A 52,768-nucleotide genomic window follows, 5' to 3' on the forward strand; every position below is an offset into this window, starting at 1 on the left:
AGGATGTTGGCGATTACCTGATGGGGTATTACAACCAGCAACGGCCTCATACGTTCAACGGTGGTATATCGCCGGTAGTAGCCGAAGAAAAACTTATAATACTGTCCGGGATCAGTTGACCACTACAGACGGCTCGCAGCGCAGCCAACGATAGCGACTCCCAATCAAGGATATTTGTATGGAATGCTAACCGAGTAGCACAATGACTAGATAAAAGTGGCAGCCTGCATTCAGGACGGTAACAAGCTTACCCGCATTGAAAATGCCAGAAGGCGTGCTGCTGTAAAATGCAAACTGAGGAGTTACCGCGTGGAGCCGAGTGTGGATACACGTTAAAAGGGCTATGCATACTTAACACATCTAATGCCACCCTAGCCAAAGCTACAGCGGTTGAGTAAATCATAAGAAGCCAGATAGTAAGCACCATACTCGCTCATCAGATTACACGTACCATTGCTTTTCTTATCACGCACTGGCACATCATTCTGCTAGCGGATAGTCGTGCCTTGCAGCATTCGGCTCTGTCACAAAGATGACGTCATTAGGGCACTCATACGTCAAAAGGTTATACTGCAAACCCGCCTCAAAGTGATACCAATAATACTCAACGAGTACCAGCGACCCATGTTGGCTGACCACGTTATTTTTCGCCTTTCTCAGCAGGCACGAAGGGCTTGAGTTAATGGGCGAAGGCACGAAGTCAGCCAGAATATTACCTTGAGAATAACGCTCACTTGCTACAACTTCACACTGCGCTAACTTAGTTTCCAGCGCCTCCAACCAAACGGCATTTGCATGATGACTGACGGTATAAACCTCCGCATTGTCCGAGCCTTTCTTGGTTGGAACAAGGCAGATGGATGAGCACGCCATAAGCTGTAATGTGCTTACAATAACGATTAGACCTCTCAACGCCACCTCTACATATATACCTAACTCATTATGCTAACAGGCTATTTTGGAATGAATAGATTCAACTCCCTGGCGGGTGTCATCCAACGACCTCAATAGCGGTTGACGGCCTGCACTCCCTGTTGGCGAATATCAGAACGGTATCCACCAACAGACCCCGCTTTTGGCTTTGTCAGTCATTTATGGCATGGCACTGAAAAATCAGGCACCGCGGCGGCAACAGCATTTCCAAAACACGGTGTGCCGCCGAGACGTTAAAGCCCTTCTTCCAGGAGCTGCGGCGCAAAGTACGTCATGATGAGGTCAGCACCCGCGCGACGCATAGAGCCAAGGGTCTCACGCACCACGGCGGACTCGTCAATTACGCCCTGCTGTGCAGCGAATTTGATCATCGCGTACTCCCCGCTCACTTGGTAGGCCACTAGCGGCAGCAGGCTATTACGCCGGATGTCGGCCATCACATCAAGATAAGCCAAAGCTGGTTTGACCATCAAAAAATCGGCCCCCTCTGCTTCGTCTGCCAGCGACTCGCGGAGCGCTTCTCGGCGATTCATTGGATCCATTTGGTAGGTTTTACGATCCCCCTTGAGTTCGGTACCCGCAGCTTCGCGGAACGGTCCATAAAGCGCCGAAGCAAATTTGGTGGAATAGGCCATGATGGGGGTTTCAGTAAAGCCAGCCTCATCAAGCGCAGCGCGAATAGCCAACACCTGACCGTCCTGCGCTGCTGACGGAGCAATGATATCGGCGCCAGCCTTGGCGGCCTGAACGGCCTGAACACCCAGGTTTTTGATGGTGCGGTCATTATCTACGGTGCCATCCTTTAAAATACCGCAGTGACCATGGGAGGTGTATTCGCAGAAACAGATATCGGGAATAACGACCATGTCCGGTACGGCTGCCTTGATGATACGCACCATACGCGAAACCATCCCGTCCTCGCGCAAGGCATCACTGCCGGTTTCGTCCTTGTGATGGGAAATACCGAACGGCATGATGCTTTTTAACCCCAGTGCCGCCAGGCGCTGGGCCTCTTCTCCCAGCTTGCTCTCCGGAATACGATATTGACCTGGCATACCCTCAATCGGGGTGTACTCGTCCGTATCCTCCTCGACAAAGATGGGATAGACCAGATGCTCCGCCCTCAGCGAATTCTCACGCACCAAGGTGCGAAGGGCGTCGCTTGAGCGCAAGCGACGAAGGCGGGCCTGTGGAAACTGTGCCGACATGAGAGCTCCTGATTAACATGAGAAATACCGGCACAGTATAACGCCGAGTGGGGACGAGATGAGCCCCAGTGATCCTACGCGACCTTATGCCGCTATGAACGGTGTCAACACATCAGCAAGAGATCATACTTACTACCAGGCTACCGGGTGCGCGCTGGCGATCATCCCACCCCAGCGCACGCTAAGGTCTGCATTCCGGTGGCAGATACTGCGGCTTGACTGTGGATTCCTTGCAGCTCCAGGAGATACCGGCTTCCGTCGCAGAGGCCACATAGATGATCGCACCTTCCACCCCAACCGCCTGACTTGGTTGCACGTACACAACCTCTGGCCTAACTATCACTGATTCCACCAACGGCGTTTCAATATCGGCGTATAGCTCAATATCAGCAAGCGCTGACGGCCACTGCCGATTTTCATTCACATACAGCTCTACGCCTTGCATCACGACACGGGCAGCATTATGTGACTCAGCCAGCTTGGCGCGGACTGTGTATTCATGGTAAGCGGGAAGAGCAATAGCCGCTAAGATGCCAATCATGGATATCAAGAAAAACAAACTGAACACCATCAGCACGGCGATCAGCCCACCGCTGACGCGCTCGTTCGGTCCGGCAGGCATCCCCTCATTGTATTTCTCATCCCATTTTTTCGAATCACAGACGAGAAAATAGATAAACTCCACAAACGCAACCAGCCCCGGTAACCAGAGCCAGAAAAACAACAAATAAAACACGCCCCACCACTGCCCCAGATAGAAACGGTGGGCACCGAAAGCGCCTAGAAAAAACGCAAAAAAAGCCGCGACAAACTTGTTCTTGTATCGAGAAGATCGTCTTTGCAATCCGCAATTCGGACACACAGCGGCACTACTATGAATATCTTTTTTACAAGCTCTACAAGAAACCATTCCACCTTGAACCAAATCAACACCCTTGCTATCCATGCTCATACATCTCCCTCTATTTATAATTTTATTTGTACGCGTCGCCCGGCAAAATACCGCAACAACCGACCGAATAAGCACAGCTAAAGTCCCTGACAACTTACACTATCTATTCACTCGACTACCCTAGACTATCAATACAGTTTTCACGCACCATCCACTCGTCGCCATAGGGGCGCGCCCAGAAAAATGTCGTTCGGTTAGTTTAACGAAACTAGGCGAGCCAATGAGATTGCACGTCGATATGCCTATAACCATGTTCGCATCATCGAGGATTATGCTGGCAACCGCATTTTAGGGCGCCATCCCTATGCTCCTGTTAGCTGAAATGTAACGCCATCAACAAGATTGGTAAAGCTGTGTTCAGATGCTGGTAATCGAGCGACGCAATACGGTCGTTACGCAACAAAACGGACCAACCCATGGTCCGTTGCAAGCTGCTTACAAGCGGTTCAGATACAGGTGCTGCCACCGTCTACCGGTAACGCAATGCCGGTGGTGAAGCCCGCACCTGCAGAACACAAATACAGCACGGCAGCGGCGATCTCCTCGGCTTTGCCGATACGACCTACCGGGTGCATAGCGGCAGCAAATTCGGCTTTGCGTGGCTCAATCGCGGCGGCGCGGCGAAACATTTCGGTGTCGATTACCGCGGGGCAGACGGCATTGACGCGAATGCCTTGCTTGCCATATTCCACTGCAGCAGAACGTGTGAGGCCAAGCACGGCGTGCTTGCTAGCAGCGTAGATGCTCATTTTCGGCGCGGCGCCCAGGGCGGCAACCGAGGCGGTGTTGACGATAGCTCCACCGCCGCTTTTCAGCATCAAGGGTATTTCAAAGCGCATGCATTGCCAGACGCCTTTAACGTTGACGTCCATGATGCGGTCGAACACGGCCTCGTCGCCGTCGGCCAATTTGCCGCGCTCGATCTCGATACCCGCGTTATTGAAAGCGCAGTCAAGGCGGCCGTAGTCAGCTTCAATCTGTTTAACAAGGGACTGGACCTGTTCGGCGTCAGCGACATTGCAGGGGATAAACACGGCATCCCCACCGTTGGCGGTAATGCTCTGCACCACAACCTGACCGTTTTCAACGTCGACATCAGAGGCGATCACCCTCGCGCCGGCGGCGGCAAAGGCCTCTGCGGTCGCCATCCCAATACCCGCTGCGGCTCCTGTCACCAGTACTACCTTGCCGGAAAACTCACTGCTCATTGTTATTATCTCCTGACTACCGTTATAGGCCGCCTACGCAACCCAAGGATAGCCGGATAATAACAATGCTTTCGGTCAGGATTCGACTGAATCAGCGGCTTTGTTCAAGCAACATGATGATTGCTGATATTCATCCACGCGGTTTGGCAAACAAACAATGAGCGCCAACGCAGTCAGAATGGCTTTAACGCGTTTCCAGGTCCGCCAGGTATTCAACAATCTCGGCATGATTGCCGGAAAACACTACCCTCGCCTGCTTGGCTTCAGCCTGATAGGCATACATGGGGTCGTAGTAATTTTCCAGCAGGCCTTTGATCCACTCCCGGTGCAGGGATACATCGCCACTGCGTTGTTGTTCTGCCAGCGCCTCCCTCATAAGCGCGTCTAGCTGCTGATGCTGCTCTCCCCCCAGACGCTTGCGAATACGCAGCAGACTTTCCGTGAGGTAGTCGGCAAAGGCGCTGAAAGCGTGCTCAGGCTCGGCGTTTACCTGTGCATATTCTGTCTGCATGCGGGTGACATAGTCAGCCAGAATACGGCTAACACGGTTCTCTTGATTGTCTTCCAGCCATACCAGCGGAGCCTGCTGCATAGCGTTGTAGACTTCCAGCGGCACAGTGCAACTGCCTACCATGCGGCCTTCATCTTCCAGCACCAGCCGCTGTGCCCCAGCGGCCCGCACCTTGAGCGCTTCGATTGATAAGCGATTTTCAAAGTCGATCTGCGTAGGCTGTGGCGTGGCGTGGCGTCCAAAGCTGGAGCCGCGGTGATGAGCGTGGCCTTCCAGGTCCAGGCTGTTATTCAGCGCGGCAATGACTTCGGTCTTACCCGTGCCGGTCAAACCCGCAACCAGAACCGGCGGTACTTGCTCGACCGCCTGATCCAACGTGTCTATCAGGAAGCGACGCATGGCTTTGTAGCCGCCGACAACGCGCGGATATTGCACGCCAGCATCAGCTAGCCATTGCTGCACAATCTGCGAGCGCAGACCACCGCGAAAGCAATACAGATAGCCTTGGGGATTGGCCTTGACCTGTTCAATCCAGGCCTCAACTCGCGCGGCCTTGGTATCACCGCCAACCAGTTTATGGCCCAGCGCGATCGCCGCCTCCTGGCCGCTATGCTTGTAGGTCGTCCCCACCTGTTGACGCTCAGTGTCATTCATCAGTGGCAGATTACGTGAGGCTGGAAACGCGCCCTTGGCAAACTCCACCGGCGCGCGCACATCCATCAGTGGCACATCCGATAAAAACAACTGGCGAAAATCGGCGGTGTTATCGCGCATCAAATGACCTCAACCCAAGGACCGCCATCTGATTCTATGCACTCTCCGATGGCCTCGAGCGCCAGGCCTTCTTCCTGCGCCAGCAACAGAAACTCGGTGACTGCTTCCGGTGCCACGGCCACCAGCAACCCGCCACTGGTTTGCGGGTCGCACAGCAGGTGCTGCTGGCCTTCGGGTAGCGGCGCTATCTTGTGGCCGTAGCTGTCAAAGTTGCGCAGCGTGCCACCGGGGATGCAGCCCTGTTCAAGGTAGTAATCCACGCTGGCAATGCGTGGGATGCGATCGGCGTGGATACGTGCTTTCACCTTGGAGCCTTCGGCTACTTCAGCCAGATGCCCCAACAAGCCGAAGCCGGTGACGTCGGTCATGGCTTGCACGCCCGGCAAGGTAGCAAAGCGCTGGCCAACCTTGTTCAGCGTGCACATCAGATCCCGCGCGACGCCCACGTCTTCCGGACGCAGTTTTTTCTGTTTCTCCGCGGTGGTAAGAATGCCGATACCCAGGGGCTTAGTAAGAAACAGCTGCGCGCCAACGCGTGCCTGATCATTACGCTTGAGATGCTGCCGCATCACGCTGCCGGTAACGGCGAGGCCAAAAATCGGCTCCGGCGCATCAATCGAGTGGCCACCGGCCAGGGGCATACCCGCATCAGTGCAAACCTGACGTGCACCAGCCAAAACTTCGCCCGCAACCGAGGCAGGCAACAGGTTGACCGGCCAACCCAAAATGGCAATCGCCATCAGGGGCGTACCGCCCATGGCGTAGATGTCACTGATAGCGTTAGTGGCGGCGATACGCCCGAAGTCGTAGGGATCATCAACGATGGGCATAAAGAAGTCGGTGGTACTGACGATCCCCTGCTGGGCATCCAAACCAAAAACAGCCGCATCATCGCGGCTGTCGTTACCGACCCAAAGCCGCTCAAAGCTTGGGCCAGGCTGACCGACCGATAGCATTTCATCCAGCACCTTGGGGGCTATTTTGCAGCCGCAACCGGCACCATGGCTGTATTCGGTCAATCGCACTGTCTGGGTCATGCAGGCTCTCCGGCAGAATCATATAGCTGGCGATTCTACCAGCCGATAGCCCTTGCGCCTATGACTCAGCGCCCGCGACGCTCGAACTGATCCAGTGTATCGCTGGCAACCATACGACCCAGTTCAATCAACTCTGGCGCGCGGTAGAACTCAAAAAACCGGCACAAACGCTTGGGCACGTTGATCAATACATCCGGTGGATAGCCGGCAATCTTGTATTGGGTCAGAGATGACTGCATGGCCTCAAACGACAGGTTGACCAGCTCGAGCATGCTGGCTGGCCCCGGCGTGGCATCTACTTCGACTGGCGCCAGCTGATCCTCTTCCCTTGAATGCGGGGCTTCTGCGGGCTCGTGCTCTGCGGTCAGCAAGGCGATAGCATCGCCCTCCTCCTCTTCTTCGCCTCTTCGTCCCAGCCAGTTAGGCTTAAGTGCCGTCATCCATTGATCCCATTGCTGCCGAATAGGTGCCGGGCGCTCAACAACGGGCATGCTGTAGCCGTCATTTTCACTGGAATTCAGGTTGACGGCCATGATCAGGTCGCAATGTGAAGACACCACGGGCACGATCGGCAAGGGGTTCAGCAGACCACCATCAACCAGCACACGACTCCCCTGACGTACCGGCGAGAACAGACTGGGAATGGCCGCAGAGGCGCGCATGGCCTGATGCAGGCAGCCCTGCTGGAACCAGACTTCCTGCTGATTGGTGAGGTCCGTCGCCACAGCGGTAAAGGGGATATTCAGCTGCTCGATATTGATCTCACCGACGATCTCGCGGATACGACCAAACACCCGTTCGCCACGAATGGCGCCGAGGTTGCCAAAACCGATATCCAGCAGCCGGATAACATCCAGGTAATCCAGCCCGGAAACCCAGTCGCGATACTCCTTCAGGTAGCCAGCCGCATGAATACCACCCACCACGGCGCCCATAGAGCAACCAGCGATACAGGAAATTTCATAACCACGCCGTTCGATCTCCTCGATCACGCCAATGTGCGCATAACCACGTGCACCGCCGCTGCCCAGCACCAATGCTACTCGCTGCCCCATAAGATGTTGGCTCCCCCGCAATTTGGTTAATCCCGATTGACGTTCATGGTCACTCTGCGCATGATGCCGTGATGATTTCCTGCGGCACAAGGCACCCCGTGATCAAGCGTCTTTCCATACCTATAAAAATACTCTTCTCTATTGCTCTGCTCTTGGCACTCATCGCGCTGGCGGCCATTTGGATACTGCAGAGCGCTCAGGCGCAACGCAATGGCGAATTGCAACTGGGCAATCTGCAACAACCGGTTTCAGTCTACTACGACGCCTGGGGCGTTCCGCATATAGATGCACAAAGCGAAGAGGATGCCTACCGCGCACTGGGTTACGTACATGCGCAGGACCGGCTATTTCAGATGGACATGTTACGCCGCGTCGGTGGTGGCCGGTTGTCTGAGCTCTTTGGTGCTGAATCCTTTGCCACTGACCGCTTCTTCCGTACCCTGGGCATCAATCGATTAGCCCGTGCGTACGCCAAGCGGCTGGACGCCGAGCCCGACAGCCCACACGTCAAACTCCTGCACGCCTACCAAGACGGTATAAACCAATATATCGATCAAGGCGGCCGACCGCTTGAATACCGCCTGCTGATGGCAAGTCCCGACTATTTCACCACCGAGGATATCGCCCAGATCATGGGCTACATGGCCTACTCCTTCGCCGAAGCTTTCAAGACCGATGTACTGGTAGATCATATTCGCGGCACCCTGAGCGAGCGTCACTATAAGGATCTGGTGCCCAGCTGGCCAGACCAGTTGCCGCCAGCACGCTCCTCCGGGCAACCTTATATAGAGCTGCTGCGACCACTGCTGGAGCAAATATCGGCAGTGGAGAAGGATTTCCCGGCAGGACAGTTCATTGGCAGCAATGCCTGGGCAGTAAAGGGTAGCCGCAGTGCCAGCGGGGCACCCTTGCTGGCCAACGATCCGCATATTGGTTTTTCGGTGCCGGCCGTATGGTACGAAGCCCATCTGCGCACTCCGGAGAATGAAGTCTACGGTCACTTTCTGGCCGGCATTCCCTTTCCCCTGCTGGGCCAGACACGGCATCACGCCTGGGGCCTGACCATGCTGATGAATGACGATCTCGACTTTTATCGCGAGCGGGTCAACCCCGACAATCCCGACCAGGTCTGGGCTACCGATCACTGGGAAGACTTCACCCAACATGAAGAGGTGATCAAGATTCGCGGCCAGGAAGACCGCCTGATCAAAACCCGTAGCACCCGCCACGGCCCCATTATCAACGACCTGCCCGGCAGCCTCGAGCGCCAGCCTGTCAGCCTGTTCTGGACCTTTCTTGATCCAGAGAATGACTCCGCCAAGGCATTCCATGGCTTTACCCAAGCGCAGTCCATGGCCGAGTTTGAAGCAGCGGCGGCGGCTCATAGCGCGCCCGGCTTGAATCTGCTGTACGCCGACACAGACGACAATATCGCCATGTGGGCCATTGGCAAACTCAAACGCTGGCCCACCAGCAGCAACGGCTTCACCTTGCTCAATGGCGGCTCTGGCCGTGATGAATTTCGTGGCTATCAGCCCTTTACCAGCAATCCGAAGATAGTGAACCCACGCTCGGGTTATCTGTTCAGCACAAATAATCCCTACCCAGAGACCAACGTACGCCGCAGTCTGCCCGGTTACTACGCACCCACCGAACGCGCGCAGCGCTTGCAGGCTCTGCTGGAGCAGGACGAAGCCTTTGACCTGTCGCAGTTCAAGGCCATGCAGCTGGACGATCAACGCCCCCAGGCACTCGCCATGGTGCAAGATGCCATGCCGTTGTTTGACTACAACCTGTTCAGTGCCGAGTTGCGTGCACCGGCTGCCAAAGCCGCCGAGCTATTGGCGCAATGGGATGGCCGTTATCAGCAGGACAGCGTAGGCGCCAGCCTGTTTCAGCGCTGGCGTGACGAGCTAAGCGACGCACTCTTTGCCGACGAACTGGGTGAGCGTTTTGGTTTTTTCCGTGATACCTATCTGGCCAGCAAGACCCTGACGCAGCTGTATTGGAAGCCCACCTCACCCTGGTGGGACAACCGCCAAAACCCGAGCATGGATGGTCGTCAGGCGGCGATTACCCACGCCTGGATCAAAGCAGTAGAAGGTCTGGTCAAGGATCTGGGCGAACAGCCCGAACAATGGCAATGGTCCCGCCTGGCAAGCCTGCAGCCTGAACACGCGCTAGCAAGCCGCATTCCCTTTGGCCGCTACCTCAACCCTGATCCGGTTGCCGTCAACGGTGGTAACGAAACCCTGAACAACATGGCTTTCAATACCGGCGGCGCGCGTTATCAAGTGAAGTCCGGGCCATCCACCCGCCGCCTGATCGATCTGGCCGACGTCAACGCCACGCTGGGTATCAACCCGCTGGGCCAGTCGGGTAATCCGCTGGATGACCACGCCCTTGATCAGGCCGACATGTACAACGAGGGGCGCTATCGCACCCAGCTGTTCGACTGGCTTTCGATACAGGCGCTGCCCGACAAACTGCTCATTAGCCCAGCAAGTGCGCCCGAGCGCTGAGCCGTGTTGCTCAGCGAATACGCGTAATCTTTACGCCCTGCTCCGGCGTTGGCTCGCCAACGTTGAGACGTTGATCGCGGATACCGCCGACCTTCAGCGCCTCAACCAATGCTGGTGCATCAAGGCCATCGATGCTGACTCGCAATAGCGAATCGGTCCGCAGCATACGCACCAGGAGTCTCAACCACTCGGTCGTTGGCTCAGCGTCTGGCTTGCTCATATCCAACGCCGGCAACAATATCACTCCCTCGCGCTTGAGCACCTTGAGCAAGGTGATGGGCGTGGGATACAAGGCTTCAGTAACCGCTTCACTCGGCGTGAACTGATCCATATGCAGGTAGCTGCGCTTGTTGCCACGGGTAATGGAGTACAACGAGATAAAACGCTGAGGCTCGCTGTCCAGGCGTAACGCCAGATAACGCTGATCGTCCTCGGGACCATACAGCTGCGCGTTATTGAACACCTGATTAGCCCACAGACTGCTACTGCCGCACTCCCGCCCCTCGCAGGTATACAGCAAGGTATGCGGTGCCTCGGTCAGTTGTCGCAACGCATCTCTGAAGGCTTCCTCAGGCTCATAACCATCATGTACCTGCCAGGTAGCGCGGAGCAGCTCGCCGGTAGCTCGCACCTCTCGCTCGGCCCGCAGCTGGTTGTTGATCCGGCGTACGCTGCCAATCATGACCTTATGCTCAGCATCAGGGATCAGCTTTTGCTCAACCGAGCTGGCATGACTAAACGGTTGAATGCTGAGGGACTGGTCAAACGCCTCGTCCGCGACCACCGCCGCACTTAACAGCAGGCAGGCGATGGATGATCCAAGCAGAGGGAAATGACGCACAGACATAGGATTCCTTGATGCAGCGGCTGATCAAACCACAGCATACTCGGTTTACGCAGCCACGGTCAGGGCGCGCTGCTATCCACCTTGGGTAAGGCGGCATAAAAATCATTGAGCAAGGCCGCTACATCGGGCGCTTGCGCCTCAAGATGCAAGTGATGACCACCATCCATTTTATGTAACTGGATGTGCTTGAAGCGCTCAATACGATCCAGCACCTGTGGATGTTCGTGCATGACACCCTGGTTGGCAAGCACCAGCATGGCTGGCGAGCTGATCGCTTCAATGAACGACTCGGCGTGCTTATTGGTAAAGCGCAGTGGTGACGGCAACATCAGTTGCGGGTCAGTGCGCCAGGTCCAGCCACCGTGATCCGGCATCAGGCCGCGCTCTACCAGACTGCTGGCGGCCTCGCGGGCAATGCTCGTAGTGCCGCCCAACACCCGCGCGGAAATGGCTTTTTCAACACTGTCATACACTGGCTTGCGTTTATTGCCGACGGCCAGGCTGGAGGTAAAAAACCGCGCCATTTGTCTTGGCGCATCATCGGGTTCGGAGGTAAAGGGCATTAGCCCGTCGATCATAGCCGCGCCAATGATACGTTCAGGCAAGCTGCCGGTAAGGATGCCACTGATAATTGCTCCCATCGAGTGACCGAGCAGAGCAAAGCGCTCCCAACCCAGGTCTTCTGCCACCTGTAATACCGTCGAGGCCTGCTGCCATAAGCTGTAACCCGCCATCGGCAGGTGATCCGAGAGGCCGTGCCCCGGAAGGTCCAGAGCCACCAGCTGCACGCCTTTTAGCGCGGGCGCAATATGATCGAAGGTCGCTGCGTTATCCAGCCAGCCATGCAAACCAATAACGGGGATGCCGCCGGGCTCACCCCAGACTTTACCGGCGACTTCAAGTGAGGGCAGAGAGAAACGTACTTCGCGGCTGGTCAATGTCATCTGTTATCCGTTCAGGTTCTAGGCATGATCTTGTTTGGGCCAATCTAAAGGCTACATGGGCTCGCGACAATCAAGCACACCAGCCGTGAATGCAGCGGCATAGATCAGGTCAACGAAAGGTTAGCGTATTGATTCGACAAGAGCAGGTAGGGAAAGGTGTTGAAGGGTTATGACCTGGCGTCACAACCCAAACAGTCAGGCGGCCTTGACCGGCACCACGGCCATGGTCAGGCGAGAGATACAGGTAAGCGTGCCCTCTTCGTTGCTTAAGCGAATATCCCAGACGTGGGTAGTACGGCCCAGATGAACCGGCTTGGCAATGGCCGTGACCCGGCCACTCTTGACGGCTTTCAAATGATTGGCGTTCACCTCAAGCCCCACACAGTAAAACCGACTGCTGTCGATACACAGGTAAGAGGCGATGCTGCCCAAGGACTCGGCCAGCACTACCGATGCACCCCCATGCAGGATACCGTAGGGCTGATGGGTTCGCTTATCAACCGGCATGCTGGCCGTTATCCAGTCGTCGCCATAGTCCTCGATCCTCACATCCAACAGGGTATTGATATCCTCTTTGGGTGCGTTCAATGCGGCCAAATCGACTTTGCCAAACCAGATTTCACTCATGCTGTTTCCTTATCGTCTTGCTGCCAGACCACTGTATTGCCGGAAACCAGCCAGTGCTGCAGCTGGCCCTGATAAGTTGCTTCTACCACGTTGCGTTTCAGCTTGTGATTGGCGGTTCTAAAACCTTCCTCAGCCGTCCACTCTTCACTCACTACAACCAGACATGCCAGCCGATCACTGCGCTGCAGTGTCGCATTCATCCCCTGCAGCAGCGTATCAAGCTGACGGTTAAGGAGTTCATGTGAGTCTGCAGTAGCGCGCAGCCTGATCAACGCCAGCGGCTGTGGCAGGTCATGCCCCACTACACAGGCATCCGCAATAAGCGGATGATCGAGCAGTAAGGTTTCGATCGGAACAGGCGTCACGTAACGGCCCTTGGAGGTTTTAAATATATCCTTTGTGCGCCCCGTCAGCCGCAGAAAACCGTCTTGATCAATCTCGCCAAGATCGCCGGTGTGCAGAAAGCCTTCATCATCAACTACCTCTGCCGTGCGCTGCGGATCCTTGTAGTAACCCAACATCAACGCCCGACTGCGCACCAGCACTTCACCTTCGGCGGATAAACGGCACTCCACGCCGGGGTTAGGCAGGCCGATATAACCCGACTTGATCTTCTTCGGGCGCCCCAGGTGCGAGTAACCGCAGTTCTCAGTCATCCCGTATGCCTCTACTATCTGCATGCCACGTTCGGCAAACCAGGCGACCAGACCCGCGTTGATGCGCGCTGCACCACAAACAGCATAACGCACCTGATCAAGCCCCAAATCAGCCAGCGTGCGGCGCGACTTGCCAGCCGACAGCACCGGCAGCCTCATTTGCAGACGAGACCAGACAGAGGCGTTGCGCTGCTGCGCATAATTCTTGATATGTTCCCAGATACGCGGAGCGGCAAAAAATACCGTAGGTCTGGCCCGTCGCACATCATCAAAGAAGGTCGCCACACTGTTGACGAAATAGACCTGCTGACCTGAGAGTAGGGACGCGATTTCGATGAATTGTCGCTCAGCCACATGACTCATGGGGAGATAAGACAGCAAGCGGTCCTCGGCACTGATATTGAATAGCCGCAAACCGTTGTTGGCCGACAGATACATACTGCCAAAACTAAGCATGACGCCCTTGGGCATGCCCGTGGTGCCTGAGGTGTAAACGATGGTGGCGAGTTGATCCTCGGTCGGCGTGGCGATCGCTTCGAGCGCAGCGTTCCTATCCTGCAACAACTGCCAGGGGGTAATGTTGTCGTCATCCGGCGCCAGCGGCAACCCAATCCAGGGCATATCCAGGGGCACGCCGCCACGTATGTTCTGCCAGTCGTCCAGCTTGCCAATAAATACCGCGCAGGTATCTGAATGCTCTAGCACCTGTCGCGTACTATCAGCAGTCTGGGCGGGATACAGCGGAACGGATACATGCCCGGCCATCCAGATAGCCAGGTCAGCGATTATCCAGTGGGCGCAGTTCTTGGACAGCAGGCCAATTTGGCTACCAGGTGCAAACGACAGCGACTTCAAATGACTCGCCATGCGCCGTGCCTGATCGCCAACCTCGCGCCAGCTCAACTCAACAACCTCACCATTAGGCATAGGTTGAATCAAATAGATTCTGTCCGCCTGCAGACTTTCCTGGCGCAGAAATGCTTCCAGTGCCGTTGCAGGCGCTTTAGTTAAGGCGCTCATTAATGTGCCCTCGTGACTCTAACTAATTATTATTGTTGGAATGACATCACGTGCTGAGAAGTTATCACCCTTTCGAATGAACACTATCCCATGCAAACACCTCACCACAAGGTCCTAACACACAGGCTAAGGCACAGCCCACCAGATGAGAATAGAGTTATATCAGCGCGACAAATCGGCGGGTACGCTGAGCTGCACCAGATTGCCCAGCCCGGCCGCGACAAAGTCCATATCAATACAGGCCAGTGCAGCCGTCGGCATGGGATAATGCTCAGCGCGGTGCCCATGCACCAGCAGACTGACCAACTGACTTACCAGAGGTTGATGCGATACCAGTAACAGCTCACTCTCTGTGCGCTCGGTTAAAAAATCGATGACCTCACCGGGCTGATCATCGGGCGTTAACCAAGGAGCAGTTCCCACATCCTGGGCGAAGCCAAGTTCCTCACGCATCAGCGCAGCGGTCTGCTGCGCCCGCACATAGGGACTGGCAAGAATCGCGCCCAAGGGCTGCCCCTTGAGCAAAGTACTCATAGCCCGCACCTCAGCTTCGCCTGCGCCAGTTAACGGGCGCTGAGCATCACTGGCGGCCTGCGCAGCAGCCTGCCCATGACGCAGAACCCAGAGCCTCATGGCGTTGGCTCACGGGGCTCCGCCGTTATCTCCGGCTCGCTCGGGGCGGGCTTTATAATGGGTTCAGGCGCTGGCTGTGGCTTTGGCCACTCCATAAAAGGCCAGGGCTTCTGTTCGCTTGCCATGGTGACGTAACGGCCGATCTGGCAAGCGTACAGGGAGGCGCTTTCGCCCCATGCTTTGGCATCATCATTGGCATTGCCAGTAAATAGGCGCGCGATGATCTGAATAACCACCAGCAGCGCCAGCAGTATCTCAACACCTTGCCAAACCAGCATGAATAAAAACGTATAAAGCAAACGCAACCAGAAATCGGCGGAACAAAGAGACTCTTTAAACGCGTGCATAACTTATGACTCCTTGTTAGGTGTGGTGCTCATAACGGCCGCAAACTCAACATCGTGCTTCTGTTCTGCCGACATCAACTTGCTGATCACCTGCTCCAGCGGCAACTTGTCAAAAACGATGGCATACAGCCCGTCAACCAGCGGCATGTAAACGCCCTCTTCGTCCGCTTTCTGCTTCAGGGTTTTTAGCGTGTTAACACCTTCTGCCACCTGGCCAAGCCGAGCGACACCTTCTTCCAGCGTTTCGCCTTTGCCCAGTGCATGCCCAACCCGAAAATTGCGCGACTGCGGCGACATACAGGTCACAATCAGATCGCCGACGCCTGCAAGCCCGAGAAAGGTCATCGGGTTGGCGCCCATGTGCACAGCAAAACGGGTCATTTCAGCCAACGCCCGCGTAATCAGCATACTCTTGGTGTTCTCGCCCATACCCAGCGCTACCGCCATGCCGGAGATAATCGCGTAGACATTTTTCAGCGCGCCACCGAGTTCAACGCCATAGCGATCCTGGCTGGCATAGACCCGAAGATTTTGGCTGCCCAAGGCGTCCTGTACCGAAATACAAAGGTCTTGGTCTTCACTGGCAATGACGGTTGCAGTCAATTCGCCGGCGGCCATTTCCTTGGCCAAATTAGGGCCTGAGAGCACGGCAACGCGAGCCTGCGGCGCTTCCTGCTCAACGATCTGGCTCATCATCAGGAAACCGGGCTGTTCGATCCCCTTAGTGGTGCTGACCACTTTCTTGCCAGCTAGCTTGGGACCAATCTCCTGCAGCACACTGCGAAAAGCGCCGCTGGGAATAGCCAGAAAGACCAGGTCAGCAGCCGCAATGGTCGCCTCAATGTCGGTTGATACCTGTAACCGAGGATCCAGCTTGAAACCCGGCAGGTAGCGCGGATTTTCCTGCTCGTCGCGAATATGGTCGGCAACTGCCTGGTCACGTAACCAGAGCGTTACCTGCTGCCCTTCACAGGCCATCAAATTGGCCAACGTCGTGCCGAAACTGCCTCCGCCTAGTACGCAGACAGCCGCTTTGGAATCGGTCATTCAACATCCTTTAATCAGGTTTTCCGGGGCCAGTATAAGCCTGCCTGACAATAACAGCGATTCAGCAGTGGAAAAACCTGTTATGACGGTTAAGATGAGGCACCGAAGAAGAACTCACAAAGCCTCTTTATATGTCCACCTACCGCGTCACACTTCTGGCAGGAATTACACTACTGGGTCTGCCAGCAAGCCTGCAGGCGTCAACGGATCCGCTGCTTGACGATCTCGAATTGCCCAAAGTCCTCAGCGCAACCCGCCTCAAGCAAGCCCCTGCGGAGGTGCCTGGCAGCATGACGGTGCTCGACCGCCAGTTGATTCGCGCCACTGGCGCCAGAGACATTCCGGAGATTCTGCGGTTAGTACCGGGCATGATGATTGGTTACCGTCGCGGCAATCAGATCAACGTCAATTATCACGGCACCAATGTTACCGAAGCGCGGCGCCTGCAGGTACTAATTGATGGGCGCTCGGTCTACCGCCCAGGCTTTGCCACAGTAGACTGGGCTGAAATACCGGTTGCGGTTGAAGATATCGATCGTATCGAAGTCTTTCGCGGGCCAAACACCGCCGCATACGGTGCCAACGCCCTGATGGGGGTGATCAACATCATCACCCGCCACCCGCGTGACACGCTGGGCACCACATTCAAGCTCACCAAAGGCACGCGCGGAGTTAATGACTGGTTAGCGCGCGAGGGCTTTAGCACCGAATACAGCCAAACCCGCCTGACGCTGTCCGGCATGGCAGATGAAGGCTTCGACTTCTACGAAGAACCCGGCCAGGAATATCGAGATGGCAAGCGCCTAACGCGCGTCAACCTGAGCAGCGCTTTCCAGGTGGATACATCCAACACGATCGAATGGCAGCTGGCTGCCAGCGAAACCAGTCGCCAAAGTTACTACGATTACAGCCCTTTCCTGGGCGCCGCCAAGCAACCCTTGGGACAATTTGATCAATTGATCGACGAATGGCAACCCGACTCTGATATTCGTGGCCACGATTACGTTGTGCAGGGCCTCTGGAAAACCGACCTATCGGCAAACCATAGCGTACAGATTCTCGCCTACGGTCAGCATATGGAGCGTTTGAGCGACTTCCGCGCCTGTGACAGTCCACTGGTCTTCTCGCCGACGCTACGCGAGCTTTCTGCTCTGAGCCCGCTCGCCGCGAGACGGGTCAGCCGCTATATGAGTCACGACGTAGCGGGCAGTCTACGCAACTACATGAACGACTTCATGTACGGTCAGTATTACGACTATCTTGGCGATCTGGGCGAGAGGATACTGCAGGAGCGCCAACAATATGTGGACAGTGAACCCGCCTGTTTCGACATTGATCAACACATACGCGAGAGCCGCTATCACCTTGAGGTTCAGGATACCTTCCGTCTAAACGAGCAACTGCGCTTTGTCAGCGGCGCCAGCTATCGTCAGGACAGGGTCAAATCCGAGACTTTCTTCGGTGGCACTGTCGACAACGCCATTATTCAGGCTTTTGGTAACGCTGAGTACCGTCCACATGATCGCTGGCTATTTCAATTCGGCGGCATGTACGAAGACTCCCAACTGGTGGGTGATGCGTTTTCGCCGCGAGTAGCAATGCACTACTTCATCACCCCGCTGCACAGCCTCAGGTTCGTCTATTCAGAAGCCGTGCGCACACCTGACATGTACGAAAACAACATCAACTGGACCTATAACCTGAAGAACATCAGTGGGCCAGTAAGTGGACCACAAAGCTATTACGCCACCGCCGTTGGCCCTGGGGACCTCGATACCGAGACCATGCGCTCACGTGAGATTGGCTATAACGGAACCAACCACCGTTATGGCGTGTCCGTAGATCTGCGCGTGTTTCAGGAGCGTATTACGGGCATGAACAGTGAGCCGCTAAAGCTGACTGACTTTTACCCCAATAACGACTCATCTGCCGAGTTTGAAGGCGCTGAAGCTCAGATCGACTGGCGTGCCACCTATGCCGACCGCTTTCGGCTGACGTACGCCTACGTTGACTTCGAAGCCAGCAGCAAGCTTGACCAACGTCTCACAGCCCGTAATTCCGGTAGCGCCGCATGGATTCGCTCATGGCCCGCAGGTATTGAAAGCAGCTTGATCTATTACGGCGCGGACCAACTTAACGAGCGCCGCTTTGAACGTGTGGATACTCGGCTGGAAAAAGAGTTCGCGCTCGGGCAGCGTAGCCACCTGAACCTGGCCCTGGTACTGCAGCATCGCCTGGACGACGAGCCGCTGACATGGGACGAAAACAGGTACGAAAGCCAGAACCACTACTACCTGAGTGCTGAACTACACTTTTGAGCAAGCCGGGGCGGCCCAGCACCCGGCAAGGCGCGAAAGCAAAACCGACAAGGAACGTCACTATGATTAATGATTACCAGCTGCGGCTTATGCTGAAATGAGATTTGGCGCTAGAGCCTTTTGCCTGCTGTTACTGGTGTTATGTTCAGCCAGCGCATCTGCTCGTGCCATTCTTGTTGCCGCTCCTGCGGCCGATAGCCCACTGATTAATGAATTTGTAGCCGAACTGCGGACAAAGCTGCCACAAGACCAGGTAACGGTTTCAGTCACCCCGGCAACCGATGCAACCAGCGCGGACATCATCATTACACTCGGCAAAGATATGCTGAACTGGCGCTTACAGTCAGGCTTGCAAACGCCTAGCATCGCCGCCTATCTGAACCGACATGCCCTCCCCTCGCAGCCACTGCCAGCCTATCTGACCACCCTGCTCGCCAACCCCAAGCCAATCCGCCAACTGCGCCTGGCAAAAATCCTGGTACCAAGGTTACGAGTCGCCGGTTTTCTTTATAGCGAAGAACAAAGCAGCGCCCATGCCGAATGGACCTATCCAGCAGAGCAAAGCGACTTGCGGCTATACAGCGTCATAGTTAAGCGCCCATCCAACCTGACCAGAGACCTGCTGCAAGTGTTAGATACAGCCGATGTACTCATCGGCCTCGACGACCCCGGCATCTACAATGCCGACAACCTCAAAACCATACTGCTCACCAGCTATTCGCGCAGCAAGGTGCTCATAGGGCCAAGTGCGCCTTTCATTGAAGCCGGCAGCCTTAGCACAACGTACAGCACACCGGGAGACATGGCCCACAGCGTTGCCTTACTACTGCAACAGGATCAGCTGCCGGGCGAGGTTACCTACCCCGCTTATTTTTCGGTATTGAGCAACGCACAAGTGGCCCGCTCTCTGGGCTTGCCAGAACCTGATGACGAAACGCTCCGTCACTTGCTGACTGAGCTGGAGCAATCACCATGAGTTTTCTGCAGCACGGCACTATTTTCAGCCGGTTGATACTCATTGCTACCCTGCCGGTGATGTTGATGGCTGGGGTAGGTTTCACGGTATTTACCAGCGCGCGGCTGGACGACGTCAACCGCGAATTACAGTTAACCGGACAACTGATTGCCGACCAGCTTGCACCCGCCGCCGAGTACGGCGTAATTAGTGGCAACCTGCGCACGCTGGAGAGTCTGGTGCAAGGCACACTCAACATGCCGCACGTACGCTACGTCGAGGTGTATGACAGCACCGGCCAGCCGCTACTGATGCTCAGCAAGCAGAACGCCAAAAGCAACGCCAGTAGTGGCCTTCAGGTCTTTGTCGCCGACATTATGCGTCAGCGTATCACCTTGCAAAACGATCTATTTCTGCTCGACGTACCGATCAGCGAACCTCAGGACGAATTCAGCTACCTCGGTCAGGTACATGTTGGTCTGAGCAACGCAGCCTTCGTTGAACGCCAGCATGCCATTCTGCTGAAAACGGCCGGCCTGGCCACACTCGTATTGATCGCCACACTGTTTCTGGCCATCCGCCTCGCGCGCGCGCTAGCCAACCCAATGGCACGTATGGGGTTGGCCGTGCACAAACTGCAGGAAGGGCAACTCAGCACCCGGCTGGAGGTCACCGATGAGCATGAGGTCGGACAACTGATGCGCAATATCAACAGCCTGGCTGAAACCCTGGAACGCTCCAGGGCGCAACAACAGCAGGCAATGCAGCAGCTGGTCAGCGCGCGTGAAGAGGCTGAGGCGGCCAACCGTGCCAAGTCGGAATTTCTCGCCATGATGAGTCATGAGCTACGCACACCAATGAACGGCGTGCTGGGTATGCTGCAGCTACTGGAGACTACCGACCTGAGCAGCGAGCAAAGCGAATACGTCAATATCGCCGGCGAGTCGACCGACCACCTGCTCAAGGTAATCAACGATATCCTCGACTTCTCGCGCATCGAGCGTGGCGTACTCGAACTGGAAAAAATCCCGTTCAACCTGCCACAACTGATCAGCTCTTCGGTAAATGTGTTTGAGCATACGGCGAGACAAAAAAACCTGCAGCTCATAACCCGAATGCAAGGTAATACGCAATGGTCTGAGGTACAGGGCGACCCTACCCGCATTAGGCAGATTCTGGTTAACCTGATTGGCAATGCATTGAAGTTTACCGAACAAGGCAATGTCACTGTTGCAGCCAGCTGGAACCTGTACGACAGCAACCGGCTCTGGCTGGAGTGTGAGGTAACAGACACCGGCATTGGCATCGCCCCGGAACGCCTCGAAAGCATGTTTGATGCCTTTCAGCAGGCCGACTCCAGCACCTCACGGCGCTTCGGTGGAACCGGGCTGGGGCTGTCCATAGCACGTACCTTTGTAGAGAAAATGGGCGGTGAGCTGAGCGCTCTGAGTACGGAAGGTAAAGGCTCGCACTTTAGCTTCAATATTCCTTTGGAGCTCAGCCATCAAGGAGAACAAAGCTGCGAGCAAAATCAGACCAGTGATCATGATCGCCCCGACAAACCGGTCCTGTTGGTGGAAGATAATCCAGTCAATCAAATGGTGATCGAAGGCATGTTGCACGGCTTCGAGATCCAGGTTGATATCGCCAGCTCAGGTGAACAGGCACTCCAGTTACTTGCCAGCCAACCTGATCGCTACTCCATGATTCTGATGGATATCCACCTGCCGGATACCAATGGACTTGAAGTCTGTCGCCGGTACCACGGGCAATGCAAAAACGAAGGGCGCTTTCCCATACCCTGTATTGCACTTACCGCCAGCGCCTTTGAATTGGACCGGCGACACTGCGAAGAAGCCGGCATGCAGGATTTTCTGAGCAAGCCGGTGAGCCGACAAGCGCTATTTGAGGCAGTCAGCCACTGGTCTCAAACAGCAGATCATTGATCGCGTTGATCCTGCACCATTCTGCTCTGCGCCTAGACCAGCCAGCGCTGGATTCGAATAGCGAATATCGCGACACTAGGGCTCATTTTTTTCGACCCTGAGCGTCAGGTTCTGCTATCAGGCAGCACGTGTACCGCAAGGCGTCGTGCCCCGATCCAGTCATACGAGCGCACAACAATGTCAACAATCACTCTCGAATCACCCTACAGCACACTACCTGAACTGATCGCCACTCATGCTCTTGAGCGCGCTGAACACCCTGCACTGATAGAGGGTACAAGACGCCTCAGTTACGGCGAGCTAAACGCAGAGGCCGATCGCGTAGCTGCCGCACTGCAACGTGATGGTGTGTTACCGGGCGAGGCGATTGCGGTTTGTGCAGCCAATTCGATCAACTACGCGGTCCTTTTTGTCGGCGCGCTGAGGGCCGGTGTGGTAGTCGCACCACTGGCACCATCCTCTACTCCAGAAAGCCTGCTCGGCATGCTAGCTGACTCCGCAGCCAAGCTGTTCTTTGTCGACGCGGATGTGCGTGATGCCATCGGCGGTGTACGCGAGCGCATCCAGCCCGCGCTTTATAGTCTGGATAACAGTGTCGGTGAGCACGGTTATAGCCAGTGGCTAGCCGACGCCAAACCAACAGCAGTCGAACTCGCACCGGAGCTGGTTTTCAACATCATCTACTCGTCCGGTACCACCGGTGAGCCAAAAGGTATTGTGCAATCACATGGCATGCGTTGGTCGCATATCCAACGTGCCCTGGTCTTCGACTATGGCCCTGACGCGCGCACCCTGATTTCTACCCCGCTCTACTCCAACACAACACTGGTCTCTTTTCTGCCCACGTTGGGGTTAGGTGGCACCGTTGTACTCATGGCCAAATTTGATGCCGCACGCTACCTGAGCCTCGCACAGGAGCACAAGATCACCCATACCATGCTGGTGCCAGTGCAGTATCAACGTCTGATGGCGCGTGACGACTTTGACCAGTACGACCTGTCCAGCTTCATCATGAAGTTCAGTACCAGCGCTCCCTTCCATGCGGCGCTCAAGGCAGACATCCTGGACCGCTGGCCCGGTGGCCTGGTTGAGTTTTACGGTATGACCGAAGGTGGCGGCACCTGTATTTTGCCTGCCCACCTGCACCCGACCAAACTCGGCACCGTGGGTATGCCCTCAGAGGGGCATGACATGCGCGTGATTGACGAGGACGGCAACGAGCTGCCGCATGGCGAGATCGGCGAAGTAGTTGGCAACTCGCCGGCGATGATGACCGGCTATTTAAACAAGCCGGAAAAAACCAGCGAAGCCGAATGGTATGACAGTACTGGCAAGCGCTTCATCCGCACTGGCGATGTTGGCCGCTTCGATGAGGAAGGCTTCCTGACGCTGATGGACCGCAAGAAAGACATGGTCATTAGCGGCGGCTTCAACATCTACCCAAGTGACCTGGAAGCAGAACTGCGCCAGCATCCAGAACTGCTGGATGTGACCGTGATTGGCGTAGCGTCCACCAGCTGGGGCGAAACCCCGGTCGGCTATGTGGTACCCAAGCCTAATGCTGACGTCAGCGCTGAGAGCGTCCTTGAATGGTTCAATGCCCGCGTCGGTAAAACCCAACGTTTGAACCGTGTCATTATTACTGATGAGCTGCCGCGCAGCGCCATCGGCAAGGTGCTCAAGCGCGAGCTACGCGACATTTTTCAGGCCGAGTTTGGCGTACTGAAATAATCCGCATCGCTAGTAAAAACCTGCCATTTTGCAAAACCACAAGATGCCCGAGGAGAGAGAACCTTTTCCTCGGACGTCATCGCGGGTATCCTCAACGCCTCTTTGCACAGGTTAAGAGCGACAGTTGTGACTTTATCGTCAGGCATACAGTCTGACTTTACGCTGGCCCGATAGCGCCAGGAAACATCTGAAAACGCTGCAACATGAGAACAGAAGAACAAGAGTCTTGATCAGCACTGACTTTATTTCGTAAGAATAGAGCAATAGCTTAATACAGGATCTAGCAATGTTGGCTTCTCACAGCGCGCTTTTTCAGATGTTGCCTGAATATCAGGTCAAGCCGAATTTATAGCGCCCCGTAACAGGGGAAGAGCAGGAGCCTCTATGACACAACAGAATGCGTACTCCCGGGAAGAGCTGCTCAAATGCAGCCGTGGTGAAATGTTCGGCCCCGGTAACGCGCAACTCCCCGCCCCCAATATGCTGATGATGGATCGTATCGTTCATATCAGCCAAACCGGCGGAAAGTATGGCAAAGGCGAAATCGTCGCCGAACTGGATATCAATCCTGATCTCTGGTTTTTTGCCTGTCATTTTGAAGGTGACCCCGTCATGCCAGGCTGCTTGGGTCTGGATGCAATGTGGCAACTGGTTGGTTTCTATCTGGGCTGGCTGGGCTATGAAGGCCGCGGCCGCGCGCTGGGCTCAGGTGAAGTCAAATTCACTGGCCAGGTTCTGCCTACCGCCAAGAAAGTCACTTACACTATCAATATCAAGCGCACCATCAATCGTGCCCTGACCCTCGGCATTGCCGATGGCACCATGGCCGTTGATGGACGTGAGATCTACAGCGCTGAAGGTTTGCGCGTAGGTCTGTTTACATCTACCGACAGTTTCTGAGGATTATCACTATGCGTCGCGTCGTGATTACCGGCATGGGTATTATTTCCTGCCTTGGCCAGGACCTAGAAAGCGTGGCTGCCAGCCTGAAAGCCGGCAAGCCAGGCATTCGTTTCAACCCTTCATACGCAGAAATGGGCTTGCGCAGCCACGTTTCCGGTTCGGTCGAAATCGATCTGGATGCGGCCATTGACCGTAAGGTCAAGCGCTTCATGGGTGATGCAGCGGCTTATGCCTACCTGTCCATGCAGCAGGCCATTGCCGATGCAAGCCTGGGCGAAGAGCTCGTCAGCAACGTACGTACCGGCCTGGTTGCCGGCAGCGGCGGCGCTTCCACACTGAACCAGATGGAAGCGGTTGATATCCTGCGCGAAAAAGGCGTGAAGAAGATTGGGCCGTATCGTGTGCCGCGTACCATGGGTAGCACTGTATCCGCCTGTCTCGCGACCCCTTTCAAGATCAAGGGCGTGAACTACTCCATCTCCTCCGCATGCGCCACCAGCGCGCATTGTATTGGACATGCAGCAGAACTGATCCAGCTCGGCAAGCAGGACATCGTCTTTGCCGGCGGCGGCGAAGAAGAGCATTGGTCACAGACCATGCTGTTTGATGCCATGGGTGCGCTCTCTACGCAGTATAACGACACGCCGGAAAAAGCCTCACGCGCTTACGACAGCAAACGCGATGGTTTCGTCATTGCAGGCGGCGGTGGCATGGTTGTAGTTGAAGAGCTGGAGCACGCGTTGGCGCGCGGCGCCAAGATCTACGCAGAAGTGGTCGGTTACGGCGCGACTTCAGACGGCTACGACATGGTCGCACCTAGCGGCGAAGGCGCAATACGCTGCATGCAGCAAGCACTGGCTACCGTTGATGGTGCCATCGAGTATCTGAATACTCACGGCACCTCTACCCCGGTAGGCGACGTTGCAGAGCTGAAAGCCATCCGTGAAGTCTTTGGTGATAACGCGCCAAAGATCAGTTCGACCAAGAGCCTGTCTGGTCACTCACTCGGTGCTGCCGGTGTGCAGGAAGCAATTTATTGCCTGCTGATGATGCGTGACAACTTCCTCGCTGCATCTGCCAACATCGAAGAGCTGGACGAGAATGCCGGCAACCTGCCGATCCTGCGTGAACGTCTGGATAAGGCCGTCGACCTGGTCATGTCCAACAGCTTTGGTTTTGGTGGCACCAACGCCACGCTGATCATGAAGCGCTGGCAAGCAGCCTGATAGAGGCTGGCACTAATAAAAACGCCGCATTTATGCGGCGTTTTTTTATACCCGAATATCGATATTTTTACCCTGTCGACATTCCTTAACGCGAGGCCCAGTTAGGCTGCGGTGCCCGTGCAGAAGCGCGCCTGGCCAGAAACGCCATAGTCACGGTAACCACGCCGCAGCCAGCCATGACCAGCGCCATAGGCACACTACTACCATCATGCAATACACCAACCAACGCTGACGTCAGTCCGGCAATGGCAAACTGCATGGTTCCCATCAATGCTGACGCCACGCCAGCCTGATGGCCATGACCCGCCAGCGCACACGCGGAGGCGTTAGGAATGACCAGGGATATCACCGCTACGCTGCAGAACAGCGGCGGCAAAAATAGCCAGATATTGGGCGAGTGCAAGAGCGCAACCACCAGCAAAGTCACTGTTGCAGCGCAATACACGCCGGTCGTCCCCTTCAGCAAGCTCAAGGGCGTGTTATGTCGCAACAACCGGCTGTTGAGCTGCGCAAATAGAATAAAACCAGCAGCGTTAGCACCAAAAAGCCAAGCGTAGTGATCTACGCTCAGCCCATACATTTCAATAAAGATATAGGGCGAGCCTGCGATATAGGCAAACATACCCGCCATGGCCACCCCGCCGGTAAGCGAATGAAACATAAACACCGGCTCACGCAATAATCCGAGGTAGCGCCCCAGCGCACTACCAAGCCGTGCAGGCGGCGTATCTTCCGGCAGCGTCTCTGGCAGAAAGAAGTACACCGCAAGGGCAAACAGCGCCGAAAAGAGCGTCAGGAACCAGAAAATACTAGGCCAGCCCGCGACCTTCAACATGGCTCCACCCGCCAATGGTGCGAGAATGGGGGCAACCCCCATAATCAACATAAGCTGCGAGAATGCCTTGGCCGCATCAATAGGCGCGCACAAGTCGCGTACCACAGCCCGCGTGACCACCATACCCGCACAACCGCCCAAGGCCTGAGCAAAACGAGCCGCAAGCAGCCACTCGAGCGTTGGCGCCATGGCGCAGGCAAATGACGCCACGCAAAACAGCGCCACACCAAACAACAGAGGTAGGCGTCGGCCAAAGCGATCTGCCAACGGGCCATACACCAGCTGGCCACTCGCCAAGCCCAGAAAATAGACCGAAAGGCTCCACTGGACCTGCTCGGCATCCGCGTTCAGCGCTTCACCTATCGCCGGAAAAGCCGGCAGATACATGTCGATAGCCAAAGGACCAAAAGCGCTCAACGCACCGAGTATCAGCAGGATATAAAAAGGCATTCAGGTATCCGTAAAAGCGGTCGCGCAGAAGAAGTATGCAAAGGTCTGTGCAACAGAACTTATTCGCAGCGCTAAAAGCAAAAGAAAGGGACGACATCAGCTTAGATATCGATCGCGTATGATGCCAGAAAAGCAGTGAAAGCGAATGGAACAGATTGTTGCCTGAGTTAGCCAGTGCTTGAATTGCTCCGTAAGATCGAGGTATCAGCGGCCTGCCTTATCAAGCAAAGACAAAAAAGCCGCTCGTATTGACGAGCGGCTTTCAGATTGAGGACTTCCAGCACTCAGGTTACCGCACTGAGTAGCGCCGAACATCAGCCCTTATCGATAATATCTTTCAACTTGTCTTTCACATCACCCTTGAGCGACTCACCCTTGCCCTTGATGTTTTGCAGCTCACCTTCACCCTGCAACTCTTCATCATCAGTAGCTCGACCGATTTCACGTTTGGTCTTGCCAACGGTTTCGTCGTACTTGCCTTTAATTTTGTCAGTGGTACTGGTCATAATTATTCCCCTGTTGGTGTCTGTGGACTTCAACTACAGTTGGAACACACTGATCGGGCCGCCTTATGAGCAGCCCGAATAGTTCAGTTTTAACTCGCTTTATTCTTCGTGCAGGCGCGCATTGAGCTCGTCGACCACCGGTGCCCATTCAGCATCCTCACGGATCTCATCACGCAAGAAGGCGGCTTGCGATGGCGACCAGAAGCTGGCCTCACTCAATTTGGTGTCTTGGGCTAGCGAATGGCTGGCAAAGAAGGCATCCATACTGGCCTGATCTGAGTCCAGACCCAGCTGTTCAAATAACATAACCAGATCTTTGTTTGGCAGTTCCATGGTCTCTCCTCGACTAGCTCAAAAACGATAACGCTTACTATAAAGAGAGTGCATCCGCCAAGATCAGTTCAATTTTTATCTTGCAGTCGGGTCACTGCATAACTCGTTGACGCGTCCTGCAGCCACGCTTCCAGCTCGCCTTTTTTTATCCCCAAACGTCGCGCCTCAGCCAATTTAACCAACATAAAATCACGCTTGGCCGGTTCATTCCCAGCCATCGACAAGGCAAGATCACGGTCAGCCCAACGCCGTATCCGGACAAATAACCACCAGTGAAAATAGAGCCCACTGAGCACAGCAACAGCAATAATCAGATAGTCCATAAAAACGCTTCCATCCCGTTAAACCGAACCTTGTGGCACCGTCGCACGAGGCTTGGGCCGATAGAACATCACCCCGTTGCCTACCAATATCAACACCAGCCCAAGAACAGCCGTTGATGTCCACTGATAGCCTTCAAATAGAGTCGACATACCCAACGCGATCAGCGGGAATACGACAGTGGCATAGGCTGCCGGGCCTGCGCCTATGCGACCAATCAGAGCAAAATAGGTGGCAAAGCCTATGACTGAGCCAAACAGCGCCAGATAAACCAGCGAGCCAAGGTAAGCCGCACTCCACTCTATGCTGAATTGCGCACCGGTGCCCAGTGCCACCAACAGCATAACCAACGCACCGTACCCCATGGCATAAGCATTGGTAGACAACAAATCCAGGCCACGTGCCTGATGACGAACACTGATCATATTGCCTAAAGAAAATCCATAAGTACCCAACAGGCTCAAGCCTATGCCGGTCAGCACCGACGCATTCAAACCCACGCCAACCAGGTCCTGCCAGAACAGACTGACAATCCCGATAAAGCCCAGCAAGTTAGCCCACAACAAACGCCGAGTAGCGCGCTGGCGAAAGAAAATGACGCCGTTAATGGCATTGAAAACCGTAGCCATGGAAAACAGCACCGATTCCAGGCCGCTGTTGATATAGGCGTTAGCCGCGTAAAAACAGCAAAAGTTGAAGCCAAATACGCACATACCCTGCAATAGGCAAAACAGATGGTCGCGCTTAGCCAGGCGACGCAGGCGGCCACTAATCAAGAGAACCAAAAGCAGTACGCCTGCGGCCAGAGAAAAGCGGTAAAAAACAGAGACCACAACCGGCACCGGGCCAGACTGCATTGAAATAGCGATCCAGGTGGTGCCCCAGATCAAGACTGTAGTGATATATAACAACGCGTTCATGCCGTGCACTCGCTAGGTAGACAGTATCGAATTATCCACCCGTCGCGCTGCGTGAGCTTGCACAAAGACACCTGGACTTGCAGATTCTTGCGCATTTTTCTGTGTATAGGACGCACCTGATGCGCTCCCGCTTGGCGGCCAACTGATGTCTAGTTAAGATCGAGCAGTCACTAGCGCCATGCTCGCGGAACACAAGGAGTCAGCATGCCCCTGCCCTATCACGTGCTTGAGAACCTGCAATTGCACAAGGCAAGGTTGCTGGAGAGCACGCGCCTGAGTAACGGCCTGGGGCTGGCCAGTTGGTACAACGACGATGACTTGATTGCACTCGACCACGCAGATCATCACACGCTCAGCATGTACATCGCCGACGGCTACCAATCCTACTTTCAGAGCGCTGCCGGTTGGCAAAACGGCGGCGCGCCAGACAAGCTGTGTCTCATGCCAAAAGACTACGCATCCACTTGGCACATACGCGGCCCGCTCAGCTTCATGCACCTGTACTTCACTGATCAGCATCTGCGCGATCAGGCCGAACAAACCTGGGATCGCAGTCCAAGCCAGATTACGCTGGATGAGCGCCTATTTACCGACGACCCGCGCATTGCCGTTCTTTACCGCCAGTTTCTGCTCAACAATGACTGGAACAACCCGGCAGATCACTTGGCAATCAGTAGCGCCACGACCCTGGTGCTGAACCAGCTACTGCAGCATTACGTGCATTTGGGCTGGCAAGCACCTGCTGTGCGGGGCGGGTTAGCGCCCCACCAACTGAACCGGGTGCTGGATTATATCGATAGCCACCTGGATCAATCGCTATTACTCAGCGATCTGGCTCGCGAAACAGGTCTCAGCGAGTATCACTTTGCGCGTATGTTCAAGCACAGCAAGGGGGTGGCGCCGCATCAGTACGTCATGAATCGGAGACTGATTAAGGCTGGACAGTTACTGCAAAGAAGCACCTTGCCGCTGACCGAGATTGCCTTAACCTGTGGCTTTAGCTCACTCAGCCATTTCAGTAATCGCTTTCGCCAAGTGCATGGCATCAGCCCATCCGCCATGCGCAACAGCCGGTAAGCTCAGGCAGCTGCGCGGCGAACGAGCGTCAGCAAGCCAGCCGCACCGGCAAACAGACCGGCAAAAACTCTATTCATGGTTTTTTGCTGTTTTGGCGACCGGAGCAGACGCAACACCTTGGACGCCAGCCCGGTGTAACCTGCCATCACAACCGCATCGACGGTGACCATAGTGATCGCCATCAAAACGTATTGGCTCAATAGCGGGTGCGACAAATCGAGGAACTGCGGCAGCACGGCCAGCATAAACACCAGCGCTTTGGGATTACTGACGTTGACCAGAAAACCGCGAAACACCAGAGCCAAAGGCTGCCCTAATGGACGCACAGAGACATCTTGCTCCATGGACACCGGCTGCGCGCGCAACTGCCGCCACGCCAGATAGAGCAGATAGACTACGCCAAACCATTTGATCAAATTAAAGGCCAGCGCCGACGTCGCCAATAGTGCACCAACGCCAGCCGCAACCACTGTAATCTGCAGCAACAAGCCTATTTGCAGACCCAAAGCAGTCCAATAACCGCGGGCGAAGCCATAATTCAAGCCGCTGGACATAGACGCAATGGCGCCCGCACCTGGCGACAAACTAATCACCCAGCATGCAACAAAAAAAGCCAACCAGGTTTCGATCGACATAGCCCGACTCCGCAACTAATAAACCGCTAAAGGAAACTGACTATAGCAAACCTGAAACCCCGGCCGCTCGAGCTCAATCAACCCTGAGCGCTGGCACGCCCCACTAACGTCAAGGGAACCACTTGAGCCTCTCGCTGCGCCAGGTAGCGGGTGCAACTGACTCGCAAGAATGAAGCAAAGTTAACCACTTCCCCCCTTAACTCCATGATTTCATCATACAATTTGGTGACTAGCTGATTGGTGGTCATGTCATCGACCTCAGCGATCTCTTGCAGTATCTGCCAAAACTGATTCTCCAACCGCAAGGTAGTCACCACGCCGCGAATACGCAGTGAGCGCGAGCGCGACTCATAGAGAATAGGATCAGCCTTTACATATAGTTCACACATAACCAGCCTCCAGGTCGGGCCGCACAGCCAGTGCAGCCCTTGGTAGCTTACAACTCGATGCGTGCGCCCAGCAATTTAACGAACGCGGCTAACCATAGCGGATGTGACGGCCAGGCAGGCGCACTAACCAGATTGCCTTGCACATGGACCTGATCAGCCGCGATGTCGACAAAAGTCCCGCCGGCCATAGTCACGTCTGGGCCGCAGGCTGGGTATGCGCTGCACTCGCGGCCCTTGAGGATACCAGCCGCCGCCAGCAATTGTGCGCCATGGCATACCGCGGCGATAGGCTTCTGCGCCTCATCAAAACCACGCACCAGCTCGATCACGCGCTCATTCAAACGCAGATACTCAGGTGACCGACCACCCGGCACAACCAAGCCCACATAATCGTCAACCTTTACGTCTGCAAAGCTGTACGTCAGCGCAAACAGGTGGCCAGGTTTTTCGGTGTAGGTCTGATCACCTTCAAAATCATGAATCGCCGTTTTGACTGTATCACCGGCTTGCTTGTCCGGACACACTGCATGTACTTCGTAACCCAGCATGCTCAGCGCCTGAAACGGAACCATGATTTCATAGTCCTCAACAAAATCACCTGCCAATAACAATAGTTTCTTGCTGCTCATGATATGCCCTCCGCAGTGAGTAGACCTGCATCATGCGCCCCTTTTACTGCAGGTGGGTAACAGCGGGATACTACATATTTCGGCGGGCGCAGCGCTTGTCCGGGCGCTAACAAAAGAAACACTGAAGACACATCCACAAAAAAACACGCCCGATAACCCATTAAAAAAAAACTAACAACCCCACAAGTCACAACTTAAAACAAACATATTGCCAACAAGATCACAGGATAAAAAAACTACAAATACCACATTGACAACACCAAAAAAAACAATAGCCACAAATAACAAGCCATTGTTTTTAAAGAAAAACTTATAAAATAAGAACTTAGGAAAACGAACTTGGCCAATTCCTCATAAACCAAACCAGTTCACACTTTATACACTTGAAGGCACACTGCGCGGCGCATAGGATAGCCACCTTTCCAGCCAGAGATGCGCAGTTTTTTGCACATAAACTTGAGCAAAAAGTTGCCATCAAAAAACCAACTGCAACAAGTATGAGCAACTTATTGCGCAACTTGTTGCGTAGAAACTTGCGCAATATGAGTGCAACGTCATCAGGGAGCGTCACAAGCAATCGCCCTGATAACTGGCAACCAAGAGTAAAGCACCCGGATGCAACTGCAGATCATTGACGCCATCGCAACCACCCCCATCAGCGAACAGAGCTTTGCTGGCGAGGACGTGCGCTACTGCACCGAGTACGAAGATCTGGAGCGTGAGCTCGCCAAAGCAGGCTCGCTTCATGCCAATGAACAACCAGACTGGCAGATAATTTGTGACGGTAGCCTGGAGCTGCTGAGCAAGCAGTCCAAAGACCTGCGCGTTGCCTCATGGCTCAGCTGGAGCATGTTGGAGACCACTGGTGTCGGCGGTCTGCGCTGCAGCTTGCAAATGCTTAGCGACCTCTGTGACCAGCAATGGACAGAGCTTTATCCAACCAAACCGCGCACTCGTATCGCCGCCCTTACCTGGCTGATTTCGCGACTGGAAAGTGCGCCAACGCAGCAGCTGCTGAGCGATGACTTCCCCTTGGTTAGCACCTTGCAGGAACTGCAAGCCACGCTCACCAAGCGACTTGACGACCAGGCGCCAGACCTCCAGCCCTTGTGCCGCCGCCTGGAATCCGCCAGCAAGCAACCATCGCAAACGGAAGCAGCAAAACCGGTCGTCAGCCCTATTCCAGCACCACTGGGCAGCAATCAATCAAGTACCGGCAACGCTGAAGCCATGGTTATTGTCTCGGCCAAGGACGCACACAAAGCGCTGCGCCAGCTGCAGGATTACGCCAGACCGTTATGCAACTGGTGGCTCGCGGGCAGCGAATGCGATCTGCGCGCCTTACGGCTGTCGCGCACGCTGCTCTGGCTGCCTATCGAAACCTTGCCCAGCCACGACGCTGAACAGAAAACCGGCCTGCGCAACCTGCCCGCTGACCGCATTGCGGCTTACAACGAGCGCTTTAATCAAGGCCAGCACGCCGCGCTGCTGCAGGATGTAGAAGCCAGTATCGCGCGCGCGCCCTTTTGGCTGGATGGCCAATACCTCGCGTGGCAGTGCTGCGACGCGCTAGGCGCGGAAGAAGCAGCAGAAGAAATCGAGCGCCAGCTGGCGCTGCAGCTGAAACGCCTCCCCGGACTGGAAAAGCTACGCTTTTTTGACGGCGCGCCCTTCGCCCAGGCAGACACCCTCGATTGGATCAACAGCCGCGTACAGCAGCACGCGGCGGGGCCAAAAGCGTCGCCTGTCAGCTTCGACCGCACGGACGACACCGGCGCACAAGCTGCCTGGGATGCCGGCCTGCAAAGCGCCATCGCACTGCTGCGCAAGGAAGGCCTGAAGGTCGCCGTCAGGGAAATAACCGGGCAAATCCAACAGGCCCGTGGCGCTCGCGCCGAATTCTATTGGCGCCTTGCCCAGGCCCGGCTGTGTTTTGAAGCCCGGCAATATGAACTGGCCAAGGCCCAGCTTGAATCACTCTACCAACAGCTTCAGACCACAGGTCTGGACAAATGGGAACCAGATCTCAACCTTGACGTACTGCGTCTGCTGCATAGCTGCTGTGATCTTATGCCGCAGAACCCGAGCACACGTGAGCGTAAGGATGAGATCTATCACCGCCTGTGCCACCTCGATTTGAGTGTGGTACTAGACCAGGCCCTCGGGGCCTAACACTGACACGGAGAAATCTCATGGCCAAAGAAGGCTCAGTAGCCCCCAAGGAACGCGTAAACGTCACGTTCAAGCCAGATACCGGCGACGCAACAGAAGAAATCGAGCTGCCGCTCAAACTCATGGTGCTGGGTGATTTCACCCAACGTGCGGATGACCGCAGCATTGAAGAGCGCAAGCCAATCTCCATCGACAAGAACAGCTTCGATGAAGTACTGGCCAAGCAAGAGCTGAACCTTACCTTCGCAGTGCCCAATGAGCTGCAGGAAGAAACCGAAAGCGAAGAGCTGGCGGTAAACCTGAACATCAACTCCATGAAAGACTTCAACCCCACCAGTCTGGTTCAGCAAGTACCTGAGCTGCAAAAGCTGATGGAGCTGCGTGATGCTCTGGTCGCCCTCAAGGGCCCACTGGGTAACGCACCGGCCTTCCGCAAGGCCATTGAGAGCGTGCTCAGCGATGATGACTCGCGCGATCGTGTCCTCGCCGAACTGGGTCTGAACGACCAGAACCAACCCGAAACCTGATTGCCCCGACAAGGACGCCGCCATGAGCACCGAATCCTCAGCACAACAAACCCAGAACACCGCCGATAGCGGCATTCTGGACCGAATTATTGCCGAAACCAGGCTCACCCCGGACGACGAGGCCTACAACATCGCCAAGCGTGGCGTCTCTGCTTTCATCGCCGAGTTGCTGAAGCCGCAAAACGATCAGGAGCCCGTCAAAAAGGCCCTGGTTGATCGCATGATCGCTGAAATCGACGCCAAGCTCAGCCGTCAAATGGATGCCATCCTGCACCACGAGAAGTTCCAGGCACTGGAATCTTCCTGGCGAGGCCTGCAGTTGCTGGTCGATCGCACCAATTTCCGCGAGAACATCAAGCTGGAAATTATCAATGCGTCCAAGGAAGACCTGCTGGAAGACTTTGAAGACAGCCCGGAGCTGGTTCAATCCGGTCTGTACAAGCACGTATACACCGCCGAGTACGGCCAGTTCGGTGGCCAGCCTGTTGGCGCCCTGATCGCCAACTACTACTTCAACCCCAGCTCGCCAGACATCAAGACCCTGCAGCACATCTCCAGTGTTGCCAGCATGGCGCACGCGCCCTTTATCGCGTCTGCCGGTCCGCAATTCTTCGGCCTGGAAAGCTTCACTGGCCTGCCCGATCTAAAAGACCTGAAAGACCACTTCGAAGGTCCGCAGTTTGCCAAATGGCAGAGCTTCCGCGAGCAGGAAGATTCCCGCTACGTCGGTCTTACCCTGCCCCGCTTCCTGCTGCGCAACCCCTATGATCCAGTCGAGAACCCAGTTCGCAGCTTCGTCTACAAAGAAAGCGTTGCGCAGAGCCACGAGCACTACCTGTGGGGCAACACCGCGTTCGCTTTCGCTACCCGCTTGACTGACAGCTTCGCCAAGTTCCGCTGGTGCCCAAACATCATCGGTCCACAAAGCGGTGGCGCGGTTGAAGATCTGCCGTTGCACCACTTTGAAAGCATGGGTGAGATTGAAACCAAGATCCCAACCGAAGTGCTGGTATCTGACCGCCGCGAGTACGAACTGGCTGACGAGGGCTTCATCGCCCTGACCATGCGCAAAGGCAGCGACAACGCTGCGTTCTTCTCCGCTAACTCCGCGCAGAAAGCCAAGTTCTTCGGCAACAGCGAAGAAGGCAAAAACGCCGAGTTGAACTACCGCCTGGGTACTCAACTGCCCTACATGTTTATCGTCAACCGCCTGGCGCACTACCTCAAAGTGCTGCAGCGCGAACAGATCGGCGCCTGGAAAGAAAAGTCTGACCTGGAGCTTGAACTGAACAAATGGATTCGCCAGTACGTAGCCGACCAGGACAACCCCAGCTCTGAAGTGCGCGGTCGTCGCCCACTGCGTGCAGCCCAGGTTGTGGTCAGCGATGTGGCAGGCGAGCCAGGCTGGTACCGCGTTGGTTTGAGCGTACGTCCGCACTTCAAGTACATGGGTGCCGATTTCACCCTGTCCTTGGTTGGCAAGCTGGACAAGGAGTAAGGCGAGCATGGCCTATGGCAGCCTGTTCGAAAGACTGGATGGCAGCGCCGAGCTACGTGACGGCATCCCCAACGATGCCGCCATCAGCGCGTCGGTCGCTGTCCATCTGAGCAAGATGCTCAGCACCCGTGCCGGCAGCGTACAAGCGCTGCCGGACTACGGGCTGCCAGATCTTAACGACATGCGGCTATCACTGCATGACTCGTTGCAGAACGCCAGAGTCGCCATTGAGCGTTTTATTGAGATCTACGAGCCCAGACTCAGCCAGGTAAAGGTGCTGAGTCTGCCTCGTGATCACGACCCACTTAACTTGTCCTTTGCCATTGAAGGCACACTAACACTCGACGGCAGACGCCAGGCCATCAGCTTTGCAGTGCGTCTCGATGGCCGCGGCCAGGCACGAGTGCGGTAACTACAAGGAGTTTTGCATGTCAGGTAAACCTGCAGCCCGCTTGGGCGATCCAACTGCCTGCCCCAAAACGGGCCATGGTACCAACCCCATCGCCAGCGGATCGCCAGACGTATTGATCGACGGCATTGCCGCTGCACGCATGGGCGATACCACAGCCTGTGGCAGTAGTCTGGTCAATGGCGTCGCTGGCACCGTATTGATCAATGGCAAACCAGCAGCCGTGCTCGGCACGAGCGGCAATCATGACAATCCGGTCACCGCTGCCTCTGGCACCGTGTTGATTGGCGGCTAACGGCCCATAACACCAGCAATAAATCGGCTATCTGTCGTAAAGCAGATAACAGGGAAGCATTTTACGCACAGCTCAAATACCCCCAGGGTACCGCGCCACAGGGACGCTTTTCATGGCGTCGGCCAGTGCTATCAGGGGTCTTGGGATGACATTCGCAGCGCACTTATCGAGCAGTCGTTTATGAGTTTCAACCACTACTACCAAAGCGAACTCACTGCCCTGCGCCAACAAGGCAAGCGCTTTGCTGAGCGCAACCCGGCGTTAGCGCCTTTTCTTGGTCAAAGTGGCCGCGACCCGGACGTCGAGCGCCTGCTGGAAGGCTTTGCCTTTCTAACCGGTCGTCTACGGCAAAAGCTCGATGATGAACTCCCGGAGTTGACGCACTCGCTGATGCACCTACTGTGGCCTAACTATATGCGGCCTCTGCCCGCCTTCAGCATGCTGCAATTTGATCCGCTCAAGCGCCCTTCGCCCATGCAGCTGGTGCCACGTAATACGCCGGTTGAATCCAAACCCATCAAAGGCGTGACCTGTCAGTTCCGCACCGCGTTTGACACCGAAGTCTTGCCACTGGATATCAGCCATCTGGATTACTCGGTCAAGGGCAGTGGCGCACTGCTGGAGCTGAAACTGATGATGACCGCCGAGGGTAATCTCGGCGATCTGCACCTCGATAAGCTGCGTTTGCATCTGGCCGGTGAAGGCTACATCAGCCAAATGTTATACCTGCACCTGCTTTGCCATCTGGATGGCGTTGAGCTGGTACTGCTCGACCACAATGGCAAACCCATGCTGGACAGTAACGGCGTGGCGCAAGGCGTCAAACACCTGTCATCAAAACAGGTAAAGCCGGCCGGATTTGACGAAGACCATGCGTTGATCCCCTATCCCGATAATACCTTCCGGGGTTACCGCTACCTGCAGGAGTACTACGCCTTCCAGGAGAAATTCCTGTTTGTCGAAGTCAGTGGCATTGATCGCTTCGAGCCCATGCCCGCCGAGCTGCTGAAGAATGCACGTGGCTTTGCCCTGCGTTTTGATATCCGCCAGATCGGTAGCCAGCGCATCAGCCCCAGCAAAGACAATGTGCGCCTGCACTGCACCCCTGTGGTCAACCTGTTTACCCACGACGCCATGCCGATTCGACTCGACGGTCGCCAGGATCAGTACCTTTTGCGGCCCGCCGAATACCAGGCCGATCATTGCGGTATTTTTTCGGTTGATCGCGTCACCGGCTGGAAGCCAGGCGGCATGGGTTATGAAGAATATGTACCCTTTGAGTCATTCGAGCACGACTCCAGCTTTGACCACCGCGAAGCCCACCCGCACTATAGCTTGCGCCAGTATCCGTCATTGCTGGGCGACGGCCTGGACACCTACCTGAGCTTTGGGCTGCGCAACATTGATCAGCATGAGACCTTGTCGATCGAGCTGACCTGCACCAATCAGGATCTGCCACGCCAGTTGGCACTAGGCGATATCTGCTGCCCCACCGAAGGCACACCCGAGTTTCTCAGCTTCCGCAATATCAGTAGCGTCACGCCCAGCTACGCGCCGCCGCTGCATCAGGACTTCCTCTGGAAGCTGATCAGTAACATGTCGCTCAACTACCTGTCACTGGAAGACGTCAACGCGCTCAAGCTGGTACTCGAAACCTATGACTTGCCGCGTCACTACGACCAGCACGCCGCCAAAGTCAGCAAGCGCCGCCTCGAAGGGCTCAAGGATGTACGCCACGTCCACGTGGATCGCCTGCATCGCGGCCTGCCCATACGCGGTATCAAGACTGAACTGAGCATGGATCTGGACAGCTACCTGGGTGAAGGCGACATGTACCTGTTCGCCTCGGTACTCAACGAGTTTCTGTCGCTGTATTCCAGCCTCAATTCATATCACGAGCTTTCCGTTAACAGCATTCAGGGAGAGGTGTACCAATGGGCGCCGCGCATGGGCCAACAGCCCCTGTTCTGAACAGAATACAACGCGACATCCGCCAGTACAGCCTGTTTCAGGGTGTACTGCTGGTACTCGAGCGCCTGCAACTGGCGCATCCCAACCTCGAAGACGAGGCCGTCTATGAGCGGCTGCAATTTGTCGCCAACCCGAGTATGGGATTCCCCGGCTGCGACATCGAAGGGGTCGAGTTCATTCAGGATACCGATGGCCTGCGCGCGCGAATGCAGGTCAACCTGATCAGCCTGAGTGGCGCGGGCTCACCGCTACCCGCTTTCTATGGCGAACAGGCGCTCGGCGACGGACCGGATGGTAATCCCACCCGCGAGTTTCTTGACCTGTTCAATGATCGACTCCAGCGGCTATTGCTGCCCATCTGGCAGAAATACCGCTACCGCGCCCGCTTCGCCAAAGGCGCAAAAGATACGCTCTCGGTGCACCTGCTGTCGCTGGTGGGGCTGCGCTCGGATCGCATGGAGAAGTCACCCGACATTAACTGGAAGCGCCTGCTGCCCTACCTTGGCGTACTCAGTATGCGCGTACAGTCCGCCGAGCTGATCGAGTCGATCCTGCGCTACTACTTCAAACACCCGGCCATGCAGATTGAACAGTGCATGGAGCGCCGCGTCAGCATTCCGCCTGCTCAGCGCTGCAAGCTGGGCCAAGCCAACAGCGAACTGGGGATGGACCTGGTACTGGGCGAAGACGTGTTTGACCGCAGCGGCAAATTCCGCCTGCACATACGCGAGCTCGACTGGGATGGTTTCCATAGTTTTCTGCCCCCCGGTCGTTATTTTCAGCCGCTGCGCTCGCTGGTGCGCTTCACCCTGCGCGACCCGCTCGACTACGACATTCAACTCCATTTGCGCCAGGACGAAATCCGCGAACTGCGGCTTGGCGCAAGCAACCCTTGCCGGCTCGGCTGGACCAGCTGGCTGGGTCACGAACACGCAATGCCCAGCGTCACCCTGGGCAACGGAACTCATTAAGGACCGATGACATGATGCAACTCGACCTACAACAACTGGTTCAAGCGCTGGACGCACCCAGCAGACAAGACCTGGAAGCCGCAGCGGAGCGTTGCATGCAGCGCGGTGGCAACAAGGTGCTGGTTGAAGATCTGTTGCTGGGCCTGCTCGAACGCCCCGACAGCCTGCTTGCCCGCGCCCTGCAGGACGCCGAGATCGACGCTGGTAGCCTTGCCGAAACCCTGGTGCCGCGTGGACAGAATGAAGGCAGCAACAACCCGAGCTTTTCTGCCGAGCTAGTGCAGTGGCTGCAAGATGCACTGCTGGTTGCCAACCTGGAGCTCGCCAGCAGCGGTATCGATCAGGCGGCATTGATTCTGGCCCTACTGCGCAACCCCATGCGCTATGCCGGCACTCGCTACCAGACCATTTTGAGCGGCCTCGACGCCGAGCGCCTGCGCGATTTCGCGCTGTCCAAGCAAGCCACCGGTGGCAGCGACACGGCCGCCTCGGGCGAGTCAGCGCTGCAAAAGTTCACGCACAACTTCACCCAACAAGCCCGCGACGGCAAGCTCGACCCCGTGCTGTGCCGGGACCAGTCCATTCGCCAGATGATCGATATCCTCGCGCGCCGCCGCAAGAACAACCCCATCGTGGTCGGTGAGGCAGGTGTGGGTAAAACCGCGTTAGTCGAAGGCCTGGCCCTGCGCATTGCCAACAATGCAGTGCCCGAAGCACTGCGCGATGTCGAGCTGCTCTGCCTGGATCTCGGCCTGCTGCAAGCCGGTGCCAGCATCAAGGGCGAGTTTGAGCGTCGCCTGCAAGGCGTGATCGACGAAGTCAAAGCCTCCAGCAAGCCTATAGTGCTGTTCATCGATGAAGCCCACACCCTGATCGGTGCCGGTGGTCAGGCCGGTAGTGGCGATGCCGCCAACCTGCTTAAACCTGCCCTGGCGCGCGGCGAGCTGCGCACTATCGCCGCGACCACCTGGAGCGAGTACAAAAAGTACTTTGAAAAAGACCCGGCCCTGGCCCGACGCTTCCAGCCAGTTAACCTGCTCGAACCTACCCCCGCAGAGGCCGTCACCATTCTGCGTGGTTTGGCCCCGGTCTATGAACAAAGCCACGGCATTTACCTGCGTGATGATGCGGTAGTAGCCGCCGCGGAACTCTCCGCCCGCTATCTCGCTGGCCGTCAGCTACCCGACAAGGCCGTCGATGTACTCGACACCGCATGCGCCCGCGTGCGCATCAGCCTGGCTGCCGAACCCGGTGCACTGGAAGCCCTACGCGGTGAAATCGCCGAAGGCGAACGCCAATTACAGGCGATACAGCGCGACCTGGGCGCTGGTCTGGAGATTGACGCGCCCGCGCTGGACGCGCTGGAAACCCGCCTGCACGTTGCACGCGACGAAGCCGAGGCCCTGGCACACCGCTGGCAAGTACAGCGCGAGCTAGCCGAGCGCCTGCTAACGCTGCGCCAGGCCTGCGCCGAAGATCGCGCCGCCGAGGTCATCGACGAAGAAGCCCTGCAACAACAGGAGCAAGAACTGCAGCAGGTTCAGCGTGAGCTGAGCCAAGTACAAAGCGAAGAACGGCTGGTCAGCCACGAAGTATGCCCGCGCCTGGTTGCCGAGGTTATCAGCCACTGGACTGGTGTGCCTTTGTCGCAACTGGCCCGTGAGCACAACGCCAAAGTCACCGCCTTTGCCGGTGATCTTCGCCAGCGCCTGCGTGGTCAGGAACCTGCCATTGAAGCGCTGGATCGCGCCATGCGCGCTACCGCCGCTGGCCTCAACCGCCCCGAAGCACCAGTGGGTGTCTTCCTGCTGGTTGGCCCTAGCGGCGTGGGTAAAACCGAAACCGCACTGGCCCTGGCCGACCTCCTGTATGGCGGTGAGCGCTTCCTGACCACCATCAATATGTCCGAGTTTCAGGAAAAGCACAGCCTCTCGCGTCTGATTGGCGCGCCGCCCGGTTACGTTGGCTACGGTGAAGGCGGCATGCTGACCGAAGCCGTGCGTCAAAAGCCGTATTCCGTGGTACTGCTCGATGAGGTCGAGAAAGCCGATCCAGACGTGCTCAACCTGTTCTACCAGATTTTCGACAAAGGCATCGCCAATGACGGTGAGGGCCGCGAGATCAACTTCCGTAACACCCTCATCCTGATGACCTCCAACCTGGGCAGCGAACAGATCGCCCAGCTCTGCGCTGGCGATACTCAACCCGACAGCCCGCAGCTGGAAGAGGCCATTCGCCCTGCCCTGATCAAGCACTTCAAACCCGCCCTGCTCGCGCGTATGCGCATCGTGCCCTACTACCCGATTGCCGGTTCCGTGCTCGAAGAGCTGGTGGAGCTCAAGCTGCAGCGCTTTGCCGAGCGTCTTGAGCGTCGTCAGTTGACCTTCAGCTACGATCAGCAACTGGTCAGCCACCTGGCCGAACGCTGCCTGCGGGCAGACAGCGGCGCCCGTTTGATTGATCAGTTGATCGACGAGCACCTGCAACCGCAGGTGGTAGACCGTCTGCTCGATGCGATGGCCAAGGGCGAGCGAGTACACAGCGCCCAGGCCACGCTCGGCAGCGCAGGAGCCATTGTCTGTGAGTTCGCTTAAGCTCCCCAGCCTGTTCGACCAGCTGGCGCAGCCGCTGGTCTATGCCGAGTCATTACTGACTCGGTTCAGTACGCTGGCGGCCAGCAGCAATAGCCGTGCCTTGCAGCAACAGTTGGTCGCGGCCGCGGCTGACCTGAGCCATTGCCCACTGGCACAGCTCTACCTGCTCGACAAGACCCAAACCGAGCTCACCCTGTGCGCCGAGTGGCTTGACGGTGAGCCGTTGGTCAGGGGCGAATCTGCCCTGCCGAGCGACTATAAAGATCAGCAATTGCTGCAGTACTGCCTGTTTCAAAACCAGGTACTGCACGTCAATGCGCTCGACAGCAGCCTGTACGCCACGCCCTTTCTGCCCGAGACCGACCGCAGCTGGCGCAGCCTGCTTTGCCTGCCATTGCACGACCGTGATAATCATCTGGGCGGCCTGCTGCTGATCGCCCAACGGGATGCCGAAGAGCTCGATGCCTACGCCGACTCGCTGCGTTTGCTCGGCGACTTTGCCATGTGCCAACTGCAACTGCTGCAGCGCCTGGATGCAGAGCCAGCCATCGCCCCCATGAGTGAAGAAAGTAAAATCAGTCACGAGCGCGGCTACGGCCTGATCGGCGAGAGCCCCGTCATGCAGCGGGTCTATCGCCTCATCAGCAAGGTATTGCACAACCCCGTCAGCGTCATGGTTGCCGGCGAGACCGGCACCGGCAAAGAGCTGGTCGCGCGCGCCATTCACGACTACGGCCTGCGCCGCACCCAACCCTTTATCGCGCAGAACTGCAGCGCCCTGCCCGAAGCCCTGCTGGAAAGCGAACTCTTTGGCTACACCAAAGGCGCCTTTACCGGCGCCACGCAGGATCGCCTGGGTCTGTTTGACGCCGCCAACAACGGCACCCTGTTTCTGGATGAAATAGGCGACATGCCGCTCAGCCTGCAAGCCAAATTGCTGCGCGTATTACAGGAAGGGGAACTGCGACCGCTGGGCAGCAACCAGACGCACAAAGTGGATGTACGCATCATCGCCGCCAGCCATCACGATCTGCGCACCCTGGTCGACAAGGGCCAGTTCCGTGAAGACCTGTTCTACCGCCTCGGCCACTTCCCGATCGAGATGCCGCCCCTGCGTGAGCGCGGCAATGATATTCAGTTGCTGGCCACCCGCTTTGCCGAAGAAGCCTGTCACTTTTTACAGCGCGATCCCTGTCGCTGGTCAGAGGAAGCACTCGAGCACCTGGCCGGCTATCACTTCCCCGGCAACGTGCGTGAACTCAAAGGCTTGATCGCCCGCGCACTGCTGCTCTGTGACGGCAACGTCCTGTTGCCCGAACATTTCAGCCTGCCCGACAGCGCACAACCGCTTGCCAGCCGCTCGTTACGCGAACGCCTGGAACAGGTCGAGCGTAATTTGCTGCTCGATTGCCTGCGCAAAAACCAAGGCAACCAGACCATTGCCGCCAGCGAGCTGGGCTTGCCCCGTCGCACCCTGCTCTACCGCATGCAGCGTTTAAAGATCAACGCAGCCGACCTAAGGCACAAGGAGAAAGCCTATGTTCAGTCTCGCTAATGAAGCCGCCTTTACCCTGCAGATCGATGGCGTCGACCACGATTTCAAGGTATTGGCCTTTACCGGTAAAGAGGCCCTCAACCAGCCGTTTGCCTTTGAGCTGGAACTGATCAGCGAACAGCCCGATATCGACCTGGGCTCACTGCTGCACCACACCGCCTATCTCGACATGGGCCAGGGTGCCGGTATCCACGGCTTTATCGACCGCCTCGCCCAGGGCGAAGCCGGCAAACGCCTGACCCGGTATCACCTCTGCCTGCGCCCCCAGCTCAGCTATCTGGCGCACAGAACCAATCAACGCATCTTCCAGCACCTTACCGTGCAAGACATCATCAGCCGCCTGCTGGAAGAACATGGCATTCAGGGCGACGCCTACCGTTTTCAACTCAACGCCATCTACCCTGAACGTATCTACTGCACCCAGTACGACGAAACCGACCTGCACTTCATCCAGCGCCTGTGCGAAGAAGAAGGCCTGCACTACCACTTTGAACACAGCCGCCAAGGCCACGTCATCGTCTTTGGTGACGACCAGACCACCTTCCCGGAGCTTGCGCAGATCGGGTACAGCCAGGGCACCGGCATGGTCGCGGATGAGCCCGTGGTCAAACGCTTCGGCCTGCGGATAGAAACCCGCCCCAGCCGCGTCACCCGCCGCGACTACGACTTTGAAAAGCCGCGCCTGCTGATGGAAGCAGCGTACAAAACGCCAGCAGATCCCGAACAGGATCAACAAAAGGCCCCCGAGCCCGACCTGGAAGACTACGACTACCCCGGCCGCTTCACCGACCGCGAACGTGGCAAACAACTCAGCCAGATCAACCTCGAACGCCACCGCGCCGAACAGCAACTGGCCGACGGCCTGAGCGATCAGCCACAACTGCGCAGCGGCCACTTCATGCCGCTCAGTGGTCACGCCCGCGCCGACTGGAACGACCTCTGGCTGCTGACTGAAATCCACCACGAAGGCAAACAGCCGCAAGTGCTGGAAGAAGGCGTCACCAGCGACGTCAAAACCGAAGACGGCTTCACCCAGGGCTACCGCAACCACTTCAAAGCCACGCCCTGGCAGATCATCTGGCGTCCGCAGCTCAACCACATCAAACCCAAAGTACTGGGCAGCCAAAGCGCCGTGGTCACCGGCCCGCAGGGCGAAGAGATTCACTGCGACCAGTACGGCCGCATCAAAGTGCAGTTCCACTGGGATCGTGAAGGCCAGGCTGATGACAAAACCAGCTGCTGGCTGCGCGTCGCCTCCAGCTGGGCCGGCGACCGCTACGGCGGCGTTGCCATTCCCCGAGTCGGCATGGAAGTGCTCATCACCTTCCTGGAAGGCGACCCCGACCAACCGCTGGTCACCGGCTGCCTGTACCACAAAGAACACGAAGTCCCCTACGAGCTACCGGCGCACAAAACCCGCAGCGTATTCAAAACCCTCAGCAGCCCCGGTGGCGGCGGTTACAACGAACTGCGCATCGAGGACAAAAAGGGCGAAGAACAGATCTACCTGCACGCGCAGAAAGACTGGGACGAAAACATCGAGCACGACCAGACGGTGCGCGTCGGCAACGAACGCCACGACACCGTCGAGGCCAACAGCTACAGCGAGTTCAAGGCCGAAGAACACCGCACCACCCACAGTGAGCGCAAGACCGAGGTCAAAGCCAGCGACCACCTACAGGTTGGCCAAACCGCGCACACCAAACTGGGCACCGCTCAACTGACCGAAGCCGGTAACCAGATCCACTACTACGCCGGTGCCAAAGTGGTAATCGACGCCGGCATGGAGCTCACCGCCAAAGGTGGCGGCAGCTTCCTGAAACTCGACCCCAGCGGCATCAGCCTGGGTGGCCCGACGCTCAAAATCAACTCAGGCGGCGCGCCGGGGAGCGGTTCAGGGCTGGGTATTCAGCTACCGGTGCTACCCGGTTTGGCCGATAGTGATAAGGCCGGCAGCCTGCTCGACCTCGCCAGACCAAACCCGGTTCAGCGAAACAATAGCGAAGAACCACGTGAATACGTTTTTAATATCAGGCTCATGGATGTCCCGGGCGAAGACGGGTTTCCGTTAGCACAAACACCGTGGCAACTAGTAATAGGACAAACCACGCTGTTGCTTGAAGGCAAAACCGATGAGCAAGGCAAAGTATTGCTGGATGCTGAACAACAAAAGCAGGTTTCACAAGCATATTGCAGCAACCCAAAGAATCTCTGGCTGTGCTACCCCGGCCAGCGAGTAGCTTTAAGTCTTCACGTGGAAAATGAAAACTGGGACTCAGAGCCTATCGCGTTGGCTGCGCTCGATTATTGTGACCTTCCACACAGCGGGCAAGGTGCGGTTAACACTCTTGTGCTAGAGCGCAGCAAACAGGACAGCGGTTGGCAGACCGACGTCTATTCCCATTTAAAATCAAAGGATTGATAGGCAATGACAGATACCAGCGCTTACAACGGCATACGAGCCAAACAGGTAAATCAGGTCAATAGCGCCGAAGGACAAGCCTATACAGCGTATTCCACACCGGACTACTTCCTCACTAGTGAGTCTGCTTTTGCGCCAAAACGCAGTGGGAATAACGTACGGTTTTTTACTACTGGCGACGACTATTTCAAAGACGTGGCAGCAGCCATTGATGAAGCGAATGAAACAATTTTCATCACTGGCTGGCAGATAAATTATGACGTTCTGCTAGACGGCCAGCGGACACTTTGGCAATGCTTACATCAAGCGCTCACCAGAAAACCTCAGCTACGTGCCTATGTCGCTCCTTGGCTTAGCCCATCGGGGAGCCTGGGAACTTTTGACGTGGATACCATGCTAGCTATATTTCAACTCAACGCTGGCCTGCAAAATGGTCCACGAGCGTTCTGCGTCCCTGCTACTCAGCAGAGTGACATGGGAGGCTTGGGCGTAGCTTTTTCGCACCACCAGAAAAGCGTTGTCATCGATAACCGTGTTGGCTATGTCGGCGGTATTGACTTGGCATACGGAAGAAGAGACGACAACAATTTCAGCTTAGATGCGACCACCCGCAAAGGAAACGATGCTCGCAATCCGTGCATTCCGCAGCTTGGCTGGATGGAAATAGAAGATCATGTAAGCCGCAACGGGCTAATCATGGCGGCTTTGCTGGATTTGTCAAAAGCGTCTCTCGGAGGCCCGACTCCCAGCCGAGCTGAAGTTATAAATAGCTTTAACTATGTCATAGATTTTTTTTCCAGCCCTCGCAGCCCGGTATTGCAGTCAATAGTAGACGGCGTAGACAGAATCCAAGACGCTGCCGCGGGATTAAGCGATGCAATTACTGAGATTAAATATAAAGTTTTAGAGCACAACATTCGCTCTATAGCCAAACTCATAGAATCCAGCCTCAATGACTTTGAGATTGCCCCCCAACTGCGTCAAGAGATTCAGCGCTGGCTAAGCCAGTTACAGGTTGTTCAGGGCAACATAACTGAATCATTGCGCGTAAAAAGCAGCTACCTAATCGCCAAATGGTCCTATGAAACAGGTATTGGTAGAACCTTCGCGGCTCTCTTTAACGGTGGTTACAACACAATACCTGAACACGCAATACAACCCGTTTCAGAACTTGCCACCACCGTTTTTTGGCATTTGCATAATCTTTTGCAAACACAGGCTGCGAGCAACGAAGAGGCGTTTCCTTACCTGCTCGAATATCCTCAGTCGCTCGCCTCTGCAGACAATAGCTGCCTTGCTCCAGATCAACCCCGCATGCCATGGCAGGACGTGCATTGCCGCATAGAAGGCCCATCGGTTTACGATTTGTCTCGGAACTTTATTGATCGCTGGAACAGCCAGCAGGCTTACTTGGCTAATAGCCCACCTTTTCAAAATACCACTCTAGTAAAAAAGGCTTTAGATACCATTGCGACCTGGATCAATCAATTGCTGCGTATGGCACATCTTCACCACTTTCTTGATGCCAACGATCTGATCCAGCTCGACTTTCAGCATGCACCGCCAGTATGGATAAACGAGCAAACGCGACTACCTGTCTATCCTGAAACCATACCCAAGGGAATGAGCGTTCAAGTGCTACGTAGCGCAGCTAACAACATGCAACAACAAGAGCAAAGGGGACGGCTGCAAGCGAATGTACACTTGCCCGCTATGCCAGACTTTACAAGCAGCGGTGTGCAGTCCAACTGCAAGGACGCAATGCTGCAAGCCATCTCCAGCGCACAACACTTCATTTATATCGAGAACCAGTTTTTTCAGAGCGATTTTGGCGCAGATGGCGAACGCTTTGCATCCCTGCCTTTATCAGGTCCTATGGCAAGCCTGCGTGACCCTCGAACGCTACGCCAAGATTTTGTGGCGCGGGTTCGGTTGGTTGAAGCACTGGAAGCGAAGGACGTATGGCAGCTTGATTGGCCTGAAATAGATGCAATCGCTCGTAATGCAGATGAAGAAAGTAACCACTTCCTAGAGCAAATGTTCGCCATGCTCGGTGTGAATGCCCAAGGTTGGGTCACAGACTTCTTGAGCACACCGCAGGATCACATAATTAATACAGTAGGTAGCTCCCTCGCTTCGCGAATAAGCAAGGCAATAGATGAGGGAAACCCTTTCCATGTATATATGGTATTGCCTGTACATCCTGAGGGAACGCTCAATACGCCCAACATCATGCACCAAATCCACCTAACCATGCAGAGTCTGGTATTTGGCGAGAACAGTCTAATCAAGAATATTCAACGCCACATGGCGTTGCGTGCGTTTATTGACCGAGGAGACAGCCCTGAAGAGGCTGCCGAGCGTATCAATAATATTGATCCAAGAACCAACCGCCCTCTATTTGAGCAACAAGATTGGAGCAAATACCTCACCCTTTTGAACCTACGTACATGGGGTGAACTCTCAGGTAAGGTTGTGACAGAACAGATTTATGTCCATAGCAAGCTGCTGATAGCTGACGACCGAGTAGCCATTCTCGGCAGCGCCAATATAAATGATCGCAGTTTGCTAGGCTCTAGAGACTCTGAACTAGCCGTAGTCGTAAGGGACAGTACCCCAGTTACGCTTGCATTGGATGGCGTCACTCAATCTCAAGTGGGGAAAGCTATATATGAGTTTCGAGCTAGCTTGTGGAGAAAGCATTTTGGGTTGAGCTTGACCGGTAACTCAAAAATCCAACCTGCCACTGAATTGATCGGATGCTGGAATACGCCTGCAGCCGAAAGTACTTGGAAAGCGATTCAGAAAATTTCAACTGAAAACACGAGGGAATATGAAAAGTCATTTGTCTTTATTCCTAGAAACCAAAGCCAAGTACAGGCTGAGACATTGGACCATACGAACCAAAATAAGAATAAGTTAGCTGCGTCAGTTTGGCCTACTTGGTCTTATCGTGACGCAAATGAGCTTAGAAAAGGTGGTCTTTTAGCTTACCCTATGCCATATGAGAAGCGTTTCTGGCGATCTCTCGGAGAAAACACACCTCCCGTATATCCAAAGCCAAAAATTATAAAGGGTTTTATGTGCCAACTACCCTCCGAGTGGACTCGCGGTGAGAATAACGATTCAGGCCTAAACTTGAAAGCGGTCGCGACTTTAACGGAACCAGAACAGCCTTTATGGCTCGACGTAAATAGCGAAAAGACCAATCAAGCCTAGAGGAGTTAGCCCCCATGAAGTTAAAACTTAGGTTCATTAGTTTTGCGCTATTAACAATCTCAGCTCTGGACGTCTCAGCTGCACAGCGCCAAGAGTGTTTAGGTCGTTTCACTTTCGACGCCCCGGAAGAAATTGAATGGGCAACTTTTAACGCAGACCGAACGATGCAGATATCCCAAGGTGGCGGGCATGACTTTAGCGATATGGTGGCTGCACGAGGTGATAACGCTACTTACGGTGAGTTCGGCGCGGTTATCTACGTCAGTGATGAAGTAGATAGATCTATGCTTGATGATGTTTATGGGTATAGAAGAGGCAGTAGCATATTATATCAAGACCAGTTGAGGAAAGACCTAGAAACCGACAAAAGCATACTGAAGCAACTTGAGCTTGGAAATTATCCAGCTGCAGATATTGACGAACAGATCGCTCAAATGGATAGCCTTAAAACGAGGATAGCGCTGGCCCTACCAACCACTCACGACCTCGGCATCCCTGATGCCTACTTTGTCGGATCTGCTTCTGCCCCCGACGAAGCCTATATTTATCGAGATAACCGTGTTTACGCTTTTTTTATGAGCGAAGCCTACGCCCAGGGCCAAGGCAAGGAAGCCATGCTCGATATGATGTCGCGCTTCAGGCCTCGTGAGCTCTACGAAGTACCTGATGAAAGCGGTGTCTGCATTCCTTACGGCTTTATTGCCGATGATGGCGATGCGCACTACTCCGTCAAAAACAGCCTGCGCTTTACCGCGACCCCCAACGTGGTTTTTAGCCTAGTCACCGCCTCTGCCCACGACCCGTGGGATACACACCCGAAAACAGGCACCTACGATACCGATTACCGCCCTGGGTTTGACGCCCAAAAATGGACGTTCAGGCGCTTTGTGGAGCCAACCTATATTGGCCCTCACCTGGCAGGCATGGATGGCTGGCGGTTAGACCCTATTCCCGGCTCAGGCGAGCAGGAACGCGGCTGGTTTGGCCTGGCCAAAACCGGCGGCTTGCTAAGCCCCCTGATCGCGGTGCAAGTATTTACCTTCCCCAAAGGCACCGATGACCTGACCGAGTTCACACCGCCACCAGAAAACGTGCTTCCGCGCTGGAAAGCACTTAGCGAAACCATTGAGATCAGGGAGAATTAGGCCATCACGCTATCGGCTGGCCTGAACGTAGAAGGCCAGTCATCAAGGATGAATCATGCCCTACTCCCCCAACTCTCTAGCAACCCGACTCATAGCTGCCGCCTTCATCTCCAGCGCCCTGCTAATGCTCAATGCCTGCTCTGCACAAAACAGCGGGTCGGGAGTAAGGCATCTGGGCGCGCCGATTGAGGGGTATAGCCATACCTCTGATGCAATTAACCGATTTAGTGTGAATGGCAATGGCGGTCCGAATGTGGGGCCTCACCAGGGCGGAGGAAAACAAAACTGCTGTGTCACGTTGCCGGTCACCTGGCAACCGGGTCTGACGGTGGTGGTGGAGTGGGAGAAAGATCCGGATCCGCTAGCTTATGGCTCTTGGCCAGAAAAGATGTTTACTGATGCCTGGAATGAGCGTATGGCGGAGCACAGTAAAAAATACACTCACCATAGAGTTGAGGTTGAAGTGGCACCCTATGACGCTCTGGGGGTAGTCAGCGTCCATTTTCTGCCTTGCAATGAAGTTAAAGTTGCTGCCGGAACGACACGACCGGGTTTGCCGAATCATCCTTATCAATACTCGCTCAACATGGAAGAGCCCGACCAATGCCCAGCATCACCAAAAGACTAAACGGCGCGACGAATCTAGCTCTCGTCTCAGCCATTTATCTCGCGCTTTGCGCGTCGAGTGTGTTCGCCACCAATGACTATCAAACACCAGAGGGCTGGCGCACTGAGTGCCTGGGCCGCTCTCAGTTTGATATGCCGCCTCATACGGTCTGGCACTTGCGCATGCCTTTCGACAACTCAGTTTCCTATGTGACTGACGATCCTTGGTTTGGCCGCTATATGGACTATGGCACCGAGCCCGTGAGCGGAGTTTACAAACTTGTCCGCATACGTATCAGCCCCGAAACAACGCGAGCAGCATTCGACAATGCCGTAGGTGTTGAGATGCCCAACAAAACAAAAGCTCAAATGCGGGTATTAAGAAACAGAGTAAATGAGAGAAGAGAGAGATTCGACCCCGAAAAGGATGATAGAGAACAGTATATCGAAGATCTCATGAATTTGGACGCAGAGAACGAGCGATACAGCGACATGATCTCTGACATAACAAGGTTTAAAATATTTATCGATTTTGATAAAAGCAAGGGTCGACCAACAGAAGAATTAGAGGCTCAACTCGCAGATTATGAGAGGCAAATAGCTGCACTGCCCACTGATGAGCGTTATGAGCATGAACGCGCTTTTGATCTAGGAATACCTGACGCTGCTGGGGCCTGGCACCCGGACAAAATGGTGGCACTGCTATGGCGCAACAATCGGATTTACCACTTCGAGTTTGGCCCGAAAAACGGCGAGTATGAAAGTAATTTTGATGCGTTAGAGCCTCTGGCCCGCGACCTGTTAGCGCGCTTTCGCCCGCGCGCAGAATTCGAGATACCGCAGGAGCCGGGCGTCTGTCTGCCTTTTGGATTCATTGCCGACAGCGGCTCAGAAAAATACGATGCCTACTTCTCGTGGCATTCAGAAGGCACACCTTATGTGCTGAACAATCTAAAGCTCAGCAATTCAGTTGGGGACGCGCTAGAGCTTTTGCCTATGCTCACCAAACGTTTAATGGGCAATCCTTTTCCAAATGCATTGAATATCACGGACCTTGGGCCGCGTCGGATCGATATCGGCAGTACGCGTGGTACCTTCGCGGGCCGAGCATTCCAAGCCATCAACCCCGAGAGCGACCAGCTCACGTCCCATACTCAATATGTGTTGAATGCCGGCGCTGTGGCTGGCAAGTACACGCCGACGCTGTTGTTCAAACAACAAACCTTCGCCAACGACCAACCACCGCCACCCATAGAGCAAGCCGAAGAAGACGTACTCAACATGATGAGAAGCTTCCGGCCGTTGCCTGGCATGCAGGCTTTGTATGATGAGGCCGAGAGCAGACGATGAGTCCATACACCTCAAACCGCAAATTATGAAAACAATACTGAAGCTCTTGGGCTGCTGCCTTGCCCTGCCCGTTGGACTAGCCACTGCAGACGAGCCGCGCCAAGAATGCCTGGGCCGCTTGACATTCGGCGTGCCGGAGGAGATTGAGTGGGCAACCTTTAACGCAGGCCGAACCATGCAGATATCCGAAGGTGGGGGGCATGACTTTAGCGATATGGTAGCGGCGCGAGGTGATAACGCTACTTACGGAGAGTTCGGCGCGGTTATCTACGTCAGTGACGAAGTAGAACGATCTATGCTTGATGATGTTTATGGGTACAGAAGAGGGACTAGCGTACTTTACCAAGACTATTTGAAAGAACAATTGGAGACTGAAAAGCGCTTGGTAGAGCAGTTTGAAAGGGACGACGACTGAATCGCCCCTAGTTTCGTAGACACCTCCAGGCCTTATAATCGAGGCACCCAGGAGGTCCAATGAGCAACTCACGCTACACCGAAGAATTTAAAATTGAAGCCGTCAAACAGGTGGCTGACCGAGG

44 protein-coding genes are annotated in these 52,768 nt (G+C 55.5%); 23 read left to right on the plus strand and 21 right to left on the minus strand.

Translation table 11 applies throughout. The features are described 5' to 3' along the window. Positions 1-1,166: 1,166 nt before the first annotated feature. From hemB to EF096_RS16880, 6 genes are all read right to left on the minus strand, one after another. Positions 1,167-2,141 (minus strand): porphobilinogen synthase, encoded by a 975-nt coding sequence (gene hemB / locus EF096_RS16855; RefSeq protein ID WP_123890968.1) that lies wholly within the window; start codon positions 2,139-2,141, stop codon positions 1,167-1,169. A 181-nt stretch (positions 2,142-2,322) separates the two neighbouring features. Next, positions 2,323-3,087 (minus strand): NINE protein, encoded by a 765-nt coding sequence (locus tag EF096_RS16860; protein WP_123890969.1) that lies wholly within the window; start codon positions 3,085-3,087, stop codon positions 2,323-2,325. Between the two features lie 452 nt (positions 3,088-3,539). Further along, positions 3,540-4,301: an SDR family oxidoreductase gene (locus EF096_RS16865; protein WP_123890970.1), complete on the minus strand. Its 762-nt coding sequence runs from the start codon at positions 4,299-4,301 to the stop codon at positions 3,540-3,542. Between the two features lie 184 nt (positions 4,302-4,485). After that, entirely contained in the window at positions 4,486-5,586 is a 1,101-nt protein-coding gene (mnmH, locus tag EF096_RS16870) for a tRNA 2-selenouridine(34) synthase MnmH (protein WP_123890971.1), read from the minus strand. Continuing rightward, positions 5,586-6,623, minus strand: coding sequence for a selenide, water dikinase SelD (gene selD / locus EF096_RS16875; protein WP_123890972.1), 1,038 nt, complete (start codon positions 6,621-6,623; stop codon positions 5,586-5,588). Before selD ends, mnmH begins: the two co-directional genes overlap by 1 nt. Positions 6,624-6,688: 65 nt before the next feature. Beyond that, complete coding sequence (locus EF096_RS16880) at positions 6,689-7,678, minus strand: patatin-like phospholipase family protein (protein ID WP_123890973.1); 990 nt, start codon at positions 7,676-7,678, stop codon at positions 6,689-6,691. Between the two features lie 98 nt (positions 7,679-7,776). Here EF096_RS16880 and EF096_RS16885 point away from each other — a divergent pair, with 98 nt between their 5' ends. Next, entirely contained in the window at positions 7,777-10,200 is a 2,424-nt protein-coding gene (locus tag EF096_RS16885) for a penicillin acylase family protein (RefSeq protein ID WP_158611308.1), read from the plus strand. A gap of 10 nt (positions 10,201-10,210) precedes the next feature. On the opposite strand, the gene EF096_RS16890 is transcribed toward EF096_RS16885, so the two are convergent. The 7 genes from EF096_RS16890 to EF096_RS16920 all read right to left on the minus strand — a co-directional run bounded on the left by EF096_RS16890 (position 10,211) and on the right by EF096_RS16920 (position 16,321). Continuing rightward, positions 10,211-11,047 carry a DUF4892 domain-containing protein gene (locus tag EF096_RS16890; RefSeq protein ID WP_123890975.1) on the minus strand — a complete coding sequence of 279 codons (837 nt, stop codon included), beginning with the start codon at positions 11,045-11,047 and terminating at the stop codon, positions 10,211-10,213. Between the two features lie 59 nt (positions 11,048-11,106). Then, positions 11,107-11,991: an alpha/beta fold hydrolase gene (locus EF096_RS16895; protein WP_123890976.1), complete on the minus strand. Its 885-nt coding sequence runs from the start codon at positions 11,989-11,991 to the stop codon at positions 11,107-11,109. A 195-nt stretch (positions 11,992-12,186) separates the two neighbouring features. Then, complete coding sequence (locus EF096_RS16900) at positions 12,187-12,618, minus strand: hotdog fold thioesterase (protein WP_123890977.1); 432 nt, start codon at positions 12,616-12,618, stop codon at positions 12,187-12,189. After that, positions 12,615-14,294, minus strand: coding sequence for an AMP-binding protein (locus EF096_RS16905; protein ID WP_123890978.1), 1,680 nt, complete (start codon positions 14,292-14,294; stop codon positions 12,615-12,617). Before EF096_RS16905 ends, EF096_RS16900 begins: the two co-directional genes overlap by 4 nt. 162 nt (positions 14,295-14,456) lie before the next feature. After that, positions 14,457-14,927 carry a phosphohistidine phosphatase SixA gene (gene sixA, locus EF096_RS16910; RefSeq protein ID WP_123890979.1) on the minus strand — a complete coding sequence of 157 codons (471 nt, stop codon included), beginning with the start codon at positions 14,925-14,927 and terminating at the stop codon, positions 14,457-14,459. After that, positions 14,924-15,274, minus strand: a complete 351-nt coding sequence (locus EF096_RS16915) for a DUF4389 domain-containing protein (RefSeq protein ID WP_123890980.1) — start codon at positions 15,272-15,274, stop codon at positions 14,924-14,926. The genes sixA and EF096_RS16915 overlap by 4 nt, the downstream gene beginning before the upstream one ends. A gap of 3 nt (positions 15,275-15,277) precedes the next feature. Continuing rightward, positions 15,278-16,321: an NAD(P)H-dependent glycerol-3-phosphate dehydrogenase gene (locus tag EF096_RS16920; RefSeq protein WP_123890981.1), complete on the minus strand. Its 1,044-nt coding sequence runs from the start codon at positions 16,319-16,321 to the stop codon at positions 15,278-15,280. A 131-nt stretch (positions 16,322-16,452) separates the two neighbouring features. Here EF096_RS16920 and EF096_RS16925 point away from each other — a divergent pair, with 131 nt between their 5' ends. The 6 genes from EF096_RS16925 to fabB all read left to right on the plus strand — a co-directional run bounded on the left by EF096_RS16925 (position 16,453) and on the right by fabB (position 25,400). Then, positions 16,453-18,639: a TonB-dependent receptor plug domain-containing protein gene (locus tag EF096_RS16925; RefSeq protein ID WP_123890982.1), complete on the plus strand. Its 2,187-nt coding sequence runs from the start codon at positions 16,453-16,455 to the stop codon at positions 18,637-18,639. 97 nt (positions 18,640-18,736) lie between these two features. After that, a complete protein-coding gene (locus tag EF096_RS16930) occupies positions 18,737-19,615 on the plus strand; it encodes a hypothetical protein (RefSeq protein ID WP_123890983.1) in 879 nt (292 codons plus the stop codon). Beyond that, positions 19,612-21,540 carry an ATP-binding protein gene (locus tag EF096_RS16935; RefSeq protein ID WP_123890984.1) on the plus strand — a complete coding sequence of 643 codons (1,929 nt, stop codon included), beginning with the start codon at positions 19,612-19,614 and terminating at the stop codon, positions 21,538-21,540. Before EF096_RS16930 ends, EF096_RS16935 begins: the two co-directional genes overlap by 4 nt. Before the next feature lie 177 nt (positions 21,541-21,717). Continuing rightward, positions 21,718-23,271, plus strand: a complete 1,554-nt coding sequence (locus tag EF096_RS16940; RefSeq protein ID WP_123890985.1) for a class I adenylate-forming enzyme family protein — start codon at positions 21,718-21,720, stop codon at positions 23,269-23,271. A gap of 384 nt (positions 23,272-23,655) precedes the next feature. Continuing rightward, positions 23,656-24,171: a 3-hydroxyacyl-[acyl-carrier-protein] dehydratase FabA gene (gene fabA / locus EF096_RS16945; RefSeq protein WP_123890986.1), complete on the plus strand. Its 516-nt coding sequence runs from the start codon at positions 23,656-23,658 to the stop codon at positions 24,169-24,171. Between the two features lie 11 nt (positions 24,172-24,182). Next, entirely contained in the window at positions 24,183-25,400 is a 1,218-nt protein-coding gene (gene fabB, locus EF096_RS16950) for a beta-ketoacyl-ACP synthase I (RefSeq protein WP_123890987.1), read from the plus strand. 85 nt (positions 25,401-25,485) lie between these two features. Here the strand turns inward: fabB and EF096_RS16955 are convergent, their stop codons facing one another. The 5 genes from EF096_RS16955 to EF096_RS16975 form a co-directional block, all read right to left on the minus strand. Continuing rightward, positions 25,486-26,685 carry a multidrug effflux MFS transporter gene (locus EF096_RS16955; protein WP_123890988.1) on the minus strand — a complete coding sequence of 400 codons (1,200 nt, stop codon included), beginning with the start codon at positions 26,683-26,685 and terminating at the stop codon, positions 25,486-25,488. Positions 26,686-26,999: 314 nt separating this feature from the next. Then, complete coding sequence (locus EF096_RS16960; protein WP_123890989.1) at positions 27,000-27,191, minus strand: CsbD family protein; 192 nt, start codon at positions 27,189-27,191, stop codon at positions 27,000-27,002. Positions 27,192-27,290: 99 nt separating this feature from the next. Then, on the minus strand, positions 27,291-27,524 hold the full coding sequence (locus EF096_RS16965; RefSeq protein ID WP_123890990.1) for a DUF2789 domain-containing protein: 234 nt from the start codon (positions 27,522-27,524) through the stop codon (positions 27,291-27,293). 68 nt (positions 27,525-27,592) lie between these two features. Continuing rightward, positions 27,593-27,847 (minus strand): hypothetical protein, encoded by a 255-nt coding sequence (locus EF096_RS16970; RefSeq protein ID WP_123890991.1) that lies wholly within the window; start codon positions 27,845-27,847, stop codon positions 27,593-27,595. 18 nt (positions 27,848-27,865) lie between these two features. Next, the gene (locus EF096_RS16975) at positions 27,866-28,765 is read right to left on the minus strand and encodes a DMT family transporter (protein WP_123890992.1); all 900 of its coding nucleotides are present in this window, start codon (positions 28,763-28,765) and stop codon (positions 27,866-27,868) included. 204 nt (positions 28,766-28,969) lie between these two features. Between EF096_RS16975 and EF096_RS16980 the strand changes: the two genes are divergently transcribed. Beyond that, the gene (locus EF096_RS16980; RefSeq protein ID WP_123890993.1) at positions 28,970-29,842 is read left to right on the plus strand and encodes a helix-turn-helix transcriptional regulator; all 873 of its coding nucleotides are present in this window, start codon (positions 28,970-28,972) and stop codon (positions 29,840-29,842) included. Between the two features lie 2 nt (positions 29,843-29,844). On the opposite strand, the gene EF096_RS16985 is transcribed toward EF096_RS16980, so the two are convergent. The 3 genes from EF096_RS16985 to EF096_RS16995 all read right to left on the minus strand — a co-directional run bounded on the left by EF096_RS16985 (position 29,845) and on the right by EF096_RS16995 (position 31,495). Continuing rightward, positions 29,845-30,477 carry a LysE family transporter gene (locus EF096_RS16985; protein ID WP_123890994.1) on the minus strand — a complete coding sequence of 211 codons (633 nt, stop codon included), beginning with the start codon at positions 30,475-30,477 and terminating at the stop codon, positions 29,845-29,847. A gap of 77 nt (positions 30,478-30,554) precedes the next feature. Next, on the minus strand, positions 30,555-30,866 hold the full coding sequence (locus tag EF096_RS16990) for a ribbon-helix-helix domain-containing protein (RefSeq protein ID WP_123890995.1): 312 nt from the start codon (positions 30,864-30,866) through the stop codon (positions 30,555-30,557). A gap of 47 nt (positions 30,867-30,913) precedes the next feature. Further along, positions 30,914-31,495, minus strand: coding sequence for a DJ-1/PfpI family protein (locus tag EF096_RS16995; RefSeq protein ID WP_123890996.1), 582 nt, complete (start codon positions 31,493-31,495; stop codon positions 30,914-30,916). Between the two features lie 615 nt (positions 31,496-32,110). On the opposite strand from EF096_RS16995, the gene tssA reads away from it, so the two are divergent. The 15 genes from tssA to EF096_RS17070 all read left to right on the plus strand — a co-directional run bounded on the left by tssA (position 32,111) and on the right by EF096_RS17070 (position 52,644). After that, complete coding sequence (gene tssA, locus EF096_RS17000) at positions 32,111-33,667, plus strand: type VI secretion system protein TssA (protein WP_123890997.1); 1,557 nt, start codon at positions 32,111-32,113, stop codon at positions 33,665-33,667. Positions 33,668-33,687: 20 nt separating this feature from the next. After that, on the plus strand, positions 33,688-34,194 hold the full coding sequence (tssB, locus tag EF096_RS17005) for a type VI secretion system contractile sheath small subunit (protein WP_123890998.1): 507 nt from the start codon (positions 33,688-33,690) through the stop codon (positions 34,192-34,194). Between the two features lie 22 nt (positions 34,195-34,216). Then, a complete protein-coding gene (tssC, locus tag EF096_RS17010) occupies positions 34,217-35,692 on the plus strand; it encodes a type VI secretion system contractile sheath large subunit (RefSeq protein WP_123890999.1) in 1,476 nt (491 codons plus the stop codon). Positions 35,693-35,699: 7 nt separating this feature from the next. Next, positions 35,700-36,104, plus strand: a complete 405-nt coding sequence (tssE, locus tag EF096_RS17015; RefSeq protein ID WP_123891000.1) for a type VI secretion system baseplate subunit TssE — start codon at positions 35,700-35,702, stop codon at positions 36,102-36,104. A gap of 16 nt (positions 36,105-36,120) precedes the next feature. Further along, positions 36,121-36,396 (plus strand): PAAR domain-containing protein, encoded by a 276-nt coding sequence (locus tag EF096_RS17020; protein ID WP_123891001.1) that lies wholly within the window; start codon positions 36,121-36,123, stop codon positions 36,394-36,396. Between the two features lie 180 nt (positions 36,397-36,576). Continuing rightward, positions 36,577-38,367 carry a type VI secretion system baseplate subunit TssF gene (gene tssF / locus EF096_RS17025; RefSeq protein ID WP_123891002.1) on the plus strand — a complete coding sequence of 597 codons (1,791 nt, stop codon included), beginning with the start codon at positions 36,577-36,579 and terminating at the stop codon, positions 38,365-38,367. Next, positions 38,331-39,338: a type VI secretion system baseplate subunit TssG gene (gene tssG / locus EF096_RS17030; protein ID WP_123891003.1), complete on the plus strand. Its 1,008-nt coding sequence runs from the start codon at positions 38,331-38,333 to the stop codon at positions 39,336-39,338. Before tssF ends, tssG begins: the two co-directional genes overlap by 37 nt. Before the next feature lie 11 nt (positions 39,339-39,349). Then, positions 39,350-41,932 (plus strand): type VI secretion system ATPase TssH, encoded by a 2,583-nt coding sequence (gene tssH, locus EF096_RS17035; protein ID WP_123891004.1) that lies wholly within the window; start codon positions 39,350-39,352, stop codon positions 41,930-41,932. Positions 41,933-41,942: 10 nt separating this feature from the next. Continuing rightward, positions 41,943-43,487: a sigma-54 interaction domain-containing protein gene (locus tag EF096_RS17040; protein ID WP_123891008.1), complete on the plus strand. Its 1,545-nt coding sequence runs from the start codon at positions 41,943-41,945 to the stop codon at positions 43,485-43,487. Beyond that, positions 43,471-45,909: a type VI secretion system Vgr family protein gene (locus EF096_RS17045; RefSeq protein WP_123891005.1), complete on the plus strand. Its 2,439-nt coding sequence runs from the start codon at positions 43,471-43,473 to the stop codon at positions 45,907-45,909. The genes EF096_RS17040 and EF096_RS17045 overlap by 17 nt, the downstream gene beginning before the upstream one ends. A gap of 6 nt (positions 45,910-45,915) precedes the next feature. Next, positions 45,916-49,128: a phospholipase D-like domain-containing protein gene (locus EF096_RS17050; protein ID WP_218565785.1), complete on the plus strand. Its 3,213-nt coding sequence runs from the start codon at positions 45,916-45,918 to the stop codon at positions 49,126-49,128. 14 nt (positions 49,129-49,142) lie between these two features. Beyond that, positions 49,143-50,273: a T6SS immunity protein Tli4 family protein gene (locus tag EF096_RS20660; RefSeq protein ID WP_235869781.1), complete on the plus strand. Its 1,131-nt coding sequence runs from the start codon at positions 49,143-49,145 to the stop codon at positions 50,271-50,273. A gap of 55 nt (positions 50,274-50,328) precedes the next feature. Continuing rightward, a complete protein-coding gene (locus EF096_RS17060) occupies positions 50,329-50,901 on the plus strand; it encodes a DUF3304 domain-containing protein (protein WP_372237929.1) in 573 nt (190 codons plus the stop codon). Continuing rightward, positions 50,877-52,229, plus strand: coding sequence for a T6SS immunity protein Tli4 family protein (locus EF096_RS17065; RefSeq protein ID WP_123891006.1), 1,353 nt, complete (start codon positions 50,877-50,879; stop codon positions 52,227-52,229). Before EF096_RS17060 ends, EF096_RS17065 begins: the two co-directional genes overlap by 25 nt. A 25-nt stretch (positions 52,230-52,254) precedes the next feature. Continuing rightward, entirely contained in the window at positions 52,255-52,644 is a 390-nt protein-coding gene (locus tag EF096_RS17070; protein WP_123891007.1) for a hypothetical protein, read from the plus strand. Positions 52,645-52,768 lie beyond the last annotated feature (124 nt).

The organism is Pseudomonas neustonica (genome assembly GCF_003797945.1).
GTDB classification, from domain to species: Bacteria; Pseudomonadota; Gammaproteobacteria; order Pseudomonadales; family Pseudomonadaceae; genus Halopseudomonas; species Halopseudomonas neustonica.

Excerpts from the sequence above, each read along its gene's own strand:
- hemB (WP_123890968.1), bottom strand. The coding sequence starts at position 2,141 with ATGTCGGCACAGTTTCCACAGGCCCGCCTTCGTCGCTTGCGCTCAAGC.
- EF096_RS16860 (WP_123890969.1), bottom strand. The coding sequence starts at position 3,087 with ATGGATAGCAAGGGTGTTGATTTGGTTCAAGGTGGAATGGTTTCTTGT.
- EF096_RS16865 (WP_123890970.1), bottom strand. The coding sequence starts at position 4,301 with ATGAGCAGTGAGTTTTCCGGCAAGGTAGTACTGGTGACAGGAGCCGCA.
- mnmH (WP_123890971.1), bottom strand. The coding sequence starts at position 5,586 with ATGCGCGATAACACCGCCGATTTTCGCCAGTTGTTTTTATCGGATGTG.
- selD (WP_123890972.1), bottom strand. The coding sequence starts at position 6,623 with ATGACCCAGACAGTGCGATTGACCGAATACAGCCATGGTGCCGGTTGC.
- EF096_RS16880 (WP_123890973.1), bottom strand. The coding sequence starts at position 7,678 with ATGGGGCAGCGAGTAGCATTGGTGCTGGGCAGCGGCGGTGCACGTGGT.
- EF096_RS16890 (WP_123890975.1), bottom strand. The coding sequence starts at position 11,047 with ATGTCTGTGCGTCATTTCCCTCTGCTTGGATCATCCATCGCCTGCCTG.
- EF096_RS16895 (WP_123890976.1), bottom strand. The coding sequence starts at position 11,991 with ATGACATTGACCAGCCGCGAAGTACGTTTCTCTCTGCCCTCACTTGAA.
- EF096_RS16900 (WP_123890977.1), bottom strand. The coding sequence starts at position 12,618 with ATGAGTGAAATCTGGTTTGGCAAAGTCGATTTGGCCGCATTGAACGCA.
- EF096_RS16905 (WP_123890978.1), bottom strand. The coding sequence starts at position 14,294 with ATGAGCGCCTTAACTAAAGCGCCTGCAACGGCACTGGAAGCATTTCTG.
- sixA (WP_123890979.1), bottom strand. The coding sequence starts at position 14,927 with ATGAGGCTCTGGGTTCTGCGTCATGGGCAGGCTGCTGCGCAGGCCGCC.
- EF096_RS16915 (WP_123890980.1), bottom strand. The coding sequence starts at position 15,274 with ATGCACGCGTTTAAAGAGTCTCTTTGTTCCGCCGATTTCTGGTTGCGT.
- EF096_RS16920 (WP_123890981.1), bottom strand. The coding sequence starts at position 16,321 with ATGACCGATTCCAAAGCGGCTGTCTGCGTACTAGGCGGAGGCAGTTTC.
- EF096_RS16925 (WP_123890982.1), top strand. The coding sequence starts at position 16,453 with ATGTCCACCTACCGCGTCACACTTCTGGCAGGAATTACACTACTGGGT.
- EF096_RS16930 (WP_123890983.1), top strand. The coding sequence starts at position 18,737 with ATGAGATTTGGCGCTAGAGCCTTTTGCCTGCTGTTACTGGTGTTATGT.
- EF096_RS16935 (WP_123890984.1), top strand. The coding sequence starts at position 19,612 with ATGAGTTTTCTGCAGCACGGCACTATTTTCAGCCGGTTGATACTCATT.
- EF096_RS16940 (WP_123890985.1), top strand. The coding sequence starts at position 21,718 with ATGTCAACAATCACTCTCGAATCACCCTACAGCACACTACCTGAACTG.
- fabA (WP_123890986.1), top strand. The coding sequence starts at position 23,656 with ATGACACAACAGAATGCGTACTCCCGGGAAGAGCTGCTCAAATGCAGC.
- fabB (WP_123890987.1), top strand. The coding sequence starts at position 24,183 with ATGCGTCGCGTCGTGATTACCGGCATGGGTATTATTTCCTGCCTTGGC.
- EF096_RS16955 (WP_123890988.1), bottom strand. The coding sequence starts at position 26,685 with ATGCCTTTTTATATCCTGCTGATACTCGGTGCGTTGAGCGCTTTTGGT.
- EF096_RS16960 (WP_123890989.1), bottom strand. The coding sequence starts at position 27,191 with ATGACCAGTACCACTGACAAAATTAAAGGCAAGTACGACGAAACCGTT.
- EF096_RS16965 (WP_123890990.1), bottom strand. The coding sequence starts at position 27,524 with ATGGAACTGCCAAACAAAGATCTGGTTATGTTATTTGAACAGCTGGGT.
- EF096_RS16970 (WP_123890991.1), bottom strand. The coding sequence starts at position 27,847 with ATGGACTATCTGATTATTGCTGTTGCTGTGCTCAGTGGGCTCTATTTT.
- EF096_RS16975 (WP_123890992.1), bottom strand. The coding sequence starts at position 28,765 with ATGAACGCGTTGTTATATATCACTACAGTCTTGATCTGGGGCACCACC.
- EF096_RS16980 (WP_123890993.1), top strand. The coding sequence starts at position 28,970 with ATGCCCCTGCCCTATCACGTGCTTGAGAACCTGCAATTGCACAAGGCA.
- EF096_RS16985 (WP_123890994.1), bottom strand. The coding sequence starts at position 30,477 with ATGTCGATCGAAACCTGGTTGGCTTTTTTTGTTGCATGCTGGGTGATT.
- EF096_RS16990 (WP_123890995.1), bottom strand. The coding sequence starts at position 30,866 with ATGTGTGAACTATATGTAAAGGCTGATCCTATTCTCTATGAGTCGCGC.
- EF096_RS16995 (WP_123890996.1), bottom strand. The coding sequence starts at position 31,495 with ATGAGCAGCAAGAAACTATTGTTATTGGCAGGTGATTTTGTTGAGGAC.
- tssA (WP_123890997.1), top strand. The coding sequence starts at position 32,111 with ATGCAACTGCAGATCATTGACGCCATCGCAACCACCCCCATCAGCGAA.
- tssB (WP_123890998.1), top strand. The coding sequence starts at position 33,688 with ATGGCCAAAGAAGGCTCAGTAGCCCCCAAGGAACGCGTAAACGTCACG.
- tssC (WP_123890999.1), top strand. The coding sequence starts at position 34,217 with ATGAGCACCGAATCCTCAGCACAACAAACCCAGAACACCGCCGATAGC.
- tssE (WP_123891000.1), top strand. The coding sequence starts at position 35,700 with ATGGCCTATGGCAGCCTGTTCGAAAGACTGGATGGCAGCGCCGAGCTA.
- EF096_RS17020 (WP_123891001.1), top strand. The coding sequence starts at position 36,121 with ATGTCAGGTAAACCTGCAGCCCGCTTGGGCGATCCAACTGCCTGCCCC.
- tssF (WP_123891002.1), top strand. The coding sequence starts at position 36,577 with ATGAGTTTCAACCACTACTACCAAAGCGAACTCACTGCCCTGCGCCAA.
- tssG (WP_123891003.1), top strand. The coding sequence starts at position 38,331 with ATGGGCGCCGCGCATGGGCCAACAGCCCCTGTTCTGAACAGAATACAA.
- tssH (WP_123891004.1), top strand. The coding sequence starts at position 39,350 with ATGATGCAACTCGACCTACAACAACTGGTTCAAGCGCTGGACGCACCC.
- EF096_RS17045 (WP_123891005.1), top strand. The coding sequence starts at position 43,471 with ATGTTCAGTCTCGCTAATGAAGCCGCCTTTACCCTGCAGATCGATGGC.
- EF096_RS17050 (WP_218565785.1), top strand. The coding sequence starts at position 45,916 with ATGACAGATACCAGCGCTTACAACGGCATACGAGCCAAACAGGTAAAT.
- EF096_RS20660 (WP_235869781.1), top strand. The coding sequence starts at position 49,143 with ATGAAGTTAAAACTTAGGTTCATTAGTTTTGCGCTATTAACAATCTCA.
- EF096_RS17060 (WP_372237929.1), top strand. The coding sequence starts at position 50,329 with ATGCCCTACTCCCCCAACTCTCTAGCAACCCGACTCATAGCTGCCGCC.
- EF096_RS17065 (WP_123891006.1), top strand. The coding sequence starts at position 50,877 with ATGCCCAGCATCACCAAAAGACTAAACGGCGCGACGAATCTAGCTCTC.
- EF096_RS17070 (WP_123891007.1), top strand. The coding sequence starts at position 52,255 with ATGAAAACAATACTGAAGCTCTTGGGCTGCTGCCTTGCCCTGCCCGTT.